Origin of the sequence: Ureibacillus suwonensis (genome assembly GCF_042655065.1) — a bacterium.
GTDB classification, from domain to species: Bacteria; Bacillota; Bacilli; order Bacillales_A; family Planococcaceae; genus Ureibacillus; species Ureibacillus suwonensis.
Genome location: NZ_JBHSNQ010000188.1, coordinates 1 through 44707 on the forward strand (window position 1 = coordinate 1; position 44707 = coordinate 44707).

The 44707-nt window shown below is 39.5% G+C and carries 40 protein-coding genes and 1 pseudogene; 9 read left to right on the forward strand and 32 right to left on the reverse strand.

What is annotated here, in order from left to right:
• Positions 1-395: 395 nt before the first annotated feature.
• Positions 396-1364: a serine hydrolase domain-containing protein gene (locus ACFPOH_RS15030; RefSeq protein ID WP_096550003.1), complete on the reverse strand. Its 969-nt coding sequence runs from the start codon at positions 1362-1364 to the stop codon at positions 396-398.
• Between the two features lie 337 nt (positions 1365-1701).
• Between ACFPOH_RS15030 and ACFPOH_RS15035 the strand changes: the two are divergent.
• Positions 1702-2709 (forward strand): annotated as a pseudogene (locus ACFPOH_RS15035) (recombinase family protein); the annotation flags it as partial.
• Between the two features lie 642 nt (positions 2710-3351).
• Here the strand turns inward: ACFPOH_RS15035 and rlmH are convergent.
• The 17 genes from rlmH to rpsF form a co-directional block, all read right to left on the reverse strand.
• Positions 3352-3831: a 23S rRNA (pseudouridine(1915)-N(3))-methyltransferase RlmH gene (gene rlmH, locus ACFPOH_RS15040; protein ID WP_390310459.1), complete on the reverse strand. Its 480-nt coding sequence runs from the start codon at positions 3829-3831 to the stop codon at positions 3352-3354.
• A 152-nt stretch (positions 3832-3983) separates the two neighbouring features.
• Entirely contained in the window at positions 3984-4148 is a 165-nt protein-coding gene (locus tag ACFPOH_RS15045) for a CxxH/CxxC protein (RefSeq protein ID WP_096549987.1), read from the reverse strand.
• A gap of 165 nt (positions 4149-4313) precedes the next feature.
• On the reverse strand, positions 4314-5588 hold the full coding sequence (locus tag ACFPOH_RS15050) for a S1C family serine protease (RefSeq protein WP_342580676.1): 1275 nt from the start codon (positions 5586-5588) through the stop codon (positions 4314-4316).
• Positions 5589-5776: 188 nt separating this feature from the next.
• Positions 5777-6565, reverse strand: a complete 789-nt coding sequence (locus ACFPOH_RS15055; RefSeq protein ID WP_342470777.1) for an MBL fold metallo-hydrolase — start codon at positions 6563-6565, stop codon at positions 5777-5779.
• A 10-nt stretch (positions 6566-6575) separates the two neighbouring features.
• On the reverse strand, positions 6576-7424 hold the full coding sequence (locus ACFPOH_RS15060; protein WP_342470776.1) for a two-component system regulatory protein YycI: 849 nt from the start codon (positions 7422-7424) through the stop codon (positions 6576-6578).
• The gene (locus ACFPOH_RS15065) at positions 7411-8739 is read right to left on the reverse strand and encodes a YycH family regulatory protein (RefSeq protein WP_390310483.1); all 1329 of its coding nucleotides are present in this window, start codon (positions 8737-8739) and stop codon (positions 7411-7413) included. Before ACFPOH_RS15065 ends, ACFPOH_RS15060 begins: the two co-directional genes overlap by 14 nt.
• A complete protein-coding gene (walK, locus tag ACFPOH_RS15070) occupies positions 8736-10571 on the reverse strand; it encodes a cell wall metabolism sensor histidine kinase WalK (protein WP_342470775.1) in 1836 nt (611 codons plus the stop codon). Before walK ends, ACFPOH_RS15065 begins: the two co-directional genes overlap by 4 nt.
• A 5-nt stretch (positions 10572-10576) precedes the next feature.
• On the reverse strand, positions 10577-11290 hold the full coding sequence (yycF, locus tag ACFPOH_RS15075) for a response regulator YycF (protein ID WP_342470774.1): 714 nt from the start codon (positions 11288-11290) through the stop codon (positions 10577-10579).
• Between the two features lie 281 nt (positions 11291-11571).
• On the reverse strand, positions 11572-13044 hold the full coding sequence (locus tag ACFPOH_RS15080) for a M23 family metallopeptidase (protein ID WP_342470773.1): 1473 nt from the start codon (positions 13042-13044) through the stop codon (positions 11572-11574).
• A 468-nt stretch (positions 13045-13512) separates the two neighbouring features.
• Positions 13513-14799, reverse strand: coding sequence for an adenylosuccinate synthase (locus ACFPOH_RS15085; RefSeq protein ID WP_342470772.1), 1287 nt, complete (start codon positions 14797-14799; stop codon positions 13513-13515).
• A gap of 169 nt (positions 14800-14968) precedes the next feature.
• A complete protein-coding gene (gene dnaB, locus ACFPOH_RS15090) occupies positions 14969-16324 on the reverse strand; it encodes a replicative DNA helicase (RefSeq protein WP_342470771.1) in 1356 nt (451 codons plus the stop codon).
• Between the two features lie 13 nt (positions 16325-16337).
• A complete protein-coding gene (gene rplI / locus ACFPOH_RS15095) occupies positions 16338-16784 on the reverse strand; it encodes a 50S ribosomal protein L9 (protein ID WP_342470770.1) in 447 nt (148 codons plus the stop codon).
• Positions 16781-18754 (reverse strand): DHH family phosphoesterase, encoded by a 1974-nt coding sequence (locus tag ACFPOH_RS15100; RefSeq protein WP_342470769.1) that lies wholly within the window; start codon positions 18752-18754, stop codon positions 16781-16783. The genes rplI and ACFPOH_RS15100 overlap by 4 nt, the downstream gene beginning before the upstream one ends.
• A gap of 12 nt (positions 18755-18766) precedes the next feature.
• Positions 18767-19708, reverse strand: coding sequence for a YybS family protein (locus ACFPOH_RS15105; RefSeq protein ID WP_342470768.1), 942 nt, complete (start codon positions 19706-19708; stop codon positions 18767-18769).
• Positions 19709-19872: 164 nt separating this feature from the next.
• Positions 19873-20109 carry a 30S ribosomal protein S18 gene (rpsR, locus tag ACFPOH_RS15110; RefSeq protein WP_016838914.1) on the reverse strand — a complete coding sequence of 79 codons (237 nt, stop codon included), beginning with the start codon at positions 20107-20109 and terminating at the stop codon, positions 19873-19875.
• A 45-nt stretch (positions 20110-20154) separates the two neighbouring features.
• Positions 20155-20676 (reverse strand): single-stranded DNA-binding protein, encoded by a 522-nt coding sequence (gene ssb / locus ACFPOH_RS15115; RefSeq protein WP_342580678.1) that lies wholly within the window; start codon positions 20674-20676, stop codon positions 20155-20157.
• 37 nt (positions 20677-20713) lie between these two features.
• The gene (gene rpsF, locus ACFPOH_RS15120; RefSeq protein WP_342470766.1) at positions 20714-21001 is read right to left on the reverse strand and encodes a 30S ribosomal protein S6; all 288 of its coding nucleotides are present in this window, start codon (positions 20999-21001) and stop codon (positions 20714-20716) included.
• A 188-nt stretch (positions 21002-21189) separates the two neighbouring features.
• On the opposite strand from rpsF, the gene ACFPOH_RS15125 reads away from it, so the two are divergent.
• On the forward strand, positions 21190-21732 hold the full coding sequence (locus tag ACFPOH_RS15125) for a DUF3267 domain-containing protein (RefSeq protein ID WP_342580679.1): 543 nt from the start codon (positions 21190-21192) through the stop codon (positions 21730-21732).
• Positions 21733-21794: 62 nt separating this feature from the next.
• Here ACFPOH_RS15125 and ychF read toward each other — a convergent pair whose 3' ends face one another.
• From ychF to ACFPOH_RS15140, 3 genes are all read right to left on the reverse strand, one after another.
• Positions 21795-22895, reverse strand: a complete 1101-nt coding sequence (gene ychF, locus ACFPOH_RS15130) for a redox-regulated ATPase YchF (protein WP_342470764.1) — start codon at positions 22893-22895, stop codon at positions 21795-21797.
• Positions 22896-23083: 188 nt separating this feature from the next.
• The gene (locus tag ACFPOH_RS15135; protein ID WP_342471208.1) at positions 23084-23281 is read right to left on the reverse strand and encodes a DUF951 domain-containing protein; all 198 of its coding nucleotides are present in this window, start codon (positions 23279-23281) and stop codon (positions 23084-23086) included.
• A complete protein-coding gene (locus tag ACFPOH_RS15140) occupies positions 23262-24218 on the reverse strand; it encodes a mechanosensitive ion channel family protein (RefSeq protein WP_390310465.1) in 957 nt (318 codons plus the stop codon). The genes ACFPOH_RS15135 and ACFPOH_RS15140 overlap by 20 nt, the downstream gene beginning before the upstream one ends.
• 99 nt (positions 24219-24317) lie before the next feature.
• On the opposite strand from ACFPOH_RS15140, the gene yyaC reads away from it, so the two are divergent.
• Positions 24318-24947 (forward strand): spore protease YyaC, encoded by a 630-nt coding sequence (gene yyaC / locus ACFPOH_RS15145; protein ID WP_342470762.1) that lies wholly within the window; start codon positions 24318-24320, stop codon positions 24945-24947.
• Here the strand turns inward: yyaC and ACFPOH_RS15150 are convergent.
• The 11 genes from ACFPOH_RS15150 to rpmH all read right to left on the reverse strand — a co-directional run bounded on the left by ACFPOH_RS15150 (position 24864) and on the right by rpmH (position 35160).
• Positions 24864-25574 carry a DUF554 domain-containing protein gene (locus tag ACFPOH_RS15150; protein ID WP_342470761.1) on the reverse strand — a complete coding sequence of 237 codons (711 nt, stop codon included), beginning with the start codon at positions 25572-25574 and terminating at the stop codon, positions 24864-24866. The genes yyaC and ACFPOH_RS15150 overlap by 84 nt on opposite strands.
• Positions 25575-25627: 53 nt before the next feature.
• Positions 25628-26494, reverse strand: coding sequence for a ParB/RepB/Spo0J family partition protein (locus ACFPOH_RS15155; RefSeq protein ID WP_342470760.1), 867 nt, complete (start codon positions 26492-26494; stop codon positions 25628-25630).
• Entirely contained in the window at positions 26487-27248 is a 762-nt protein-coding gene (locus ACFPOH_RS15160) for a ParA family protein (protein WP_390310468.1), read from the reverse strand. Before ACFPOH_RS15160 ends, ACFPOH_RS15155 begins: the two co-directional genes overlap by 8 nt.
• A gap of 193 nt (positions 27249-27441) precedes the next feature.
• The gene (gene noc, locus ACFPOH_RS15165; RefSeq protein ID WP_342470758.1) at positions 27442-28329 is read right to left on the reverse strand and encodes a nucleoid occlusion protein; all 888 of its coding nucleotides are present in this window, start codon (positions 28327-28329) and stop codon (positions 27442-27444) included.
• Between the two features lie 301 nt (positions 28330-28630).
• Positions 28631-29347 (reverse strand): 16S rRNA (guanine(527)-N(7))-methyltransferase RsmG, encoded by a 717-nt coding sequence (gene rsmG / locus ACFPOH_RS15170; RefSeq protein ID WP_342580681.1) that lies wholly within the window; start codon positions 29345-29347, stop codon positions 28631-28633.
• A gap of 87 nt (positions 29348-29434) precedes the next feature.
• Positions 29435-31327, reverse strand: coding sequence for a tRNA uridine-5-carboxymethylaminomethyl(34) synthesis enzyme MnmG (gene mnmG, locus ACFPOH_RS15175; protein WP_390310471.1), 1893 nt, complete (start codon positions 31325-31327; stop codon positions 29435-29437).
• Between the two features lie 37 nt (positions 31328-31364).
• Positions 31365-32750 (reverse strand): tRNA uridine-5-carboxymethylaminomethyl(34) synthesis GTPase MnmE, encoded by a 1386-nt coding sequence (gene mnmE, locus ACFPOH_RS15180; RefSeq protein WP_342580682.1) that lies wholly within the window; start codon positions 32748-32750, stop codon positions 31365-31367.
• 174 nt (positions 32751-32924) lie between these two features.
• On the reverse strand, positions 32925-33689 hold the full coding sequence (jag, locus tag ACFPOH_RS15185) for an RNA-binding cell elongation regulator Jag/EloR (RefSeq protein WP_390310474.1): 765 nt from the start codon (positions 33687-33689) through the stop codon (positions 32925-32927).
• On the reverse strand, positions 33686-34462 hold the full coding sequence (yidC, locus tag ACFPOH_RS15190; RefSeq protein ID WP_342470752.1) for a membrane protein insertase YidC: 777 nt from the start codon (positions 34460-34462) through the stop codon (positions 33686-33688). The genes jag and yidC overlap by 4 nt, the downstream gene beginning before the upstream one ends.
• Positions 34463-34609: 147 nt before the next feature.
• Positions 34610-34963, reverse strand: a complete 354-nt coding sequence (gene rnpA / locus ACFPOH_RS15195) for a ribonuclease P protein component (protein WP_390310476.1) — start codon at positions 34961-34963, stop codon at positions 34610-34612.
• Between the two features lie 62 nt (positions 34964-35025).
• Complete coding sequence (gene rpmH / locus ACFPOH_RS15200) at positions 35026-35160, reverse strand: 50S ribosomal protein L34 (protein ID WP_208651115.1); 135 nt, start codon at positions 35158-35160, stop codon at positions 35026-35028.
• A 532-nt stretch (positions 35161-35692) separates the two neighbouring features.
• Between rpmH and dnaA the strand changes: the two genes are divergently transcribed.
• The 6 genes from dnaA (at position 35693) to gyrA (ending at position 44540) form a co-directional block, all read left to right on the forward strand.
• Positions 35693-37036 carry a chromosomal replication initiator protein DnaA gene (dnaA, locus tag ACFPOH_RS15205; protein ID WP_342470750.1) on the forward strand — a complete coding sequence of 448 codons (1344 nt, stop codon included), beginning with the start codon at positions 35693-35695 and terminating at the stop codon, positions 37034-37036.
• 169 nt (positions 37037-37205) lie between these two features.
• Positions 37206-38348: a DNA polymerase III subunit beta gene (gene dnaN / locus ACFPOH_RS15210; RefSeq protein WP_390310478.1), complete on the forward strand. Its 1143-nt coding sequence runs from the start codon at positions 37206-37208 to the stop codon at positions 38346-38348.
• 343 nt (positions 38349-38691) lie between these two features.
• A complete protein-coding gene (yaaA, locus tag ACFPOH_RS15215; RefSeq protein ID WP_342470748.1) occupies positions 38692-38922 on the forward strand; it encodes a S4 domain-containing protein YaaA in 231 nt (76 codons plus the stop codon).
• Positions 38919-40034 carry a DNA replication/repair protein RecF gene (recF, locus tag ACFPOH_RS15220; protein ID WP_390310481.1) on the forward strand — a complete coding sequence of 372 codons (1116 nt, stop codon included), beginning with the start codon at positions 38919-38921 and terminating at the stop codon, positions 40032-40034. Before yaaA ends, recF begins: the two co-directional genes overlap by 4 nt.
• A 66-nt stretch (positions 40035-40100) precedes the next feature.
• Entirely contained in the window at positions 40101-42035 is a 1935-nt protein-coding gene (gyrB, locus tag ACFPOH_RS15225) for a DNA topoisomerase (ATP-hydrolyzing) subunit B (RefSeq protein ID WP_390264046.1), read from the forward strand.
• Between the two features lie 24 nt (positions 42036-42059).
• Positions 42060-44540, forward strand: a complete 2481-nt coding sequence (gene gyrA, locus ACFPOH_RS15230; RefSeq protein ID WP_342580684.1) for a DNA gyrase subunit A — start codon at positions 42060-42062, stop codon at positions 44538-44540.
• Positions 44541-44707 lie beyond the last annotated feature (167 nt).

A 44707-nucleotide genomic window follows, 5' to 3' on the forward strand; every position in this document is an offset into this window, starting at 1 on the left:
CCCATATCATCTCTTTTCATGGCGAGAGCTATAGACTGTCCCACGCATTGTCGAAAAGGAATTAAATGGGTGGCAAACCTCTGCATTTTTAATTGCATTTCTCTGCACTTTTCTATTGCAAAATACACCTGAGCGATAAAGCTCAACTACTGTTTGTTTAAATTCTTGATTATAGCGCTTTTGACTCATGATTCGGACACAACCTTTCGTTAGTTTAATATTAATGACTTAACCAAGTTGTGTCCATAAATCTATACTACATCTAAATGTAATAGTCGTTAGAATAGTTGGCTTTAAAGCAGGTTTAATATCATTTAGTATAACTAAGTCTATTGGTTTCTGAATATAATCCTCAAACTCACCTGATAGTTTAAGAAGAAAACTTCATAATCTCTTTACACTATTCGATCGAACAATGGCATAATATGCTTTCTAATCAATTCAATTCTATCCTTGGCACGTGGCATAAAGCGAGAAGCAATAGTAACTACTATTTTCTTTTTAGGATTTATGAAAATTATATTTCCGCCATCACCCAAAGCTGCATAGCCATCATCAACAATCCACCACAAGTAACCATATGACAACTCTCCCCATCGGCTCTTTTCACTTGTGCTGTCATCTATCCATTTGGAAGATAAAATTTGCTTACCGTCCCATAAACCACCATTTAAATATAACTGACCTATCTTCATCATATCCCTTAGCGTTAAAGTAAGCCCCCAACCGGCGGTATTTACACCTTTAGGGTCTGCCATCCAACCAGTTACATATTTATCCTTGAGAAAAGCTAAATAATCTTCTTTGTTTTGTATAAATGCATTATTTGGCTCCTTTATTCCAAGAGGTTTAAACAAGTTTTCTGTAGCGAAATTAATCACTGACTGACCAGTTGCGTTTGTAAGAATACCAGACAAAATATTAATTCCAACGGTAGTATATTTAAACTCCCCAATATCGCTTTTTCCCCCTAGTAAATCTAATGCGGCTTTTACCCAATCATCACTCGAATAGACCTTTGTATACGGCTCCGACTTGTATTTAAATGGTGCAGTCATCGTCAATAAATTTTTAATAGTGACATTTTGTATTGTTTTTTCGCCACGCTTAATCGTATAATCCGGGAAAAACTCTAATACTTTCTGTTCTATATTTTTAACATATCCTTTATCTACTGCAATGCCAATAAGAGCTGATACTATACTTTTTGTTACAGAAGCCACATGCAATGCATCATCCTTGGTATACTCATGAAAATATTGCTCAAAAACCATACTTCCATTTTTTGAAATAGCAATGCCTGCTATATTTGAATAATCATTTTCTATTAAATACGTAAAATTAGTAATTGGATTATTATTCATACTTACCTTTTCGTATTAATACATTGACGTCAAATATATCAATACATTCCTTTCATTAAAGTGATTGATCAATATTGATGTAATAAAGAATAATCTATTATAAAATTATTCTCAATTCTTTTTTTGAACTTTTCTCAACAACCTATCCTTCCTGTTATTATAAGTTTGCTTTCTACAACTCCGTTTTTACTCAACATCATATTAATAATTCCTTAAACATATCTATTTTTTTGGTTACAATTTATTTTTACTAGGTTTGCTATAAACAAATAGAAACTTGAATCCTTTTTCCCTTTCCAATATTTTCATAGTATTATAAAGGCAAAGGAGGATAAATATGACACCAGAAATAAAAAGAGTAGCAATCTACGCCCGCGTTAGTACAGAAGAACAAGCAAAAGAAGGTTTCAGTATAGCAGCACAACTTCAAACACTTCGGCAATATGCTCAAGTTTATAAATGGGAAGTAGTCGATGAGTATGTCGATGAAGGAATTAGCGGTAAATCGGTAAATGGACGTCCTGAAATGCAGAGGCTAATTAAAGATGTTGAAAATGAGAGATTTGATGCCGTTATAGTATGGAAAATATCTCGACTCTCTAGAAATATGTTAGACACACTCATGATTCTAGATAAGTTTGAAAAATACAACGTGAAATTTATATCCTATTCGGAGAACTTTGATACCAGTAGTCCAATAGGTCGCCTAGTACTTCAAATTATGGCTTCTATTGCTGAAATGGAGCGTAATACTTTATCCGAAAATGTAAAACTAGGAATGAAACAACGAGCATTAGAAGGTCGATGGAACGGCGGAGTTGTATTTGGATATGACACTGTTAAGAAAGAGCTTGTTATCAATGAAGAGGAAGCTAAGATAATACAGCTAATCTATCATATGTATGCAAATGGGAAAGGCCTAAGAGCAATTTCTAACTACTTAAATAAAGCAGGATTTAGAACGAAGCGAAACCGGCATTTTTCTATTAACGGTGTAGCACAAATCCTAGACAATGTTGTATATAACGGTAAAATCAGTTGGCTAAAAGTTGAGAATTGGGACACCAAACGGAGAAAAGGGAAAAATCCAAACCCCATCCTAGTTGAAGGAAAACACGAAGCTATAATTTCGGACGAACTATGGAACGTTGTACGAGCAAGGAGAAAAAGTAAATCATTTAAGCAGCGTCAATCAAACGAACCATTTTTACTTAGTGGCCTTTTACGCTGTCCTGATTGTGGTCAAGGAATGGTTCCATCCATTACAACACATACAAGAAGAGATGGAACGAAACGAAAACACCGTTATTACGTCTGTAGCGATTTTCATAATAAAGGATCCGCTGCTTGTAAAGCAAATTCCATTAAGGCATATGAAGCAGAAGATACAGTTACCAAGAAAATTGAACAATTCAGTTCTAATAAGAAAAAGTTGTATAAGACTCTCCTAGACATTAGTTCTAGTTCTGCTAATTTAATAAGCCAACTTAATAAAGAACTAGTAGGGATTGAAAGGCGATTAAAGGAAATTGAACAGTTACAAACAAAGTATATGGAAGCCTTTGAGAAAAACACTCTCCCTGTGGATATACTGCAAGAAAGATTACAAAAGGTCTCCAATGAAAAGAGAGAGTTAGAACTAAAGAAAAATGAAATTATAATACAATTAGGTTCTATCGATTCAAAAGTAATCCAACCAGAGTTGATCGAAAATTTACTTATAAAATTCCTATCTGTTTACAAGAAGACATCTAGGGAAAATCAAAAACAGCTACTCCAGCTGTTAATTGAAAATATAACAATCAAGCAAAAAGATAGAACCAGAACCATAAAAAATATAGAACTTGAATTTGATTTTACTGAAATGAATATATCGAAAACTTTTACACTAATCCACTTGTTATATCGCGAAACGGATAATGAACACACCTTTTCAATACCCGCTTCCGATAAAGAATTACCAACTTACCTACAACAATTTTTGCCTCTATTTATGGTACGGTTCTCCCTTCATAATCCGGAAACCGCGGTAGATTTGCTCCAGCAAGATAAGCCGCATGAGTTGATGGGGGAAGGTCATGCGGCCGAAGCTGATTTTTTCATCTGCCCGATTGAAGACATCTTTATGTAAACCAAGGGATCCGCCGATGACAAAGGCGATTTTACTTTTGCCATAGGTCATCAGTTTTTCCAACCCTTCCGCAAATTCCTCCGAAGTTTTCATTTTCCCTTCGATGGCGAGGGCGTACACATATGTACCATCTGGAATTTTAGATAAAATCCTTTCTCCTTCCTTCTTTTTCACCAACTCCATTTCCGCCTCGCTCAATTCTTCAGGCGCTTTTTCATCCGGCACTTCGATCAGTTCGATTTTTGCATAACCGGAAAGGCGCTTCACATACTCATCCATACCCATTTTTAAATATTTTTCTTTTAACTTTCCGACTGAAATAATTGAAATATTCATCTTCTCACCTTTAACTTGATTCACTCCAATTGTTTAACAAATCATATAATTTAGAAATTCACAGCCAATCCACATTGGATTTTTATTTATAAACAAGTTATCCACAAAAGTTTTACACATATCCACAACCTAAATCTATATTTTGTGTAAAGTTATTTTCTTGATACAATATATTTCGCTTCGTTTTCACAGTAATCGCACTTTGTGGATAATTGTTGTTCCTCATCCACTTTCTCTAATATCGGATATTCTTTTGTTTCAGCAACCATCATGTCCAATGCATGATTTACGTGCGTTTCACAGCAAAATTTTTTCATTTCCAATCCCTCCTTCTTGATTCATTTTTCCACAAAGTTATTCACATTTTTCTTATTTTATCCACAAAACATTGTAGCAAACAAAAAAAGAGTAGGAAATAATGGATTTTTTCATTCCTACTCTTTTGTGAATAAATCATGTGGATAAGTGTAATTTATCCACAATTATAGTTGACTGCCCTCGGTTAATTTCACTTGAAGTTCCATCATTTTTCCTTGGCGGTAGACTTTCACTTTCATGGTATCCCCGATTTTTGTATCATTATATAGATGTTGCCGCAAGTCAATGGAGTTTTCAATTGGTTTTCCATCCATCTCCACAATGACATCGTATTTCTCCATACCGGCCCTATCAGCTGGAGAACCTGGTACCACTTCCGTCACAACGACACCTGTTGTCACATCGTCAGGCAATCTCAAAGTTTGTTTTTGATAGTAGGCTGGCACTTCCGTCAAATCCAACAAACCGATTCCCATTGTCGGCCGTTTGACTTCACCATTTCGCTCAAGTTCTTCGATAATCGGGATTACTGTATTGATCGGGATGGCAAATCCTAAACCTTCCACAGTGGACTCCGCAATTTTCATTGAGTTGATGCCCACCAATTCACCGGAGATGTTGACCAAGGCGCCTCCACTGTTACCAGGGTTGATGGCAGCGTCTGTTTGCAATACTTCCGTTTCCCAATCTTCATAACCATCCCCATTCAAATCAACAGGAACAGATCGATCTTTACCGGAAATGACACCGGTCGTCACGGAACCATAGAAATCTAATCCCAAAGGATTGCCAATGGCGATGACCGTTTCCCCTTGTTTTAAGACATCAGAGTCGCCGAACTGCGCAACAGTGTCGACGTTTTTACTTGGGATGGTCACAACCGCCAAGTCTGTCCAAATATCGCTTCCCACTAATTCCGCATTTTCTTTCGTTCCATCAGGTAACGTCACTTCCAATTGTTTGGCGTTTTCCACCACATGGTAGTTGGTAACTATATAGGCTTTGCCTCCATCCACTTTATAGATGACCCCTGAACCGCTGCCGGCCTCCGTTTCCTGTGATTGGCGCGTCCAGAAGTTTGACACTTCCTGAATGTTTGTAATTCCCACAACGGCTTTGGACACTTTTTCAACGGCTTTCGTTACATCCGTTGTCACTTCCGTTGCCGTTTGTGTAATTTTCGGCGTATTTTCCGTCCGATTATTTGCGATGCCGCCTGAATCATCTTCCAAAGAAGGGATCATAAGTAGCCAAACCAGCAGGGCGCCCACAATGACCCCGAAAAATCCGACGAAGAAATAACCGAAACCTCCCCGATTTTTGTTCTTTTGCCGACTTTTCTTTTCCTCTTCTTCTCTTCTTAATTGTTCTTGTAAAGGAGAGTACGATGAAAAATCCTTATCCGATTTATTCTGATCATCATTTTGATAAAAACTCATAGTCATTCTCCTTTCATTCTCTCATCGTCAATATGATACATCTAATTCAATAAAATTACATGAATGCGCACCTAAAAAATTTCAAATCTTCATTCATTATGGTCCTGACACTCAAATTTTAACAATTATTCTTGGTAAACAAAAAAGAACTTTGTATTAAAAATACAAAGTTCTGATCATCAAAATTTTTATACCGGCACAAGCAATGTCGGTTCTTCCGCATCCGTATCATGCAAATGCAAAAATTCCCCTTCTTTGATGCCATAAGAGGCCAATACTTGCTTGACGGTCATACGGGCAAGTTCCTTCATATTGTTTTCCTTGCTTAAATGGGATAAATAGACGTGGGTAGGTTTCTCTTCAACCACTTCGCTGATGGCGACTCCTGCATCTTCGTTGGAAACATGTCCGACATCGCTTAATATTCGGCGCTTGATGGACCAAGGGTATTTCCCCATTTGGAGCATGCCCACGTCATGATTGCTTTCGAAAACGAATGCATCGGCGCCGCGGATGATTCCTTTCATCCGGTCGCTTACATAGCCTGTATCCGTGATGATGGCCAGCTTCCTTCCGTTTTCATGGAATACATAAAACATCGGATCGATCGCATCATGGGATACGGCAAAGGATTCAATATCCAAAGAGCCGAATGATTTTACCGATTCCATGTTAAACAGAAAACGTTGATCCACCGGAATATTTCCTACATGTTCATCCAATGCTTTCCATGTTTTTTCGTTTGCATAGATCGGCAGTTTATATTTCCTTGCAATGACACCGAGCCCTTTTATATGGTCGCTATGTTCATGGGTCACTAAAATGCCTGAGAGTTTGCCCATTTCGCGGCCGATTTTGGCAAAGAGCTGCTCCATCTTTTTCCCGCTCAATCCGACATCCACCAAAAAGGCATGTTCATCTGTTTCCACATAGATGGCATTTCCGGTACTGCCGCTCGCTAACACACTAAACCGCATATTGTACACCCTATTCTTCTTCTATTTCTTTCAATTGTTCCAGTTCATCTGTTTCATCTACATCTACCGTCAAATCAGATTGTACATCAATGATTTTTCCGTCTACAGCATTGACGAAATATTCCTCTTCTGTTCCAGTAGCCGTCACAACCCTTACTTTCCATGTAGGCACAAACACTTGGGTTTGCGTCAGCTGTACGAGGGTTGAATAGCCAAGTTTGATTTCGGCAATCCGGGAATTTGGTTTTAGCAAGTCCCGCGCATATAAAATTTGAATAACTTGATATGGAGGGAGAAGGGTTTCTTCTTCCTCGAATTCCTCGAAATTGCTTAGCATCGTCTGTTCATATTTCGTCACTTCCAAATCTTCATTCCAATAAATTTTTACGATGCCGTGAATGTTATAATAGATGGTTTTGTCATCGAAATTTTGGAAGAAAATCGCCGTCCGTTCTTCCTCGTTTATTTTCCACACCGAATATGCGGAGCCTTTATATACGTTATTTCTGATGAACTCATTGAAACTCGATTTTTCTTTAATATTCCGAAGTTTCACCGGTTCCTTCAAGGTCACGATCAGTTTGTTGTCATTTTCTACTGTCATTTGTTGATAGTTTTTCAGTTGAATGTTTTCCTCGTTGAAATCCGTCACCTTTGCTGAAATATAAGGGGCACTTTCAACCGTCGGAAGCAAATTAAACGTAATGTGATCATCTTTTAATCTCGCTTCAATGGTTTTGCCACCGGAAACTTTCACTTGTTGGGCTTCGATATGACGGTTCAAATAGAGGGAGAAAAGGAAAACATCCAAGATGAAGAACACGATAATGAATATGGTTTTGGATTTACTCCAGTCCATTCTTTCCCCCTCCTGTCGCTTCCGGCGCAATGCGTTTCCAGCTGCCTTGACTTAACGCAAACCAACCAGGTTCCAACGTAAATAATAGATTATTGTCATTTTGTTTTAAATAGTATCCAAGAATGATATCATCCACTTCATTCAACTGGAGTTGTTTTGATTTTTCAAGAACATCGACGGCCGAGAGCCCTGGCGATACTTTCCGTTGGGATTTTTCAGAGTTTATATCCAAATCCAGCAGAAAATACGGTCTTTTATATCTGAATAATTGATTTTCCCCCCACGTCGTTGTAATCCTTGTTGTGGTATCTGTGCTGAAAACAGGGAAACCTTGCTTGTACAATTGATATTCGACAATATGTTTCTGTTCATTGATGGAAGTTAATCGGTAATCCCCGGTAAAACCTCCGTGCTCATTTACAAATTCAAAACTGTCGAGCAGTAAGCGGGAAGCCGGCAATTCCGCCATGCTTTCAGTAGATGGGTTCACGTAATTCAGATATCGATTTTTTACATCCACCGTCATTAACGTCATACCATCTGTATATTTTAACAATTCTTGACTCTCAACGTTTTTCCGGACAATCGCCGGGTCATAGAACAATATATCCCTGAAAGTATCCGGATGTATTTCATCAATATAGTACGTATATTGTACCAATTCAATTTCATCTTTCGGCACATATAATGAAAGTCCATTGGAACGCTCCACTTCCTGATAAGCGACCAATCCTTCCAACGCTTGTAAAACCGTCGATTGAAAATATACTTCGTTCATTTTGATTTCTGTGCTATATAAAGTCCGATGGGTTCCGCTCAAAAAATAAACCGTCAGCACCTTTTCCGAATCGACTTTGCTCCAATCCATGATCAGTTTGTTGAACGTCAATTCCGGCAAATCATCCTGGGAAAAAGGAACAATGGAGTGGAATACCTTGATTGGCACTTCTTCGGAAAAGAAGAACGTAATGCGTTGATCCATCCGAATAAAATCATTCATTTTTTTAATGGACATATTATTTTGAACCGGAATAAGTTCGGAACCTTTCCAGTTTGGCAGAATGTCCATCAAATCATTGATGGCTGTTGAACCAATCGTTCCTTTCCATTCACCTCGATCCCTGACCAATATCCGGTAAGGTTTGATGACCTCCTGAAGATTCTTTTTCTTTCCAACCATCAACTGATCCACTTGCGATGATTCTTCAATTACCTGGAGGCTTGGTGTATAGGTCCAAATGGAAAACGTTAAAACAATGCTTAATAGGACAAGGAAAAGAAGAACAATGGATTTGATTTGCTCGATATACTTCATTCCCAATCACCAGCCCCATCTATTTCATACGGTAAAGTGAAGAATATCGTTGTACCTACTCCCTCTTCACTTTCAGCCCAAATTGTTCCGTTGTGGGCTTTAATCATTTCTTTGGCAATCGCAAGTCCCAGTCCGGTTCCGCCCATCGCCCGGGATCGGGCTTTATCTACACGGTAGAATCGGTCAAAGATTTTACCCAGATTTTCCTTTGGTATTCCCATTCCATCATCGGAAATCATCACTTTCAACATATTCCCTTGAACGGTGAAGCCAAATCGAATGTTGCCGCCGTCAGGGGAGTATTTGATGGCATTCGAAATGATATTATCGATGACTTGTGTCAACTTGTCAGTATCAATTTCTACAAAATAAGGCGTTTCCGGTATATAGCGAATGAATTTCACATTTTGGGATTTTGACATCTCAAACCGGTCAATAATCCGATGGAAGAAACTATTAAATTCAACGACTTCCTTATTCAATTGATAGTCCTTTGAATCCATTTTGGATAGACTCAGCAAATCGTTCACAAGGCGAATCATCCGTTCCGTTTCCGTCTGTACTACATTGATAAAATGAGGAGCAATGTTTTCGTCCTGCCAGGAACCATCCGCAAGAGCTTCCAAATAACTTCTCATGGTTGTCAAAGGCGTCCGCAGTTCATGGGAAACATTCGCTACGAATTCACGGCGTTCCATCTCGATTTTTTCCTGCTCTGTAATATCGTGCAATACCGTAATCAAACCGTTCACAAAACCGGTTTCTTTTTGGATCACAGAGAAGCTCGCCCTCAAAATAAGCGGTGATTCTTCTGTGCTGATATCCAAATTGATTGGTTCTTTCATATGAATCAAGTCTTCGAAACTGTAGTTATCTTCAATTCCCAGAACAGAGGCAATCGGCCGGTTTAACGTATCCTCCCTGGTCACTTTTAAAAAGTTTAACGCAGGATCATTGATCAAGATGATTTTCCCTTTGCGGTCTGTAGCGATTACCCCATCCGTCATGTTGGCCAAGACGGAAGCCAATTTTCTTCGCTCCGCTTCCGTTGAAGATTGGGCTTCCTGCAAGCGATTCGTTAAGTGGTTGAACGCAATCGCCAATTGGCCAATTTCGTCATCGCCGTACACTCGCACTTTTCTTGAAAAGTTTCCTCTGGACATCGCTTGCGCTTGCTTACGCATATCCAAAATGGGTCTGGTGATTGTTCTTGCAATCAGAATACCCAGGATGACCGTGATGACCAAGGAAATGGCTGTACCAACAGCGAATATGCGGTTAATGTCATTCATTTGGTCATATACTTTTTCAATGTTGGACTCTATATAAATTGCACCGATCACTTCGCTGTTCGGATCAACGGTACTTAAAATGGGCGTTGCAATGACCCAAACCCTTGTATTCGTTTCCGGATCCAAAGCAATTTCCTCTTGGTCCGTTTCAGAAGAAATGACTTTCTTTACAATATCATCATTGGAACGCTGCCCGATAATGGCCTGGTTTTCCGAATCGGAAGTGGCGATTACCCGATTGCGCCGATCGATGACCCGAATCTCATTGATATCGCCTGTTGCAAATTCCCGCAAAGCGGCATTCAAACTTTGTTCCAAAGTAGGTGTTGTTTCATCCCGTTCCTTTGTCAACTCTTCGCGGATACTGTATTCAATTAAATCGATTCGTTGAAGAACGGAATCTTCAAAGTTGGACTTTAAGCTGTCTTCCAACTTATTGGAGAAATAGATTCCGATAATTTGCAATGCGATAATAATAAGCAGTACGTAAATTAATACAAGCTTTACATGAATCGAACGGAAAAAACTGACTTTCTGCATTCATTCTACTCCTGTTCAGGATTTCGCAAGTAATAGCCGACGCCGCGGCGAGTGACAATCCATGTCGGGTGGCTTGGATTATCTTCAATTTTTTCACGGAGACGTCGAATCGTTACATCCACTGTCCGGACATCACCGAAATAGTCATATCCCCAAACGGTTTGCAATAAATGCTCCCGGGTCATCACTTGACCAATATGTTTTGCCAAGTAATGCAAGAGTTCAAATTCACGGTGGGTCAATTCGATCGTTTCACCGCGTTTTTGGACAATATAAGCGTCCGGTTGGATGATTAATGAACCAACTGTAATATTGTTTGATTCCTCTTTCGCTTCCTCATTTTGTGCAGAGGCTTTCAGACGCCGCATATTCGCTTTTACGCGGGCAATCAATTCCCGCGTGCTGAAAGGTTTTGTCACATAATCATCCGCTCCCATTTCAAGGCCCAATACTTTGTCGATTTCGGATCCTTTTGCTGTAAGCATGATAATGGGAAAATCGTATTTTTTACGAACCTCGCGGCAAACTTCCATGCCGTCCTTTTTTGGAAGCATGATATCAAGCAACATTAAATCCGGTTGCTGTTCTTCCACCATTTTCAATGCTTCTTCTCCGTCATAGGCGCAAATCACTTTATATCCTTCTTTTACTAAATTAAACTGCAAAATATCCGCAATGGGTTTTTCATCATCGACAACCAAGATTGTTTTGCCGTCCATTATATAATCCTCCTTTATCTAATAAGTGAATCTATATCAATCAAAACTGTCATCTGCTAATATGCCATTATTATTAAATCTATCATGCTTCGTGTTTTCATGCATGCCAAAACTATTATAACAAAAATTATTGTCCTAAATTATTGTGTATTCATTTTATTTTACCGTGTTTGAAAAATGGGCATTATTTTCTGGGAAATATTTCGACATATTTTTCATTTCGAATATTTCCCAAAAAAAAGAGGCAATGGCACTTGTTGTGTCCATTGCCTTTACCTATATCAATTCAATACGGTTAATGGATTAATGAGTGATCCATTTTTGAGCACTTCAAAATGCAAATGCACTCCAGTGGAATTGCCGGTAGACCCCATTATACCGATAACGGCACCTTGTGGCACTACTTGTCCCACTGAAACTTTAATTTCTGATAAATGGGCATATAATGTTTGGTATCCATTATTGTGGTTCACCACAATTTTATTTCCATAAGTACCATCCCAGCCAGCGAAAGTTACAACACCATTATCACTTGCTTTGATGTTGTAATTCGACGGACGGGCAATATCGATTCCCCTATGGAAGCTGCCCCAACGCGATCCCATGCCGCTTGAAATGTATCCGCCGCTCGTTGGCCAAATAAAATTGCCTGTACCTCTGGATGAGATCACCTTTGTTCCTACTTTTTCGATATGTTTTTTAGGTTCAACCAATACTTTTTCATTTGTTACTTTCTTATTTACTACTTGTCCATTTACTTCAGTAACCAGGTAAGACACTTCTTTTTTACCGGGGCTGCCTTTTTGGATGATTTCTTTTTCTCCTTTAAACATGGAAGCATCTTCCTGAACTACTTTTTCGTAGTCAATTGTTTCTGTGTTTAATGTTTCATATACAACCTGTACGTTAACTAAAGGCTTTTCTACCGTAACGTTGATTTCTTGTCCAATTTGTAAAAGCGAATCCACTGTCAGACCTGGATTTAGAGCCAATAATTCTTTTGTTGTCAAGCCATGCTCCTTCGCTATTTTTCCAAGAACATCGCCTTTTTTCACAACATAAACCTGCTTTTCGATTGACCCAGTCTTAATATATTGCACCGCTTGATCAGGTGTAAGGATTTTTGCAGGACTAATTTTTGCTTCTTTACCTGAAACAGTTTCTGATAGCAGAACATCGATGATTTTTTTATCATTTTCTTTTAATGGCTGGTTTTGGGCAGATCCTTTTGATTCCTCAAACACTTTCAATTTTTCTTCCGGAACATATTGAAGCTTCAGTTTCTTAAGGGTTTCTTCATAATCTTCTTTATTTTTCAAGTAGAGAACCGCTTTTCCATTTACTTCAAAGGCATAAGCATCAGTCTGTACTTCCAATTGTTCGTCTAACATTTTTAGAGTTTCTGAATCATTTGTTTTATAAGAAAACACTTGTTCAGGAACAATTGTGACCAGTGCATCTGCATCCACTTCATAACCTTTGTATTTTTCACTTGCCTCTTTTTCTTTGGCTTCAATAACTTTTTTCACTTTCTTTTCATCGGATACTGAACCGATATATTTGTCTTCTAAATACACATGATAAATTTTGTCGATGGAGCCGACATCGCCCTCATTCGCAAATGCCAAATTGAAAGTGATTGTCGATAGAAGTACTGCAGTTACGAATGCCTTTACCAATAATCCGTTTTTATGCTGATTTAGAAGACTTACATTATGACTACTGTGGTGACCAATTTTCCATTTCGTATTCATAATCAAGCCCCTTCCAATATCTCGTCCTGCTCACCAAAGGAATTGCTTCCATACTCTCACAATTATAAAATGTATCATAACGCCAATTTGGAATGAACCGTTTCAGCGTTTTGTAATGAAAATGTATTATTTTAGCAACTTTTGTTACAAAGTGAAAAATCATGTTGAAATATGAAAAATTTTTAGTATTATTCACCATATTCATCAGGTTTATACATTTTCTCTTATTTTTTTGCTGATATAAATGGAGAAATGAATATTATCGGTTTATTACATTTAAGAAGTTCGTGAATAGATCAAATCAAAGGAGCAGGCCGAAAGGAAGGGGGACTTACACGCGATTTTCAAAAGTCCGGAGCAAATAAAAAAAATCATCCAATATATCATATTGGATGATCATTTTCCGTTCTTATTTATTTCTAACACTTGAAGCTGCCGTCACCAAAGCTGCCAATCGCTTCTAATATGTTATTCCCATACATCATTTACAATATTAGTTTGCTCACGGGCTGGTCCTACGGAGAATGTCATTAACCGAATGCCTGTTAATTCAACGATGCGGTTGACATAATTTTGGGCATTCTTTGGCAACTCATCAAATGAACGTACACCTGTAATATCTTCCGTCCATCCTGGAAGTTCTTCATACACCGGTTCGCATTCTTCAAGAACATGTAAGCTTGCAGGATATTCCGTGATGATTTGATCTTTATATTTATATGCCGTACAAATTTTCACAGTTTCCAAACCTGTCAATACGTCGATGGAGTTTAAAGCCAAGTCCGTAATGCCTGATACGCGGCGGGAATGGCGTACGACCACTGCATCAAACCAGCCTACACGGCGAGGACGGCCAGTCGTTGTGCCATATTCACGGCCCACTTCGCGAATTTGATGGCCAACTTCATCAAATAATTCTGTCGGGAACGGTCCATCGCCTACGCGGGATGTATAAGCTTTGCATACCCCAACCACTCTTGAAACATAGGAAGGGCCAATTCCCGTACCTGTTGTCACTCCGCCGGCTACCGGATTGGAAGAAGTGACAAACGGATATGTTCCGTGATCCACATCCAGCATGACTCCTTGGGCACCTTCAAACAATACACGTCCGCCTTGATCTAAAACGTCATTTAACACTTTTGATGTGTCTGTCACGTATTCTTTGATTTCTTGACCGTAACCATAATACTCTTCAAAAATGTCTTCAAATTTTAGGCCTTCCACCTCGTAATATTTTTCAAATAAACGGTTTTTCTTTTCGAGGTTTTCTCTCAATTTTTGTTCGAATACTTCTTTATCCAATAAATCTGCAATTCGGATTCCCATGCGGGCGATTTTGTCTTGATAGCATGGCCCAATCCCTTTGCAAGTTGTTCCGATTTTTTTGTCGCCACGGGATTCTTCTTCAATTTTATCTTGATAAATGTGGTAAGGAAGAATGACATGGGCACGGTTGGAAATGCGTAAGTTTGACGTATCAATGCCGCGAGCCTGCAAACCTTTCAGCTCATTTACCAATGATTTCGGATTGATCACCATTCCATTGCCCATCACGGAAGTTTTCTCTTTATAGAAAATACCGGATGGAATCAAATGCAATTTATATGTTTCTTCACCGATTTTGATTGTATGTCCAGCATTGTCACCGCCTGAAAAACGAGCAATCACATCCGCCTTTTTTGAAAGGAAATCGGTAATTTTCCCTTTTCCTTCGTCTCCCCATTGAGTTCCTACAACAACAACTGAAGTCATTTCAGCACCTCCGCGCATTATGCGTCCTTTATCAAACAGATTCATTTTACAGTGAAATAGAGTATTCGTCAATGCATAACAAGAAAAAAACACGAACAAATAATTTGTATTATAAATTATTGTTCGTGTTCTAAAAAGTTTATATTATTATGCGGCTTTTTTCTCTCTGTTATGCATGAATTGGCTCTTGCCGTTGAGACCAATCAATATTTAAAAATTTATTAAACTCTTTCTTAAAGGCAAGGGTCACCGTTCCCGTAGGACCGTTCCGCTGTTTGGCAATGATGATTTCAATCATGTTTTTGTTTTCTGTTTCTTTATCATAATAATCATCGCGGTATAGGAAAGCGACGATATCCGCATCCTGTTCGATACTTCCTGATTCACGAATATCACTCATCATCGGGCGCTTGTCTTGGCGCTGCTCCACTCCGCGGGATAACTGGGACAGGGCGATGACGGGAACATGCAATTCACGGGCCAACGCTTTGAGGGAGCGGGAGATTTCAGATACTTCCTGCTGACGGTTTTCTCCTCTTCTTCCGCTGCCTTGGATCAATTGCAAGTAATCGATGACCACCATTCCCAGCCCTTTTTCTTGGGCCAGACGGCGGCATTTTGCCCGAATTTCATTAACACGAAGGCCCGGCGTGTCGTCGATATAAATTCCTGCATTCGACAACGTGCCCATCGCAATTGTCAGCTTGCTCCAATCTTCGGCAGTGAGCGCCCCTGTTCTTAATACTTGGGCATCGATGTTCCCTTCGGCACAAAGCATACGCATGACTAATTGTTCAGCACCCATTTCCAGCGAGAAGATTGCCACATTTTCACGGGCTTTGACCGCCACATTTTGGGCGATATTTAATGCAAAAGCGGTTTTCCCTACAGATGGACGGGCCGCTACAATAATCAAATCATTCCTCTGAAAACCGGCTGTCATGCGATCCAAATCCGTAAACCCGGTTGGAATGCCGGTCACATCTCCCGAACGGTTTTGAAGCTGCTCAATTTTATCATACGTTTCCACAAGAACATCTTTCACATGTTTGAAGTCGCCGGCATTTTTCCGATTGGCCACTTCCATGATTCTTTTTTCAGCTTCGGATAATAGTTCTTCTACTTCATCTTCCCGTGTAAAGCTTTCTTCAACAATTTTTGTGGCAGTACGAATCAATCTTCTTAAAATGGATTTTTCTTCTACGATTTTCGCATAGTAGCTGACATTGGCTGCCGTAGGGACGGCATTTGCCAGTTCCATCAAATAGGAAAGGCCGCCGACATCCTCCAGCTCTTTTCTTGCAGACAGCTCTTCGGTAACGGTAACCACGTCAATGGCATTGCCTTTATCGCTCAAATCCAGCATGGTTTGGAAAATTTTTTGATGGGCAATGCGATAAAAATCTTCCGGAACTAAAATCTCCGATGCCGTAATTAACGCTTGCGGATCCAAAAAGATGGCACCGAGAACAGATTGTTCAGCTTCGTGATTATGCGGTGGAACGCGATCTATTAGATCACTCATCGAATTTCGCTCCTTATTCTTCCTTCACATGGACTTTTAAAGTCGCTTTTACTTCCGGATGCAATTTCACTGGAACGTTTGTCACGCCCAATGAGCGAATGCCTTCATTACATTCCATTTTTCTTTTATCCACTTTGATACCGAAATTTTTTTGTAAGCTTTCCGAAATTTGTTTCGTTGATACTGAACCAAACAGGCGTCCGCCTTCACCCGCTTTTGCTTTGATTTCCAACGTGATGCTTTCCAATTTTTCTTTTAATGCTTTTGCTTCTTGCAGTTCTTGTGCAGCAAGTTTCTCTTCATGTCTTTTTTGGGCCTCTAACTTGCTTAAAGCTTCTTTTGTCGCTTCAACAGCCAAACCTCTTTTAATCAAATAGTTTTGCGCATACCCATCGGCAACGTTTTTCACTTCACCTTTTTTCCCTTGACCTTTCACATCTTTCAAAAATACAACTTTCATTCTTTCTGGCTCCCTTCTAACGTTTCGATAATGGCATTTTTCAATAATGATAAAGCTTCATCGATTGTTTCAACATTCAATTGGCATGCGGCATTTGTTAAATGGCCGCCTCCACCGAGTTTCTCCATAATCACTTGCACATTCACATCCCCCAATGAACGGGCACTGATTCCCATTAAACCGTCCTGGCGACGGGCAATGACAAACGAAGCATTTACATCTTTCATCGCAAGCAAAATATCTGCCGTTTGGGCGATCAATACAGAATCGTATTCTTTTCCTTCTTCTCCATGGGCAACTGCAATTCCTGGATATATAAAACGGACATTTTGAATGATTTTTGACCGTTCAATAAATGTGTCGATATCTTCTTTTAAAAGGCGTTGTACGAGCACCGTGTCCGCTCCGTACGTTCTTAAATAGGACGCTGCTTCAAAAGTTCTCGCTCCCGTTCTAAGGGTGAAACTTTTTGTATCCACAATGATTCCGGCAAGCAGTGCAGTCGCTTCCAATTTCGAAAGTTTCTCTTCATCGGGCTGATATTCCAATAGCTCCGTTACAAGTTCGGAAGTGGAGGATGCATATGGTTCCATATAAACGAGGGTCGAATTGTTGATAAACTCCTCACCACGTCGATGGTGGTCAATGACTACTATCTTTTCAAACCGTTTTAATAAGGTCTCATCCACTACAAGGCTCGGGCGATGGGTGTCCACTACCACCAATAATGATTGTTCCGTCATGATCGTCAGTGCTTCATCCGGTGAGATAAAAAACTCTTCCAAACTGGATTCCTTTTTAATTTCTTTGACCAGCCGCTCAACACTGCCGTTCAATTCATCAAAATCTAAAACGATGTAGCCTTCCACCTTGTTCATTTGAGCGATTTTCCGTACACCGATTCCCGCTCCAATCGAATCCATATCCGGATTTTTATGGCCCATGATAAAGACCCTATCGCTATCCTGGATCAAATCTTTCAAAGCGTGGGATATGACGCGTGCCCGAACTCTTGTACGTTTCTCAACCGGGTTCGTTTTGCCGCCATAAAACTTAATTTTTCCATTCGGCTGTTTTATGGCCACTTGGTCACCGCCACGGCCCAACACCAGGTCCAAACTCGATTGGGCCAGTTCGCCCAGTTCAATCAATGATGGAGAACCTGCACCTATTCCAATACTCAAAGTCAGAGATAGATTTTTCTTCGCTGTTTTTTCACGGACATCATCCAAAATGGAGAATTTCTTTTTCTCCAATTCATTTAAAGTGGCTTCATTCATAACCGCCAAAAAGCGGTCCGTATCAATCCGTTTGATATAAATGTCGTGTTCTTCCGCCCAATCATTGATGATGGATGTCACCGTTGAATTCGTCATGCTCTTTGTTTGATCATCCATTCCCTGGGTAATATCATCATAGTTGTCAATGAACAGAATGGCGATGACCGTCCGATCGTCATGATATTGTTTTTCGATTTCCACTTGATCGGTTACATCAAAGAAATAGAGCAGCTTTTCTTCTTGTTTATGAAGGACTTTGAATTTACGATCCTGAATGGTTACAACGCAATTTTGTTTCTCATCGGATTTTCGAATATTTTGCAATTCTTCAGATAGAACAAACAAATCTTGACCTGTCAACGTCGGCATCCCCATAAGCCTCGTCATGTACGGGTTTGCCCATTCAATTTCATATTTATCGTTGATTAATACGACTCCTATCGGCATCTCCAATAGAGCTTCCTGCCCGACTTTTTTCATTCGAAATGCCAAAGATTCAATATATTTTTCAATCGCCAGATGGGATATTTTTTCTTTTCGCCAATCATGGATGATGACAATGGCAACCAATAAAGTAAAAGCTGCTCCAATCCAGACATTCAAAACAAATAATCCAACGATCCCCACTAACCCGAATAATGCCAAATGGAGAAGTGGATAATGGATTTTCCGCTTCCTGTAAGTATCCATGTAATCAGCCCCTTACTTTCGAATCTTCCCTGACACGTATGAACGGATATCGAAACCTAAATCTAAAATTCCAATGAGCATCACAAAATTATACAGTGGAATCGACAAGACGGTCGCTAATCCCTTCAGAAACTTTGGTGCCTTATAAGCATCCAATACAAAGTGCAGGAAAGAAATGCCTTGAATGGTTAACAACACCCATAACACCATTGAAAAATTCAAAATAATTATATATAGTGATGTTCCTAATTCAGGGCGAACAAACAATTGAATTGATAAAACAATCAAATAAATCCATAAAATTGTACGAGGCAAGCGTAAATCTTTAAAAGCGCTAAATTTTGGAACAGCAATGCCCAGGCGTTTTAATATCGGCAAATTTATTGAAATCAAAAGAAATGCCATGAAGAATACGGCCAATGTAACCGTAGCAGGAATGGCAATCTCCATCTGTTGGAACATTAAATTCAATACTTCTTCGGTGATGGGCGTTTCACCAGTGAGATTTTCTGCGAATTGAAAAGATTGCATATAGCTGTCGCGCATTAATTGAAAGGATTCTTTAATAAAATCCATATTAAACAGCTTTACAGAAATGATATATTGAATTGCAAAAGTAATTAATAACGATATTCCAGTCGCCATAAATAAATATGCTTTACTTTTTCCAGTCCGCAATGCATCTCCCATGACGACGCCACATACAGCAAAAATCATGGAGAATGGCAAAATGACGATTCCCCCAAAGAAAAAAGTGACAATGCACCCAAGGACTCCTAAAATAATGGAAGATGCGCGATCATATTTTGCGCTATACCAAGCGATTGGCAATGGTGCAAACAATGTCGCCACTAAGCTGATGATTGGTACATAATATGCAATAGCAATGAGGATGGCAAAGATTGCAATCATCATTGCGCCATGTGTAAGCCTCTGTGTTTGATTGTTCGGCATAAGATACCTTCCTTTTTTACAATTCAATAAATCTTTACATTCGTATATTGTACCATTTTTTATAAAGTAGGACAAAATTACGATAAAGCCAAAGGGAATTTAGGAAAAAAAAACAAAAAACCAACAGAAGCTGATTCACAGCCTCTGTTGGTTTCATCCATTTATTATTTATCTTCCGCTACGAATGGAAGAAGCGCCATGATACGAGCGCGTTTAATCGCTGTAGTTAATTTGCGTTGATATTTTGCACTTGTACCAGTTACGCGACGTGGAAGGATTTTTCCGCGTTCAGAAATGAATTTTTTAAGTAAATCTACATCTTTGTAGTCGATGTGTGTAATGTTATTTGAAGTAAAGTAGCAAACTTTACGACGTTTGCGACCTCCGCGACGTTGTGCCATCGAATTTCCCTCCTTTTTGAATGCTTTCTCCGTTATCCGAATACCTTAGAACGGTAAATCGTCTTCCGAAACTTCAATCGGACCTTTGCTTGAAGCAAATGGGTCTTCATCTACACGTGTATAATTCGGCTGATTTTGAGGAGGTTGACTTGGGAATGGTGTGCCAAATGGATCTGATTGCGGAACACCGTATGAAGGTTGTCCTGCACCGTAGGATGGTTGTCCTCCAGGCGGTTGTCCTTGGGCACTTCTAGGTTCCAAAAATTGCACGGAATCAGCTACGACTTCAGTTGTATAAACACGTTTGCCGTCCGGACCCTCATAACTGCCGGTTTGGATGCGTCCATCGATGCCGATGAGGCTTCCTTTCCGCATGTAGTTTGCAAGGTTTTCGGCTTGTTTTCGCCATGCTACACAACTAATGAAATCCGCTTCTCTTTCACCTTGTTGGTTCGTAAATGTACGATTTACAGCAACCGTAAAACGGGTTACCGGTACTCCACTTGGCGTGTATCGCAATTCCGGGTCTTTCGTCAGCCTACCGACCAATACGACACGATTTATCATTTGACAACCTCCTCTTCAGCATTAAATTCCAATAGAATTATTCTTCGTCACGAACAGCGATATGACGAATGATGTCTTCGTTAATGTTTGCTAAACGGTTATATTCATCGATTGCTTTTGCTGGAGCGTTTGCTTTCACGATATGGTAGATACCTTCGCGATATTTTTTAATTTCGTAAGCAAGACGACGTTTGCCCCATTCTTTTGACTCGATGATTTCCGCACCATTTGAAGTAAGGATTTCATCAAAACGTTGCACTAACGCTTTTTTCTCTTCCTCTTCGATGTCTGGGCGGATAATGTACATTAATTCATATTTTCTCATCGCTTTTTGCACCTCCTTATGGACTTTGGCTCTCCTTTATTTCAAGGGAGCAAGGAGTAAATTTCTATTACTCACATCTTTGAATTGTAACATATACTTTTATGAATAGCAACAAACATCGAATGGCTACCGGAGATTTTCTGGGCTTTGTCATTTCGATATAATGGGGAAAAGGGGCTGAATGTTTTATGGAAGAAAAAGAACCGACCATTATTGAATTGGATATCATGAAAATCGCAAAAGTGAATTTTTGGTTGACCGCATCATTAAGCATCCTGTTTTTAGCGTTGAACAGCATCGCTCATCATCAATTCCGCTTTGAAATCACCTTTTGGAATTTCATGTTATTTCTTGCGGGGTATTTTGCACTGATTGTTTTGCATGAATTATTTCATTTGATCGGATTTGTGATTTTTGGCAAAGCCAAATGGAAACAGCTGGATTACGGGATTAACGCAAAATTGGGAGTCGCCTATGCAACCACGAAAAAACCGTTGCCGAATCATGCAATGAAAAAAGCGCTGATGCTGCCCTTTTGGACTACGGGAATGATTCCAGCCGTGATGGGGTTAATATTCAACAATCAGTTGGTTCTCTTATTAGGCGCTTTTTTGATTGCCGGTGCGATTGGTGATTTTTATATGTATAAAGAGCTGCGGAAATTTCCAAACGACGCTCTTGTAAAAGATGATCCCCAGCTGCCAAAATTGTATGTATATCCAAAAGAATAAAGTGGGATTTACGGTTAAGGGGTTCATTACTTCCTCCTAACGTAAATTCCACTTTGCTTTCATTACACATTGAATCGGAATAACATGATATCGCCGTCTTGCACGACGTAGTCTTTTCCTTCCAGGCGCACTTTTCCTTGTTCTTTCGCTTGTTGCATAGAGCCTGCCGCCAATAAATCTTCAAAGGAAACCGTTTCCGCCCGGATGAAGCCGCGTTCAAAGTCGGAGTGAATGATACCTGCACATTCCGGCGCTTTCATCCCTTTTTTGAATGTCCAAGCGCGGACTTCTTTTTCCCCCGCCGTGAAGTATGTGGCAAGGCCAAGCAAATCATAAGCGGCGCGAATCAACTGATCTAATCCTGATTCTTTGATACCCAATTCTTCAAGGAACATTTTCTTTTCCTCTTCATCTAATTGGGCAATTTCTTCCTCAATTTTTGCACAAACCGTTATGACCTTTGAGCCTTCCGCTTCTGCATAGGCGCGGACTTGCTTTACATATTCATTGTCATCCGCATTCGCCACTTCATCTTCCGAAACGTTTGCCACATAAAGCATCGGCTTTAATGTTAATAAATTCAATCCTTTGATTACTTTTTTCTCATCTTCCGTCAATTCCACAGAGCGGGCCGGCTTTTCATTTTCAAGAGCTTCTTTGATTTTGATTAAAATCGGCTCTTCCATCATTGCGTCTTTATCTTTTTGTTTGGCGATTTTACTTACTCTTTGAAGACGTTTATCCACCGATTCCAAATCGGCTAAAATCAGCTCCAAGTTGATGACTTCAATATCTGCAATTGGATCAACTTTTCCTGCCACGTGGGTGATGTTTTCATCATCAAAACAACGCACTACTTGGCAAATCGCGTCCACTTCCCGAATGTGGGAAAGAAATTTATTTCCTAACCCTTCCCCTTTGGAAGCGCCTTTGACGATACCGGCAATATCTGTAAATTCAAAAGATGTTGGAACTTTCTTCTGAGGTTTTACAAGTTCTGTCAGTTTGTCTAATCGAGGGTCTGGCACATCTACAACGCCCACATTTGGATCAATTGTCGCAAAAGGATAGTTCGCCGCGAGGGCGCCCGCTTTTGTAATCGCATTAAATAATGTAGACTTTCCTACGTTCGGCAGACCGACAATTCCAGCTGTTAGTGACATCGACTCACTACCTTTCTTATAAGAAACATGACTATTATTTTTACACTAGTGTTAATTATATGGATTTCGGCATAAAAAGTCTATTTTCCATTCATTTTTCCCCAAATGATGAAATCCCCACGTTGAAGATGCTGGGTGGGGATAATCAACAGAACGATGCCATTTTTTTATGATTTTTGGAGAAAACATTATTCTTCCGCTTCTTGAATGACCCTTTTCATTTTTTTCGCAAATTCCCTGCGAGGCAATAATACACTGTGGCCGCATCCTTGACACTTGATTCTGATATCTGCCCCCATACGGATAATTTTCCAGGCGTTGGTTCCGCATGGATGCGGCTTTTTCATTTCCACAATGTCATTCAATTTAAATGTTTTTGTCTCCATCATTCTCATCTCCCCTCGACATTGCTTTACTAGAATCATATATCATCATTTTTGGATAAGCCATTGGAATTCCATTTTTCTCTAATATCTTTTTGACATCTCTCCGAATGATTCTTGCGATGCCATAATGCTGTTGAGGTTTTGTTTCGGCAGTGATGCGAATCGTCATTTCCGCCCCCGCCACATTTTGGACGCCAACGAATTTCGGTACATCCACCAACTCTTCATATTTGGAAGGCAACGTTTTTAAATATTCCGTCACCAATTTTTCAATTTTTTCAACATCCGCTTCAATGCCGACTTGCATATCGATGATTGCTTTTGAGTTGTTCAAAGAAAAGTTGACCACTTCCGTAATTTGCCCGTTCGGAATAATATAAACTTCCCCGGTTGAACCAATTATTTTTGTCGTTCTTAACCCGATTTCCGTAACGGTCCCTTCCGCTGCGCTTGCAGAATTGATTCGAACGTAATCTCCGACACCGAACTGATCTTCAAAAATAATGAAAAATCCGGTAATCACATCTTTGACCAAGTTTTGGGCGCCAAAACCGATGGCAAGGCCGGCTATCCCTGCTCCGGCAAGCAAACCTGCCACATTGATATTCAATGAAGACAATACGCCGATGATCGCTGAAAAGTAAACGATGTAAGACAACACGCTTTGCGACAATTTTAAAAGCGTTTTTTGCCTTCGCTCAGAATATTTTAATGGCGATTTCATTCTGAGTTTAAAAAATCGCGCAATAATGCGTTTTCCTATAAATACAACGATATAAGAAACCAACATAATGGCTAGGATTTTGATAGATGCACCGACAATGAAATCCCAAAACTGTTCGCTTGAAAAATATTCCCATATTTTTTGGCTGATACTTACAATATCTTTTGTTTCATTTTCCACGGTTTCCACAATTTCTACCTTATCTTCCGACATTTTCCCACCTCTGGAATATAAAAGTAAATTAATGGTTATACTTCTAAAAAATAATATAGGCATTCCATGATTAAAACATAAAATGAAAGTAGGAATTGTATGCAAAATATCTCCAAAGAACCACTGAAAACGGCCATTCATTATGAAGAAACCGGCGCAATCTGGCGTTTAAGCGAATTGTTTTTACAGCATATCCCTTTTGAACATGAGAATCTCGTTTTTTGCTGCATCGGTACAGATCGCTCAACCGGTGATGCATTAGGACCGTTAACGGGAAGTTTGCTCTCCAATTATCATTTTCCATTCAGAATCATTGGAACGTTGGAAAATCCTCTTCATGCTACCAATTTATCATTGACTGTCAAGGAATTACAACAAATGACCACTTTTCCTTTTGTCGTAGCTATTGACGCTTGCCTTGGCAGGGAAAAAAGCATCGGTCAAATCATTGTGGAACAAGGCCCTTTATTTCCTGGAAAAGCGGTCAATAAAGAATTGCCTCCCATCGGTGACATTTCCATTAAAGGCGTGGTCAACGTGGGAGGGTTTATGGAAATGCTTGTTTTGCAAAACACCCGATTACATGTCACTTATTCAATGAGCCATAAAATTGCCCGAGCGATGCTCCTTGCTTATCAACGTCATCTATTGAAAAGGAAACAATATGGCAACCATGACGGCCACTACAACAATGCCTGGAAGCAAATTGGCTATCCGAATTTTCGTTAATCCTGCAATGTTTAAGCCAATCGCCAAAATCATGACGCCGCCCGTTGCGGTCATTTCTTGAATAAAAAGATTCAATGCCGCTTCAGGGATATATTTACTGATCAATCCGGAAAAAACGGCAATCAAGCCTTGATAAATCAACACCGGAAAAGCTGACAATAATACGCCCATCCCTAATGTCGATGTCAAGATAATGGATGTAAAACCGTCAATAATTCCTTTGGTGATGAGGATATCATGATCATTTCTTAATCCGCTGTCCAACGCACCGATGATACCCATTGAGCCAATGACAAAAATAAGGGATGCTGTAATGAATCCTTCTGCTATGTTGCTGTTTGATTCCTTATTTTTGACGATTATACTTTCCATCCATTTTCCAAATCTGTTGAAAAGGGAATCCAAATCAATCCATTCCCCTATAATTGCTCCAACGACCAAACTGAAAATCAAGATAATAAAGTTGCTCGTTTCCAATCCCATTTGGATCCCCAGCAAAGCCACAGCCAAGCCAATAATGGAAAGCAAAGTGCTTTTCATTTTTTCCGGCAAATTGCCCAGAAAGCGGCCGATGATCGAACCGATGATAATCAATAATGCATTAACGATTGTTCCAAACAGTACCATATGTAGTGATCCTCTTTCTCTGTAAAAATAGAGCGCCGTAACTGGCGCCCTTATTACATCTCATCATGATCCAAATTTAATATTTCCAAAATTCGTTCCAAATCATCTTCCGAGTAAAATTCAATCTCGATTTTTCCTTTGTTTTTTGTTTTCTTTATTTGAACATTTGTTCCAAAGAATTCTCTTAACTGTGATTCAGTAGCCTGGACAAAAATATCCTTTTTCGGAGTCTTCTTTTTTGTTTCACGTGAAACATTTTCATTCAATTGTTTAATCAATGCTTCCAATTGGCGTACATTCAATGATTGATTAATCGTTTTCTTCGCTACCTCAATCATTTGTCTTTTATTTTTTAAACCTAATAACGCCCTTCCGTGACCCATTGAAAGTTGGCCCTCATTCAGCATTTGCCTTACTTCTTCCGGCAATTGGAGCAATCGGATCATATTTGTGATATGCGGACGGCTTTTCCCTAACCGTTTGGCCAAATCATCCTGCGTGAAATTTAATTTCTCAATCAGATTTTGATAGGCCTCCGCTTCTTCAATTGGTGTCAAGTCTTCTCGCTGTAAATTTTCCAAGATTGCCAGTTCCATCATCTGTTCTTCTGTCATTTCTTTAATAATTGCCGGGATTTCTTCCAAGTTTGCCAATTTTGCCGCGCGGTATCTGCGTTCTCCTACGACAATTTCATATTTTTTCCCTTTTTTTCTTACTACGATGGGTTGGATGATGCCGTGTTCCCGAATGGATTGAGCCAATTCCCCAATCGCTTCATCATCAAATTTCTTCCGTGGTTGAAACGGATTCGCTACAAGTTTTTGCAATGGAATTTTTTCAACATGTTCATCTTTTTGAATGGACTCCAACGTTTCAGAAGGAAATAGAGCTCCTATCCCTTTTCCTAATCCTCTAGCCATTTTTAATCACTTCCCTTGCCAACTCTAAATACACTTCAGCGCCGCGAGATTTCGGATCATAGATGATAATCGGTTCTCCAAAACTTGGTGCTTCGCTTAACCGGACATTTCGAGGAATGATAGTTTTATAGACTTTATCCTGGAAATATTTTTTGACTTCCTCAATGACTTGGAGTCCCAGATTAGTGCGAGCATCCAACATCGTCAATAAAACACCGTCAATTGTTAAACTTGGATTTAAATGTTTTTGTACCAATCTGACCGTTGATAATAATTGACTGAGACCCTCTAAGGCGTAATATTCACATTGAACTGGAATGATGACTGCATCGGAGGCTGTCAAGGCGTTGATTGTCAACAATCCTAAAGATGGAGGGCAATCTATGATGATGTAATCATAATCATCTTTGATGTCTTCCAATGCGTGTTTTAAACGCACTTCCCGTGAAATGGTGGAAACTAATTCGATTTCTGCTCCCGCCAACGAAATCGTGGCCGGTATGACATATAAATTTTCTACTTTCGTTTGTTGTATGACATTTTTTACATCTTCATCATCGATCAGTACATCATATATACAGCTGGATGTTTCCCCTTTGCTTATGCCGACTCCGCTTGTCGCATTTCCTTGAGGATCGATGTCAATCAGCAATACTTTTTTTCCTAAATAAGCAAGGCAAGCGCTCAAATTCACTGATGTTGTCGTTTTACCAACACCGCCTTTTTGGTTGGCGATTGCAATAATTCTTCCCAATTTTGTGCACCTGCTTTCATCTTTATCAAATGGTTGATAATCTATTGTACAATGATAATTTTTTTACCTCTTTCATTCTATCAAATTTATAACCAAGTTGTATTCTATATGCTATTATTTCTGAAAAATTTTATATAGAAAAAGCGGCCGCCTCCTGTCATAAAGAGACGACCTTCCGTTTCACGTGAAACCATCACGATTTTTTCTTAGGGATTTTCACTGTGATTTGATAATAATCTTCCGTATCTTCTTCTTCCGTTTTTATATGGATTCCGCTTTTTGATACCATCGATAAAGATTGTTTGATTGTATTTAACGCAATGCGGATATCTTTGCTGATTGCTTTGCGTTTTGGTTTCGCTTTTTTCTCTTCTTCCGTTTCATTCGCTTTCGTGAATTGCTGAATATATTCCTCAAGTTGGCGAACGTTCCAATCATTTTCCTTGATTAAATCGACCAACTTCATTTGCAATTCTTCATCTTTGATGCCGATTAACGCCCGCGCATGCCGCTCGGTAATTTCCCGCTTTAAAATGGCGTCTTGAACATATTTCGGCAATTTTAAAAGCCTCAATTTATTTGCAATGGTGGATTGCCCTTTTCCAAGGCGTTGAGCCAGCGCTTCCTGCGTCAAATGATGAAGCTCAATGAGTTGCTGATAGGCCAAAGCTTCTTCAATTGCCGTCAATTCTTCCCGTTGCAAGTTTTCAATTAACGCGATTGATGCGGTTTCTTTATCATTTAAATCCCGAACAATTGCAGGTACTTCCGTCCAGTTCAATTTTTTTATCGCACGATACCGTCTTTCTCCCGCGATAATTTCGTATCGGTTATCTTCCAGACGGCGAACGACGATTGGTTGAATCACTCCATGGGTATGAATCGTCCGAGATAATTCTTCAATTTTCTCTTCATCAAAAACTGTGCGTGGCTGATATCGGTTCGGTACAATTTGATCAATCGGAATTTTTACTACTTCTTCCGAATGCTTTTTCTCTTTATCTTCCAATTCTATTTCACTTTTTTTTTCAGAAGCCAGTTTTTCTCCGCCTCCAAAAAATCGTGAAAAAGGACTTTTCATTCAATGGCACCACCTTTTGGAAACTATCTGCACTATATTTTATTATTTAATATTCTATATGTTTTGTACAGAGTCTAATAGAAGTAAAATCTATGAAATCGTCATGAATAATATAAATTATATTTTTCCAGTCCCGGATCTATTAAATAAGTTTCACGTGAAACGATCCATCCAGAATCTAAAGAAATAGAATGGTTGAATCTATTATTGGCCTACTATAATTAATTAATAATTATACATGAAATTTCCTTTTAACCGAAAAGAATTATGGGACAATTAAAAGGAGATTGACGCAATTGCCTTATTTGATCGGCGATTTGTTTGGTACACCGGGTTTTCTTGGATATTTTTTTGGTGTTTTTTTGATTTTTTCAAAAACAAAGATTGTTCGTTCACTATGTTCAATTGGCAAATGATAATCAAATTTTTCTTTCAAAGTTGCCCCGAGCACTTGGATGGCTTTTTTCGCTTCTTTAAACTCTTCATCGGCAGCAGCCGCTTTTAATGCAAGAAAATATCCGCCCTCTTTTGCCAGAGGAATGCAAAGTTCCGAAAGCACATTCAATCGGGCCACGGCTCTTGCTGTGACAATATCAAACTGTTCACGATAGGCTGGATTTTGACCGAATTCTTCCGCTCTCGCATGGACAAAATGGCAATTGTCCAAGTTTAATTGTTCACTTAAATGATTTAAAAATGTAATGCGTTTATTTAAAGAATCCACAATCGTGACCTTTAAATGAGGGTGGCAGATTTTCAGCGGAATGCTTGGGAATCCGGCACCTGCCCCAACATCGCAAAGGGTTTCGACTTTTGTAAAGTCAAAGTAAAAAGCGGCACTGATGGAGTCATAAAAATGCTTTAAATATACCCCTTCCAAATCGGTAATGGCCGTTAAATTCATTTTTTCGTTCCATTCAACAAGAATTTCAAAATATTTGCGAAACTGTTCGACCTGTGTTCCGTTCAACTCAATCCCGTTATCTTTTAAGCTTTGGATAAAAAGTTGCTCGTTCATTTCTTGCTCCTTTTCAAATAGTGTTTTTCTATTATGCATATAACAAATAAGCGTTCGAGATAAAGATTGCTCGAACGCTTTATTTTGTTAAGAGTTGCTGATTCTTGCAATTTTTCCTTGTTCAATGTACACAAGCAAAATGGATATATCGGCCGGATTCACTCCGGATATCCGTGAAGCTTGGGCAATGGTTAACGGACGCACTTCTTTTAATTTTTCACGGGCTTCGGAGGCCAAGTTTGGCACATCATCATAATCGATATCTTCAGGTATTTTTTTGCTTTCCAATTTATGAAGACGTTCCACTTGTTGCAATGCTTTTTGGATGTAACCTTCATATTTGATTTGGATTTCCACTTGCTCTTTTACTTCTTCGCTTAATTCTTCTTCCGGCGGCGTAAGTGTTGCCACCAAGTCATAAGTCATTTCAGGGCGTCTCAACAAGTCAGCCGCGCGGATACCGTCTTTTAATTCCGAACCGCCAACGGAACGGATCACTTCTTGCGTTTTCTCATTCGGTTTGATGATCACTTCACGGAGACGGGCCATTTCATTTTCGATTTGTTCTTTCTTTTTCAAGAATTTTTGATAACGTTCTTCTGAAATTAATCCCACTTTATAACCGATATCTGTTAAGCGCAGGTCTGCATTGTCATGTCTGAGAAGAAGACGATATTCTGCACGGGATGTCAGCAAGCGGTATGGCTCATTTGTCCCTTTCGTCACCAAATCATCAATTAACACGCCGATATAGGCTTCTGAACGTTTCAAAATGAGTTCTTCTTTTCCCAATACTTTAGCTGCTGCGTTGATTCCTGCAATGATGCCTTGGCCAGCCGCCTCTTCGTAGCCGCTTGTACCATTGATTTGGCCGGCTGTATAAAGGTGTTTGATCCGCTTTGTTTCAAGGGTTGGCCACAATTGGGTCGGAACAATCGCATCATACTCGATGGCGTAACCAGGACGCATCATTTGGGCATTTTCCAATCCAGGAATGGAAGCGATCATCTTCAATTGAATATCTTCCGGCATGCTCGTTGATAAACCTTGCACATAGACTTCATCCGTTTCCCGTCCTTCCGGTTCAATAAAGATTTGATGACGGGGTTTATCATTGAAACGAACGACCTTTGTTTCGATGGATGGACAATATCTTGGGCCAGGACCTGTAATGAGACCCGTAAACATCGGCGCTTTATCCAAATTGCTGTTGATGATCTCATGGGTTTCCGGTGATGTATACGTCAACCAGCATGGGATTTGATCCATAATATATTCCGTCGTTTCATAGCTGAATGCCCTTGGTACATCATCACCCGGTTGAATTTCCATTTTGCTATAATCAACCGTTCTTCCGTTTAAGCGAGGCGGTGTCCCCGTTTTAAAGCGCACAATGTCAAAGCCCAACTCTTTTAATTGATCGGCAAGCTTAATGGAAGGCTGCATGTTGTTAGGTCCGCTAGAATATTTGATATCACCGATGATAATTTCTCCGCGCAAATACGTCCCTGTTGTCAAAATGACCGCGTTTCCCCGGAAAACTCCGCCTGTTCTTGTAATAACCCCTTTTACTTCTCCATCTTCAATAATTAACTCTTCCACCATCGCTTGTTGGATATGAAGGTTCTCCTGTTTTTCCAAGACGCGTTTCATTTCGCGTTGGTATAACACTTTATCCGCTTGAGCCCGCAATGCCCGAACCGCCGGACCTTTTCCGGTGTTCAACATTCTCATTTGAACATGAGTTCTATCAATGACTTTCCCCATTAAACCGCCCAATGCATCAATTTCCCGTACGACAATCCCTTTTGCAGGACCGCCGATGGATGGATTACAAGGCATAAAAGCGATATTTTCCAAGCTGATTGTCAACATGAGGGTTTTTGCCCCCATTTTTGCAGCAGCATGGGCTGCTTCCACACCAGCATGACCGGCACCGACCACTATGACATCATAAATTCCTGCTTCGTAATTTGTCATGCCGAAAAAATCTTCCCTTCTATTCGTAAGTTTCAATTTATTTTCCTAAACAGAATTGTGAGAACAACTGATCAATCAAACTTTCATGAACGGTGTCACCGATAATTTCACCGAGCAATTCCCACGTTCTCGTCACATCGATTTGGACAATATCCACGGGCACGCCGGCTTCGGCCGATTGAATGGCATCTTCAATGGCATCCAATGCCTTTTGCAATACGGAAATATGCCGTGCATTGGAAACATACGTTAAGTCATCGGATTCGATCTGCCCTTCAAAGAACAATTCAGCGATCGCTTCTTCCAATTCCTCCACGCCTTCTTCTTTTAATAAAGAAGTCGTTACCATTCTTCTGCCGTTTGCAAGGGCCTTCACTTTTTCCAAATCGATCCGCTGCGGCAAATCGGTTTTATTGACAACGACGATAAAATTCATGTTCCGTATCGTCTCAAATAAACGTTCATCTTCCTCTGTCAATGGTTCAGCACCATTTAATACAAGTAATATCAAATCCGCTTCTTTTAACACCTGCCGGGATCTTTCCACCCCTATCCGTTCAACGATATCTTCGGTTTCACGAATTCCGGCCGTATCCACTAAACGTAAAGGGACACCGCGGATGTTGACATACTCTTCTATAATATCACGAGTTGTCCCTGCGATATCTGTGACAATGGCTTTATTTTCTTGCACCAATGTATTTAATAGCGATGATTTTCCCACATTCGGTCTTCCCAAAATCACCGTTGACAAGCCTTCACGCAATATTTTCCCTTGGCTGGAGGTTTGAAGTAATTTTTTTATTTCATCCCGCACCCATGTACATTTTTCAAGCAACATTGGAACGGTCATTTCTTCCACATCATCATATTCCGGATAATCGATGTTCACTTCCACATGGGCCAATGTTTCAATCAACGCTTGTCGCAACTCTTTAATTAATTTTGAGAGTTTTCCTTCCATTTGATTAAGGGCAATATTCATCGCTCGGTCCGTTTTTGCCCGGATTAAATCCATCACCGCTTCAGCTTGCGATAAGTCAATACGTCCATTTAAGAAAGCGCGCTTCGTAAATTCGCCAGGTTCAGCCAGACGTGCTCCATTTCTTAACACAAGGTTCAACACCCGGTTAACGGAAACAATTCCCCCGTGACAGTTGATTTCCACAACATCCTCACGTGTGAATGTTTTCGGAGCCCTCATGACCGATACCATCACTTCTTCCACCGCTTTTTCCGTTTTCGGATCGATTAGATGGCCGTAATGAATTGTATGAGTTGGTTGGTCTTGTAATTTTTTATTATTGGGGGATTTGAATATTTTATCCGCTATTTGAACGGCTTCATCCCCGCTTAAACGAACGATGGCAATGGCCCCTTCTCCCATCGGTGTGGATATCGCAGCAATTGTATCTGTTTCCAATTCATTCACTCCTTTACCTATCCACATGTGGATACTTTCCGAACTTCTCACTAACAAAATAGATTAACACAAATCACATTAAATCGAAAGTATAGTAACTTTTCCACATGTGGATAGTTTTGTTTCATCAAAAAACAGCCAAAAAAAAAGATCTATCTTTTCGATAGATCAAATTTATTTCACCGGTTCGATGACTAGATGGCGATTCGGTTCCACGCCTTCCGAATATGTTTCCACATCCAACCGATTCGCTAAAGCATTATGGATAATTTTCCGTTCGTAAGAAGGCATCGGTTCCAATGCAACTTTTTTTCCTGTCCGGATTGCCTTGTCCGCCATCCGCTCAGCCAATTGCTCCAAAGCAATTTGACGGCGCTCGCGATAGTTTTCAACATCCAGACTTACCGTCACATATGATTTTGCATTTTTGCTTACAACCAATTGGGTTAATTGTTGCAAAGCATTTAAATTGCTTCCGTGTTTTCCAATAAGGAGTGCCGCCTTTTCACTTTCCAGTTTGAAAAGAATCGTTTTACCTTCCGTTTCCGTTTCAATTTTCAAATCGTTAATTCCCAATGCTTTTGCGATGTCTGTCAAATATTGAACGGCACTTTCGATAGGATCAGCGTAATCTTCCTGAACCTCATCCATTGTTTGTATTGCATTCTCGCCCTTTGTTTCATTTGGTTCAACCGCTTCAACAACTGTTTCCGGTTCATCCTTTTCCGATGGGATTTCTTCTTGAATTTTTTTTTCTTCTGTCAAAGGTTCAATTAAAGTTACCCGAACCTCTGCAGGACGGGCACCAAATCCCAAAAACCCCTTTTTTGCTTCTTGCAATACCTCTATTTCCACTTGATCCCGTGTCGCCCCAAGCTGTTGTAACGCTAAAGCGATTGCTTCATCCTTCGTTGAGCCAGTTTGTGTTATTTGTTTCACTTTTTCGCTCCTCCAGTTGTCGCAGGTTTTTCAGATTCCTTCTTTTCCCAAGGTTTCTTATAAATAAAGATATTTTGCACTACTGAAATAATATTTCCGACCACCCAATATAATGACAATGCTGCCGGTAAGGCCATACCAAATCCAATGATCATCAGAGGCATAATATATAACATCATTTTCATTTGAGGATTGTCCACCGCCGGACCAGTCATTAATACAATATATTGGATGACGCCGGCCGCAATAGCTAGAACAATACTTGGTTCCGCCAATGGGAAAACGAGAAACGTGCCAAGTTCAAACTCCGGTGTCACATTCATCCGGCTGATCGCATGATAGAGTCCGATGATGATCGGCATTTGAATCAAAGCAGGTAAGCAGCCCATCATTGGATTGACGCCGCTTGTTTTCATTAATTCCATCAATTCTTGTTGATATTTTTGTTGTGTTACAGCATCTTTTGAACTGTATTTCTTTTGAAGTTCCTGCATTTTTGGTTGCAGTTCCTGCATTTTTTTCGAACTCTGCACCTGTTTTATTGTGAGCGGAAGAATTGCCAATCGAATGATAATTGTGACAGCGATAATTCCCAATCCATAAGATCCTAATAGATCTGAGAAATATTTGATAATGGAGACGATCGGCCAAACAATAAATTGATTCCAAAAACCTTCGCTGTCTTCTGAAATCGGTTCGCGATATTCGGTACAGCCGCTAAGCAAGATGGTGGCTATAGATAAGGTTAACAGTATCCAATATTTTTTTTTCAACGCTGCTCCTCCTACAGTTTTACAGATCTTTCTTCTTTTTTTCATCATCTTCAGCTATTTTACCATGATTTTACGCCTTTGCTCCACAGATAGTTTCATTTCCATCGGCACAAAATTGATGGCGCTTACAAAGCGAAGGAACTTGCCTTATTCCGCTTTTCTTCTATTCAATGCCTTAGAAATTTTTAATACATGTTCCAAACTTTTTTTCGTTTCATGGTAATTTAAATCGGCCGCCGGCAATCTGGCGATAATGACATAATCCATATCTTGACGGATTTCATCTTTTAATTCAAAAAAAACTTGGCGGATATAGCGCTTCACTTGATTCCGTGTAACGGCATTCCCGATTTTTTTTCCCACCGAAAGGCCGATTCGAAATTCCTTTTGTCCTTCCTTTGGCAAACAATATATGACAAACTGGCGATTTGCGTAAGATTTCCCTTCTTTAAACACTTGCTGAAATTCTTTATTTTTCTTTATCCTCTGGCGCTTCCTCACTCGATCACCTGCTTTTCTTTTCTAAAATTGAGAAAAAAAAGACCACTGAAGAATCAGTGGACTTATGCAGATAATACTTTTCTTCCTTTACGACGACGTGCTGCTAAAACTTTACGACCGTTTTTTGTGCTCATACGTTTACGGAATCCGTGTTCTTTTTTGCGCTTAAGTTTTGATGGTTGATATGTGCGTTTCATCTATATTTACACCTCCAAAGTGATTGTTCAGTTTCAATTTTTACATATAGACCTGACTATTATATAAAAACTACATTCAGATTGTCAAATAGCGATTAATTACAGGAAAGTGAAAAAACCCCTTGGGATATTTTCAAAATATTTTAATAAATTATCCACAGAATAGTTGTAGATAATCACAAGGATTGTGGATAATTTTTTTCGCCATTTTTTTATCCACAATTGTTATTGACAACTTTTTCACATAAACATACCTTGTGGAAAAAATTTTACGGATTCGTATGAATAATGTGGATAAGTTTATGGAGCTATTGAAACTGCTTAATTTTTTTGATAGGATAATTGTGCTTTACCTTGTGGAAAAGTATCTTGGGAAATATTTTATCCCCAACTGTTAATAACCTGTGGATAAAAATAAACACAACCTATGGAAAAAGTTATCCACAGGTTGTGATTTTGTGTTTTAATAATAAATGATGGATCCGTTTTTCATATAAATTGTAAAAAAATATTTAGTAAAGGAGTCACAAGCTTGGAACATTTAGACGAGTTATGGAGCAAGGTCCTGGCCCGAGTAGAGCAACAAATTTCAAAACCAAGCTTTGAGACGTGGTTAAAATCGACTAAATTGCTCTCTTACAAAGGAAATAATGTGACAATCGCGGCGCCCACTTCTTTCGCGCGTGAATGGCTCGAAAACCACTATGTACATTTAATTGCGGGAATCTTGTCCGAATTAACCGGAGAAGATCTGTATATTAAATTTGTTGTTCAAAAGGATCAGGACAACGATGATTTTGATATTCCGGCACCGGTCATTCAAACGAAGTCAAATGAGCCTCAAGAAAGCCCACATAGCATGCTTAATCCTAAATATACCTTTGATACCTTTGTCATCGGTTCGGGCAACCGTTTCGCCCATGCAGCATCTCTCGCGGTTGCGGAAGCACCTGCCAAAGCCTACAATCCATTGTTCATTTACGGTGGGGTTGGTTTAGGAAAAACCCATTTAATGCATGCAATCGGCCATTATGTTCTTGAACATAATCCAAATGCGAAAGTGGTCTATTTATCTTCAGAAAAATTTACAAATGAGTTCATCAACTCAATCCGGGATAATAAGGCCGAAGACTTCCGAAACAAATATCGCAACGTGGATGTATTATTAATTGATGATATTCAATTTTTGGCTGGAAAAGAATCAACTCAAGAAGAATTTTTCCACACATTCAATACATTGCATACGGAATCAAAACAAATCGTCATTTCCAGTGACCGTCCACCAAAAGAAATTCCGACATTGGAAGATCGCCTGCGCTCACGGTTTGAATGGGGATTGATTACGGACATCACCCCTCCGGATCTGGAAACGCGGATAGCGATCTTGCGCAAAAAGGCAAAAGCGGATGGACTTGATATACCGAATGAAGTGATGCATTACATAGCAAACCAAATTGACACGAATATTCGCGAGCTGGAAGGAGCATTGATTCGTGTCGTCGCTTATTCGTCTTTAGTTAATCAGGACATCACCGTAGAATTGGCACAAGAAGCGTTAAAAGACATAATGCCTAACACAAAACCAAAAACAGTAACAATTCAGGACATTCAAAAGGTTGTGGGGGAACATTTCAATATCCGATTAGAGGATTTCACTTCAAAAAAACGCACAAAATCCATTGCATTCCCCCGACAAGTGGCGATGTATTTATCAAGAGAATTAACGGATTTTTCTTTGCCTAAAATTGGGGAAGAATTTGGTGGAAGAGATCACACAACGGTTATTCATGCTCATGAGAAGATTGAAAAATTGTTAAAAGTGGATCAACATCTGCAGGAAGAAATCAAGCGGATTCGCAGCATGCTTGGCAAATAAGGTTGTGGATAACCTTCATTTTCTTTTACAGGGTTATTCACAATGTATTAACATGTGGATATGTTGTCCGAACAGAAAAAATCACGCTTATCCACAAATCCACAGCGACTATTACTATTCCTACTCTTTTTATTTTAAAAAATAATAATTTAATAAGTGAGGTATGACGATGAAATTTGAAATCATGCGAGATCGACTGTTGGATGGGCTAAATGATGTAACAAAAGCCATCAGTTCCAAAACAACGATCCCTATCCTGACCGGGATAAAAATAAATGTCAGAAACAACGGCATTCTGTTGACAGGATCAGATGCAGATATCACCATCCAAACATTTATTCCAGCCGAAGAAAACGGCGATCAAATTATCAACATTGTGGAAACTGGATCCATCGTTTTACAAGCCCGAATGTTCAACGAAATCGTAAGAAAACTTCCCACAAATGATGTTGAAATCGAAGTGGTGAATGATTTTCAAACTCATATTCGCTCAGGAAAAACGGAATTCCATTTGATCGGTTTGGATGCATCCGAATATCCGTTATTGCCGGAGATCTCCAACGATAATAAATTCGAAATAACGGCCGATTTATTGAAAGCGATTATTCGCGAAACAGTATTTGCGGTTGCAACAAGCGAAAGCAGACCTGTGCTCACAGGGGTAAACTGGATGATAGAAAACGACGAATTGATCTGTGTTGCAACAGATAGCCATCGTTTGGCGCGGAGAAAAGTGAAACTGGAAAATTTACCGGGCGATATTGAGTCAATCGTCATTCCTGGAAAAAGTCTCAATGAATTGAATAAAATTTTGGATGAAACAAGCAATCCTGTTGAAATCACTATGTCCAACCAACAAATTTTATTCAAAACGGATCACGTATTATTCTTCTCCCGTTTGCTGGAAGGAAATTATCCGGATACTTCCCGCTTAATACCAACGGAATTCAAAACCAATATTACGTTGGATGGAAAAACATTATTGCAAGCAATTGACCGCGCCTCTCTTGTGGCCAGAGAAGATCGGAACAACGTTGTCCGTTTTGAAACATTGGAAGATGAAGGTGTGAAAATTTCATCCAATTCACCGGAAATCGGAAAAGTGGAAGAACAAATTCCGGTTCACTCAATCGAAGGTGAAGAACTGGTTATTTCATTTAGTGCAAAATACATGATGGAAGCATTAAAAGCGATTGATGGGCAAGGGCAGGAAGTAATCATTCAATTTACCGGTGCAATGAGACCATTCATTCTACGTTCAGTGAATGATGATGCCATCCTTCAGTTGATACTGCCGGTGAGAACATATTAATTTTTGAAAAGTGTAGATATAGCCGAATTTCAGGCTTGTCTACACATTTTTTTTACTCAAAACGTATTGGGTCTTTCATTAAAACACGGGATTTGGCGGCAGGTTTTACGACATTATATGTTGTGAAACTTTTTTTATACTAAAAATCAAAAAATTTTAGTTGAAACGATTTTAATATTCGTTTTTTAATTCTGATTGGAGAAGTATGTAAGCATGAATAAAGGTTTGAATTAGAAGCTTTTCGTCAAAAATTAAGGTAGGCATCCGTTGCTTTTCTGGCTTATTGGCGAAAATTAAGGTAAGATTAATTGATAGATGTTCGTTTAACGGAGGCTGAATTTATTTGAATGAATTAGTTATTGACACGGAATTCATCACGCTCGGTCAGGTGTTGAAAGTGACCAATGTGATCGGCTCTGGTGGTATGGCCAAATGGTATTTGGAAGAAAACAATGTGTATGTCAACGGTGAAATTGAAAGACGACGTGGACGAAAATTAAGACATGGCGATTTCATCAATATTCCTGGTTGTGGAAGATATGTAATTGTAAACAAGAACGGAGAAAAGGAATGATTATTGAACGTTTACAACTTACCAATTACCGCAATTATGAATCTCTCAATTTAGAGTTTTCTCCAAAAATCAATGTCCTCATTGGAGAAAATGCCCAAGGAAAGACGAATATTTTAGAATCCATCTATGTATTGGCGATGGCCAAATCCCACCGGACGAGCAATGATAAAGAATTGATACGTTGGGAAACAGACTATGGTAAAATAAAAGGGGAAATCAAAAAACGACATGTTAGCTTTCCTTTGGAGCTTTTAATTACTAAAAAAGGGAAAAAGGGAAAAGTTAACCATATTGAACAATCGAAACTAAGTAACTATATAGGTCAAATTAACGTTGTCATGTTTGCGCCGGAGGACTTGAACATCGTAAAAGGAAGTCCGCAAGTGCGCAGACGTTTTATTGATATGGAAATTGGCCAAATTTCCCCCGTTTATTTGCATGAACTGCTGAATTTCCATAAGCTCTTAAAGCAGAGAAACCAGTTATTGAAAAGTTATCAAGAAAAACAAAAAATCGATGAAGTATTATTTGATATTTACACAGAACAATATATTCAATCCGCTGTACAAATTATTCGTAAGCGTTTTGAATTTGTTAATCTATTACAGGAATGGGCGGAAAAGATCCATTCCGGCATCTCTCAAGGAATGGAAAAGTTAAAAATAAAATACTTCACAACCAAAGGAATTGATAAAGATTGGTCCATCACCGATATATCTACATACTTAGCGGAAAAATTCGCTCAAGTGAAAGAAAAGGAAATGGAAAGGGGCCTGACACTCATCGGACCTCATCGTGATGACTTGCAATTTTTAGTCAACGATTATGATGTTCAGGTTTATGGATCGCAAGGACAACAAAGGACAACTGCCCTTTCTTTAAAGTTGGCTGAAATTGAATTAATTAAGCAAGAAACAGGAGAATCACCTATATTGCTTTTGGATGATGTATTGTCTGAATTGGATGATTTCCGTCAATCCCATTTGCTGAACACGATTCAAGGAGAAGTTCAGACCTTTGTTACGACTACAAGTGTTGATGGAATTCACCATGAGACATTACAACACGCAAAAATGTTTCACGTGAAACAAGGAAAAATAGAGACTGAATAGTTGATCATTGGATTTTATAGGATTTTATGTGATGAAATAAATGCATACTAGGGTATGAAAGAGTAGGTGAACGTGGTGGCTTTAGAAGATAGTAAAGTTCAGGGAAATTATGATGCTGAACAAATACAAGTTTTAGAAGGATTAGAAGCTGTCCGCAAACGTCCAGGAATGTATATTGGTTCAACAAATTCAAAAGGTTTACACCATTTAGTGTGGGAGATTGTAGACAATAGTATTGATGAAGCATTAGCTGGTTATTGCGATAAAATTCATGTAACGATAGAAAAAGATAATTGGATTCGTGTGGAAGATAACGGCAGGGGGATACCGGTAAGCATCCATGAAAAAATGGGTATTCCTGCCGTTGAAGTAATTATGACTGTACTCCACGCTGGAGGAAAATTTGGAAGCGGCGGCTATAAAGTTTCCGGAGGTTTGCATGGTGTTGGAGCTTCTGTAGTAAATGCGCTTTCCGAAGAAACTGAAGTGTATGTAAAACGGGATGGTCATATTTATTATATTAAGTTTGCTAGAGGGAATACGGTTGTACCGCTAAAAGTGTTGGGAGATACAGATGAAACTGGAACGACAACACGTTTTAAAGCGGATCCGGAAATTTTTAAGGAAACGACTGTATATGATTACGAGACATTGGCAACCCGCTTGCGTGAACTGGCTTATTTAAACCGCGGCATTAGGCTGACATTGACAGATGAGCGCGGGGATGAAGTGCATTCTGATACTTATTATTACGAAGGCGGAATTCGAGAGTATGTAGAGCATCTAAATGAGTCGAAAGAGCCGATTCATGAAACGATTGATATTATGGGGGAAAAGGATGGAATTTCCGTTGAAATTGCATTGCAATATAATGCGGGATACTCCACTGACATTTATTCCTTTGCAAATAATATCAACACTTATGAAGGCGGTACCCATGAATCTGGGTTTAAAACGGCTTTGACTCGTGTCATTAATGAATATGCACGAAAAAGCGGCATGATTAAAGATAACGATGCAAATTTAACAGGTGAAGATGTCCGCGAAGGTTTAACTGCCATTATATCTGTAAAACATCCGAATCCTCAATTTGAAGGGCAAACAAAAACGAAATTAGGAAATTCGGAAGTAAGTGCCATTACAAACCAAATCTTTTCGGAAAGCTTTGAACGATTTTTATTAGAAAATCCATCGATTGCTAGAAAAATTGTTGAAAAAGGAATAATGGCTGCTAGAGCTCGTGTTGCGGCCAAAAAAGCCCGGGAATTTACAAGAAGAAAATCAGCGTTGGAAATTTCAAATTTACCAGGGAAGCTTGCTGACTGTACTTCTACAAATCCGGCAGAATCTGAAATTTTCATTGTCGAAGGGGATTCAGCGGGCGGATCGGCTAAATCAGGTCGTGACCGTTACTTCCAAGCCATCTTGCCTTTGCGCGGAAAAATTTTAAATGTGGAAAAAGCCAATTTAAACCGCATTTTATCCAATGCGGAAATTCGCGCCATGATCACAGCCTTTGGTACAGGTATCGGGGATGAATTTGATCTAGAAAAAGCCCGATATCATAAAATCATCATTATGACCGATGCTGATGTCGATGGAGCACATATCCGCATTCTATTGCTAACATTCTTCTTCCGATTCATGCGTCCGCTTATCGAAGCAGGATATGTATATGCTGCCCAACCGCCTCTTTATCAAGTAAAGCAAGGAAAGCATGTAGAGTACTGTTATTCAGATGAAGAACTTCAGGAAATTTTAAAACGCCTTCCAGATAATCCAAAACCTACAATTCAACGATATAAAGGTTTAGGAGAAATGAATGCTGAACAACTATGGGAAACAACGATGGATCCAGAAAGACGTACGTTGCTTCAAATCCAATTGGATGATGCCATTAAAGCCGATCAAATCTTTAGACAACTAATGGGCGATGAAGTAGAGCCCCGTAGACAATTTATTGAAGAAAATGCAGTATATGTTGAAAATCTAGACGTTTAATATGCATGAAAGGAGGGCTCATCCATGGCTGAAAATATTAATTCAGAAATCAAACAAGTGAAAATTAGCGAAGAAGTTCAAAAATCTTTTTTAGATTATGCAATGAGCGTCATTGTTTCCCGTGCCCTGCCGGATGTGAGAGACGGCTTGAAACCTGTTCAACGCCGTATTCTTTACGGCATGTATGAATTGGGAAACCATTCAGATAAACCGTATAAAAAATGTGCCCGCATCGTAGGAGATGTAATGGGGAAATACCATCCCCACGGAGACTCTTCCATCTATGATGCACTTGTGCGGATGGCGCAGGACTTTAGCTATCGTTACGTTTTAGTGGATGGACATGGCAACTTTGGTTCAGTTGATGGAGACGGCGCTGCTGCCATGCGTTATACGGAAGCCCGCATGTCAAAAATTGCGATGGAGATGCTTCGGGATATCAATAAAGATACGATTGATTATGATCCAAACTATGACGGAACTGAAAAGGAACCAAAAGTATTGCCTTCTCGGTTCCCTAACTTGCTCGTAAACGGAGCTTCAGGAATTGCTGTTGGTATGGCAACAAATATTCCTCCGCATCAATTGGGAGAAACAATTGATGCGGTTATCGCAGTAGCGGAAAATCCTGAAATTACAACAGATGAGTTGATGGAAATTATTCCAGGGCCAGATTTTCCGACAGGCGGGATTATTTTAGGACGAAGCGGAATTCGTCGCGCTTATGAAACAGGACGTGGCACAATTGTTGTGCGTGCAAAAGTGGAAATTGAAACAAGTTCGACTGGAAAAGAAACCATTGTTGTAACAGAAATTCCATATCAAGTGAATAAAGCGAAGTTAATTGAAAAAATTGCTGAGCTCGTTCGGGATAAAAAAATCGAAGGAATTTCCAATCTTCGTGATGAATCTGACCGCCGGGGCATGCGGATTGTTATAGAAGTAAGAAAAGATGCCAATGCCAATGTGGTGTTGAACAACTTATACAAACAAACGGCCATGCAAATGAATTTTAGCGTGAACATGCTTGCCCTCGTTCACGGCCAACCAAAAGTATTAAGTTTAAAAGAAGTGCTTTATCAATATTTAGAACATCAAAAAGAAGTCATCACCCGCCGTACTCAATATGAATTGAAGAAAGCGGAAGATCGGGCACATATTTTAGAGGGCTTGCGCATTGCTCTTGATCATATCGATGAAATCATCAATATCATTCGTTCTTCTCGCACAGGAGAAGAAGCAAAACCCATTTTAATGGAGCGCTTTAACTTATCGGAAAAACAAGCACAAGCCATCCTCGATATGCGCCTCGTTCGTTTGAGCGGACTGGAAAGAGAAAAAATAGAGAATGAATATCATGATTTGCAAAAACTTATAGGCGAATTAAAAGCCATTTTAGCTGATGAGTCAAAAATTATTGACATTATTAAAAAAGAACTGTTAGAAATTAAAGAAAAATATAATGACCAACGCAAAACTGAAATTGCTCCCGGCGGTCCGGAAATGATTGAAGATGAAGATTTGATCCCAAGGGAAGATTCCGTCGTTACATTGACCCATAGAGGATATATTAAGAGATTGGCGGCCAACACATATCGCAGTCAAAGACGCGGCGGCCGCGGAGTGCAAGGAATGAATACCCACGAAGATGATTTTGTGGAACATTTATTGTTCACATCTACCCATGACGTCATTTTATTCTTCACTTCCAAAGGGAAAGTGTATCGGGCAAAAGGATATGAAATCCCTGAATACGGACGTACAGCAAAAGGTTTACCAATCGTTAACTTGTTAAATCTTGAGAAAGAAGAAAAAGTTACGGCGATGATTGGTGTAAAAGAATATGATGAAAATGCGTTCTTCGTCTTTACGACAAAAATGGGGATTACAAAGCGCACTTCTTTATCCCAATTTGCCAATATCCGCAATAACGGTTTAATTGCAATTCATTTGAACGAAGATGATGAATTGATTTCTGTCCGATTAACAGACGGTTCAAAACATGTTGTCATTGGTACCAGAAACGGCATGTTAATCCGTTTTGAAGAACAGGATATTCGTGAAATGGGCCGTACCGCAGCCGGAGTACGCGGTATTAAACTTCGCGAAGGCGATTGGGTAGTCGGTATGGAAATCGTCGAACCGGGTCAAGATATTTTGGTCGTAACTGAAAAAGGTTACGGAAAACGGACGCCTGAATCTGAATATCGCCTGCAAAACCGGGGTGGAGTAGGCATAAAAACGATTCAGATTACAGAGAAAAACGGCCCAATGTGCGCGGTAAAAACCGTGGACGGCACAGAAGACATCATGTTGATTACAAACAATGGCATACTCATCCGTATGGACGTGAATGATATATCTTGTATCGGCAGAAATACGCAAGGGGTACGGCTAATCCGCTTGGCCGAAGATGAATGCGTGGCAACAGTAGCTAGAGTGAAGAAAGAAGAAAATTCCGATGAAAACGATATAACAGAAAAAGAAGAAAATGATAAAGCCTGATATGTAAAGGAAAATGAAATAAAAACATGAATAAATTCCTTAAGAGGCTGGGACATAACTAATAAAGTGAACGAGCTGCAAAAAAATTTTTTGTAAAAAATTGATATCACAGAAAATTGATTGGAGTGACGGGGCGACTCCTGCGGGAACAGCCCGAGTCTCGAGAC

Excerpts from the sequence above, each read along its gene's own strand:
- ACFPOH_RS15030 (WP_096550003.1), bottom strand. The coding sequence starts at position 1,364 with ATGAATAATAATCCAATTACTAATTTTACGTATTTAATAGAAAATGAT.
- rlmH (WP_390310459.1), bottom strand. The coding sequence starts at position 3,831 with ATGAATATTTCAATTATTTCAGTCGGAAAGTTAAAAGAAAAATATTTA.
- ACFPOH_RS15045 (WP_096549987.1), bottom strand. The coding sequence starts at position 4,148 with ATGAAAAAATTTTGCTGTGAAACGCACGTAAATCATGCATTGGACATG.
- ACFPOH_RS15050 (WP_342580676.1), bottom strand. The coding sequence starts at position 5,588 with ATGAGTTTTTATCAAAATGATGATCAGAATAAATCGGATAAGGATTTT.
- ACFPOH_RS15055 (WP_342470777.1), bottom strand. The coding sequence starts at position 6,565 with ATGCGGTTTAGTGTGTTAGCGAGCGGCAGTACCGGAAATGCCATCTAT.
- ACFPOH_RS15060 (WP_342470776.1), bottom strand. The coding sequence starts at position 7,424 with ATGGACTGGAGTAAATCCAAAACCATATTCATTATCGTGTTCTTCATC.
- ACFPOH_RS15065 (WP_390310483.1), bottom strand. The coding sequence starts at position 8,739 with ATGAAGTATATCGAGCAAATCAAATCCATTGTTCTTCTTTTCCTTGTC.
- walK (WP_342470775.1), bottom strand. The coding sequence starts at position 10,571 with ATGCAGAAAGTCAGTTTTTTCCGTTCGATTCATGTAAAGCTTGTATTA.
- yycF (WP_342470774.1), bottom strand. The coding sequence starts at position 11,290 with ATGGACGGCAAAACAATCTTGGTTGTCGATGATGAAAAACCCATTGCG.
- ACFPOH_RS15080 (WP_342470773.1), bottom strand. The coding sequence starts at position 13,044 with ATGAATACGAAATGGAAAATTGGTCACCACAGTAGTCATAATGTAAGT.
- ACFPOH_RS15085 (WP_342470772.1), bottom strand. The coding sequence starts at position 14,799 with ATGACTTCAGTTGTTGTTGTAGGAACTCAATGGGGAGACGAAGGAAAA.
- dnaB (WP_342470771.1), bottom strand. The coding sequence starts at position 16,324 with ATGAGTGATCTAATAGATCGCGTTCCACCGCATAATCACGAAGCTGAA.
- rplI (WP_342470770.1), bottom strand. The coding sequence starts at position 16,784 with ATGAAAGTTGTATTTTTGAAAGATGTGAAAGGTCAAGGGAAAAAAGGT.
- ACFPOH_RS15100 (WP_342470769.1), bottom strand. The coding sequence starts at position 18,754 with ATGGATACTTACAGGAAGCGGAAAATCCATTATCCACTTCTCCATTTG.
- ACFPOH_RS15105 (WP_342470768.1), bottom strand. The coding sequence starts at position 19,708 with ATGCCGAACAATCAAACACAGAGGCTTACACATGGCGCAATGATGATT.
- rpsR (WP_016838914.1), bottom strand. The coding sequence starts at position 20,109 with ATGGCACAACGTCGCGGAGGTCGCAAACGTCGTAAAGTTTGCTACTTT.
- ssb (WP_342580678.1), bottom strand. The coding sequence starts at position 20,676 with ATGATAAATCGTGTCGTATTGGTCGGTAGGCTGACGAAAGACCCGGAA.
- rpsF (WP_342470766.1), bottom strand. The coding sequence starts at position 21,001 with ATGAGAAAATATGAATTAATGTACATTATCCGCCCAGACATCGAAGAG.
- ACFPOH_RS15125 (WP_342580679.1), top strand. The coding sequence starts at position 21,190 with ATGGAAGAAAAAGAACCGACCATTATTGAATTGGATATCATGAAAATC.
- ychF (WP_342470764.1), bottom strand. The coding sequence starts at position 22,895 with ATGTCACTAACAGCTGGAATTGTCGGTCTGCCGAACGTAGGAAAGTCT.
- ACFPOH_RS15135 (WP_342471208.1), bottom strand. The coding sequence starts at position 23,281 with ATGGAGACAAAAACATTTAAATTGAATGACATTGTGGAAATGAAAAAG.
- ACFPOH_RS15140 (WP_390310465.1), bottom strand. The coding sequence starts at position 24,218 with ATGTCGGAAGATAAGGTAGAAATTGTGGAAACCGTGGAAAATGAAACA.
- yyaC (WP_342470762.1), top strand. The coding sequence starts at position 24,318 with ATGCAAAATATCTCCAAAGAACCACTGAAAACGGCCATTCATTATGAA.
- ACFPOH_RS15150 (WP_342470761.1), bottom strand. The coding sequence starts at position 25,574 with ATGGTACTGTTTGGAACAATCGTTAATGCATTATTGATTATCATCGGT.
- ACFPOH_RS15155 (WP_342470760.1), bottom strand. The coding sequence starts at position 26,494 with ATGGCTAGAGGATTAGGAAAAGGGATAGGAGCTCTATTTCCTTCTGAA.
- noc (WP_342470758.1), bottom strand. The coding sequence starts at position 28,329 with ATGAAAAGTCCTTTTTCACGATTTTTTGGAGGCGGAGAAAAACTGGCT.
- rsmG (WP_342580681.1), bottom strand. The coding sequence starts at position 29,347 with ATGAACGAGCAACTTTTTATCCAAAGCTTAAAAGATAACGGGATTGAG.
- mnmG (WP_390310471.1), bottom strand. The coding sequence starts at position 31,327 with ATGACAAATTACGAAGCAGGAATTTATGATGTCATAGTGGTCGGTGCC.
- rpmH (WP_208651115.1), bottom strand. The coding sequence starts at position 35,160 with ATGAAACGCACATATCAACCATCAAAACTTAAGCGCAAAAAAGAACAC.
- dnaN (WP_390310478.1), top strand. The coding sequence starts at position 37,206 with ATGAAATTTGAAATCATGCGAGATCGACTGTTGGATGGGCTAAATGAT.
- recF (WP_390310481.1), top strand. The coding sequence starts at position 38,919 with ATGATTATTGAACGTTTACAACTTACCAATTACCGCAATTATGAATCT.
- gyrA (WP_342580684.1), top strand. The coding sequence starts at position 42,060 with ATGGCTGAAAATATTAATTCAGAAATCAAACAAGTGAAAATTAGCGAA.